Annotated in this window: 53 protein-coding genes and 4 tRNA genes (1 of these 57 running past the window's edge); 16 read left to right on the top strand and 41 right to left on the bottom strand. The window is 35.1% G+C overall.

Features of this window, described 5'->3' with window-relative positions:
- Together DET63_RS05825 and DET63_RS05820 are read right to left on the bottom strand one after the other, a co-directional pair.
- On the bottom strand, nt 1–682 hold the 5' portion of the coding sequence (locus tag DET63_RS05825; RefSeq protein ID WP_181777897.1) for an NAD-dependent epimerase/dehydratase family protein. It extends 263 nt beyond the left edge of the window; 682 of the gene's 945 nt are visible here — the first part of the coding sequence; the start codon lies at nt 680–682; its stop codon lies off the left edge, out of view.
- A gap of 43 nt (nt 683–725) precedes the next feature.
- A complete protein-coding gene (locus DET63_RS05820; protein WP_002068662.1) occupies nt 726–1,316 on the bottom strand; it encodes an AmiS/UreI family transporter in 591 nt (196 codons plus the stop codon).
- Between the two features lie 523 nt (nt 1,317–1,839).
- Between DET63_RS05820 and DET63_RS05815 the strand changes: the two genes are divergently transcribed.
- The gene (locus tag DET63_RS05815) at nt 1,840–2,241 is read left to right on the top strand and encodes a hypothetical protein (protein ID WP_002143948.1); all 402 of its coding nucleotides are present in this window, start codon (nt 1,840–1,842) and stop codon (nt 2,239–2,241) included.
- Between the two features lie 117 nt (nt 2,242–2,358).
- On the opposite strand, the gene DET63_RS05810 is transcribed toward DET63_RS05815, so the two are convergent.
- Nucleotides 2,359–3,177, bottom strand: a complete 819-nt coding sequence (locus DET63_RS05810) for a glycoside hydrolase family 191 protein (RefSeq protein WP_113936123.1) — start codon at nt 3,175–3,177, stop codon at nt 2,359–2,361.
- Nucleotides 3,178–3,474: 297 nt separating this feature from the next.
- On the opposite strand from DET63_RS05810, the gene DET63_RS05805 reads away from it, so the two are divergent.
- The 5 genes from DET63_RS05805 to pelG are packed head-to-tail and all read left to right on the top strand — an operon-like array spanning nt 3,475 to nt 10,304.
- The gene (locus DET63_RS05805; protein WP_113936122.1) at nt 3,475–4,698 is read left to right on the top strand and encodes a GAF domain-containing protein; all 1,224 of its coding nucleotides are present in this window, start codon (nt 3,475–3,477) and stop codon (nt 4,696–4,698) included.
- Nucleotides 4,698–5,618 carry a tetratricopeptide repeat protein gene (locus DET63_RS05800; RefSeq protein WP_113936121.1) on the top strand — a complete coding sequence of 307 codons (921 nt, stop codon included), beginning with the start codon at nt 4,698–4,700 and terminating at the stop codon, nt 5,616–5,618. The genes DET63_RS05805 and DET63_RS05800 overlap by 1 nt, the downstream gene beginning before the upstream one ends.
- Complete coding sequence (locus tag DET63_RS05795; RefSeq protein WP_113936120.1) at nt 5,602–7,434, top strand: DUF2194 domain-containing protein; 1,833 nt, start codon at nt 5,602–5,604, stop codon at nt 7,432–7,434. The genes DET63_RS05800 and DET63_RS05795 overlap by 17 nt, the downstream gene beginning before the upstream one ends.
- A gap of 3 nt (nt 7,435–7,437) precedes the next feature.
- Nucleotides 7,438–8,859 carry a GT4 family glycosyltransferase PelF gene (pelF, locus tag DET63_RS05790; protein ID WP_113936119.1) on the top strand — a complete coding sequence of 474 codons (1,422 nt, stop codon included), beginning with the start codon at nt 7,438–7,440 and terminating at the stop codon, nt 8,857–8,859.
- Nucleotides 8,847–10,304 carry an exopolysaccharide Pel transporter PelG gene (gene pelG / locus DET63_RS05785; RefSeq protein WP_113936118.1) on the top strand — a complete coding sequence of 486 codons (1,458 nt, stop codon included), beginning with the start codon at nt 8,847–8,849 and terminating at the stop codon, nt 10,302–10,304. Before pelF ends, pelG begins: the two co-directional genes overlap by 13 nt.
- 49 nt (nt 10,305–10,353) lie before the next feature.
- Here the strand turns inward: pelG and galE are convergent, their stop codons facing one another.
- Complete coding sequence (gene galE, locus DET63_RS05780; RefSeq protein WP_113936117.1) at nt 10,354–11,370, bottom strand: UDP-glucose 4-epimerase GalE; 1,017 nt, start codon at nt 11,368–11,370, stop codon at nt 10,354–10,356.
- Between the two features lie 184 nt (nt 11,371–11,554).
- Nucleotides 11,555–12,202, bottom strand: coding sequence for a PAQR family membrane homeostasis protein TrhA (trhA, locus tag DET63_RS05775; RefSeq protein WP_105586729.1), 648 nt, complete (start codon nt 12,200–12,202; stop codon nt 11,555–11,557).
- Between the two features lie 164 nt (nt 12,203–12,366).
- Between trhA and DET63_RS05770 the strand changes: the two genes are divergently transcribed.
- Nucleotides 12,367–12,927 carry a DUF1836 domain-containing protein gene (locus DET63_RS05770; RefSeq protein ID WP_002089923.1) on the top strand — a complete coding sequence of 187 codons (561 nt, stop codon included), beginning with the start codon at nt 12,367–12,369 and terminating at the stop codon, nt 12,925–12,927.
- A gap of 43 nt (nt 12,928–12,970) precedes the next feature.
- Here the strand turns inward: DET63_RS05770 and DET63_RS05765 are convergent, their stop codons facing one another.
- Nucleotides 12,971–14,416 (bottom strand): DEAD/DEAH box helicase, encoded by a 1,446-nt coding sequence (locus DET63_RS05765; protein WP_113936116.1) that lies wholly within the window; start codon nt 14,414–14,416, stop codon nt 12,971–12,973.
- A 179-nt stretch (nt 14,417–14,595) separates the two neighbouring features.
- Entirely contained in the window at nt 14,596–15,561 is a 966-nt protein-coding gene (locus DET63_RS05760; protein ID WP_113936115.1) for a lysozyme inhibitor LprI family protein, read from the bottom strand.
- Between the two features lie 271 nt (nt 15,562–15,832).
- Here DET63_RS05760 and guaC point away from each other — a divergent pair, with 271 nt between their 5' ends.
- Both guaC and pepF read left to right on the top strand, forming a co-directional pair.
- Nucleotides 15,833–16,816 (top strand): GMP reductase, encoded by a 984-nt coding sequence (gene guaC, locus DET63_RS05755; protein ID WP_002068771.1) that lies wholly within the window; start codon nt 15,833–15,835, stop codon nt 16,814–16,816.
- Between the two features lie 138 nt (nt 16,817–16,954).
- Nucleotides 16,955–18,772, top strand: coding sequence for an oligoendopeptidase F (pepF, locus tag DET63_RS05750; protein WP_113936114.1), 1,818 nt, complete (start codon nt 16,955–16,957; stop codon nt 18,770–18,772).
- Between the two features lie 36 nt (nt 18,773–18,808).
- Here the strand turns inward: pepF and DET63_RS05745 are convergent, their stop codons facing one another.
- The 24 genes from DET63_RS05745 to DET63_RS05625 all read right to left on the bottom strand — a co-directional run bounded on the left by DET63_RS05745 (nt 18,809) and on the right by DET63_RS05625 (nt 38,204).
- Nucleotides 18,809–19,687: a radical SAM/SPASM domain-containing protein gene (locus tag DET63_RS05745; RefSeq protein WP_002016446.1), complete on the bottom strand. Its 879-nt coding sequence runs from the start codon at nt 19,685–19,687 to the stop codon at nt 18,809–18,811.
- A gap of 180 nt (nt 19,688–19,867) precedes the next feature.
- Complete coding sequence (gene rlmH, locus DET63_RS05740; protein WP_002130178.1) at nt 19,868–20,347, bottom strand: 23S rRNA (pseudouridine(1915)-N(3))-methyltransferase RlmH; 480 nt, start codon at nt 20,345–20,347, stop codon at nt 19,868–19,870.
- A gap of 59 nt (nt 20,348–20,406) precedes the next feature.
- Nucleotides 20,407–20,592: a CxxH/CxxC protein gene (locus tag DET63_RS05735; RefSeq protein ID WP_002035001.1), complete on the bottom strand. Its 186-nt coding sequence runs from the start codon at nt 20,590–20,592 to the stop codon at nt 20,407–20,409.
- Nucleotides 20,593–20,645: 53 nt separating this feature from the next.
- Nucleotides 20,646–21,833: a S1C family serine protease gene (locus tag DET63_RS05730; protein WP_113936113.1), complete on the bottom strand. Its 1,188-nt coding sequence runs from the start codon at nt 21,831–21,833 to the stop codon at nt 20,646–20,648.
- 63 nt (nt 21,834–21,896) lie between these two features.
- Entirely contained in the window at nt 21,897–22,691 is a 795-nt protein-coding gene (locus tag DET63_RS05725) for an MBL fold metallo-hydrolase (RefSeq protein WP_113936112.1), read from the bottom strand.
- Nucleotides 22,675–23,511, bottom strand: coding sequence for a two-component system regulatory protein YycI (locus DET63_RS05720; protein WP_002166372.1), 837 nt, complete (start codon nt 23,509–23,511; stop codon nt 22,675–22,677). The genes DET63_RS05725 and DET63_RS05720 overlap by 17 nt, the downstream gene beginning before the upstream one ends.
- Nucleotides 23,492–24,829 (bottom strand): YycH family regulatory protein, encoded by a 1,338-nt coding sequence (locus DET63_RS05715; RefSeq protein ID WP_113936111.1) that lies wholly within the window; start codon nt 24,827–24,829, stop codon nt 23,492–23,494. Before DET63_RS05715 ends, DET63_RS05720 begins: the two co-directional genes overlap by 20 nt.
- The gene (gene walK / locus DET63_RS05710; RefSeq protein WP_002166370.1) at nt 24,826–26,661 is read right to left on the bottom strand and encodes a cell wall metabolism sensor histidine kinase WalK; all 1,836 of its coding nucleotides are present in this window, start codon (nt 26,659–26,661) and stop codon (nt 24,826–24,828) included. Before walK ends, DET63_RS05715 begins: the two co-directional genes overlap by 4 nt.
- Before the next feature lie 3 nt (nt 26,662–26,664).
- Nucleotides 26,665–27,372, bottom strand: a complete 708-nt coding sequence (gene walR / locus DET63_RS05705; RefSeq protein ID WP_000971867.1) for a cell wall metabolism DNA-binding response regulator WalR — start codon at nt 27,370–27,372, stop codon at nt 26,665–26,667.
- A gap of 282 nt (nt 27,373–27,654) precedes the next feature.
- Nucleotides 27,655–27,727, bottom strand: a tRNA-Phe gene (locus DET63_RS05700).
- A 41-nt stretch (nt 27,728–27,768) separates the two neighbouring features.
- A tRNA-Asp gene (locus DET63_RS05695) sits at nt 27,769–27,844 on the bottom strand.
- Nucleotides 27,845–27,865: 21 nt separating this feature from the next.
- A tRNA-Glu gene (locus DET63_RS05690) sits at nt 27,866–27,937 on the bottom strand.
- 13 nt (nt 27,938–27,950) lie between these two features.
- Nucleotides 27,951–28,026, bottom strand: a tRNA-Lys gene (locus DET63_RS05685).
- A gap of 154 nt (nt 28,027–28,180) precedes the next feature.
- A complete protein-coding gene (locus DET63_RS05675; RefSeq protein ID WP_002138921.1) occupies nt 28,181–29,470 on the bottom strand; it encodes an adenylosuccinate synthase in 1,290 nt (429 codons plus the stop codon).
- A 215-nt stretch (nt 29,471–29,685) separates the two neighbouring features.
- Complete coding sequence (gene dnaB, locus DET63_RS05670) at nt 29,686–31,047, bottom strand: replicative DNA helicase (RefSeq protein ID WP_002016457.1); 1,362 nt, start codon at nt 31,045–31,047, stop codon at nt 29,686–29,688.
- A 27-nt stretch (nt 31,048–31,074) separates the two neighbouring features.
- The gene (rplI, locus tag DET63_RS05665) at nt 31,075–31,521 is read right to left on the bottom strand and encodes a 50S ribosomal protein L9 (RefSeq protein ID WP_044438332.1); all 447 of its coding nucleotides are present in this window, start codon (nt 31,519–31,521) and stop codon (nt 31,075–31,077) included.
- Nucleotides 31,518–33,491, bottom strand: coding sequence for a DHH family phosphoesterase (locus tag DET63_RS05660; protein WP_113936110.1), 1,974 nt, complete (start codon nt 33,489–33,491; stop codon nt 31,518–31,520). The genes rplI and DET63_RS05660 overlap by 4 nt, the downstream gene beginning before the upstream one ends.
- A 101-nt stretch (nt 33,492–33,592) precedes the next feature.
- On the bottom strand, nt 33,593–34,525 hold the full coding sequence (locus tag DET63_RS05655) for a YybS family protein (protein WP_113936109.1): 933 nt from the start codon (nt 34,523–34,525) through the stop codon (nt 33,593–33,595).
- A gap of 79 nt (nt 34,526–34,604) precedes the next feature.
- Complete coding sequence (gene rpsR / locus DET63_RS05650) at nt 34,605–34,838, bottom strand: 30S ribosomal protein S18 (RefSeq protein ID WP_000918874.1); 234 nt, start codon at nt 34,836–34,838, stop codon at nt 34,605–34,607.
- A gap of 44 nt (nt 34,839–34,882) precedes the next feature.
- Entirely contained in the window at nt 34,883–35,404 is a 522-nt protein-coding gene (gene ssb / locus DET63_RS05645; protein ID WP_000981963.1) for a single-stranded DNA-binding protein, read from the bottom strand.
- Between the two features lie 26 nt (nt 35,405–35,430).
- Nucleotides 35,431–35,721 (bottom strand): 30S ribosomal protein S6, encoded by a 291-nt coding sequence (gene rpsF, locus DET63_RS05640; RefSeq protein WP_001233782.1) that lies wholly within the window; start codon nt 35,719–35,721, stop codon nt 35,431–35,433.
- Nucleotides 35,722–35,912: 191 nt separating this feature from the next.
- Nucleotides 35,913–37,013 (bottom strand): redox-regulated ATPase YchF, encoded by a 1,101-nt coding sequence (gene ychF, locus DET63_RS05635; protein WP_002089951.1) that lies wholly within the window; start codon nt 37,011–37,013, stop codon nt 35,913–35,915.
- 115 nt (nt 37,014–37,128) lie between these two features.
- Nucleotides 37,129–37,326 (bottom strand): DUF951 domain-containing protein, encoded by a 198-nt coding sequence (locus tag DET63_RS05630; protein WP_000436054.1) that lies wholly within the window; start codon nt 37,324–37,326, stop codon nt 37,129–37,131.
- 20 nt (nt 37,327–37,346) lie between these two features.
- A complete protein-coding gene (locus DET63_RS05625; protein WP_002089952.1) occupies nt 37,347–38,204 on the bottom strand; it encodes a mechanosensitive ion channel family protein in 858 nt (285 codons plus the stop codon).
- Between the two features lie 260 nt (nt 38,205–38,464).
- Here DET63_RS05625 and yyaC point away from each other — a divergent pair, with 260 nt between their 5' ends.
- On the top strand, nt 38,465–39,061 hold the full coding sequence (yyaC, locus tag DET63_RS05620) for a spore protease YyaC (RefSeq protein WP_002089953.1): 597 nt from the start codon (nt 38,465–38,467) through the stop codon (nt 39,059–39,061).
- Nucleotides 39,062–39,081: 20 nt separating this feature from the next.
- On the opposite strand, the gene spo0J is transcribed toward yyaC, so the two are convergent.
- From spo0J to rpmH, 10 genes are all read right to left on the bottom strand, one after another.
- Nucleotides 39,082–39,933 (bottom strand): stage 0 sporulation protein Spo0J, encoded by an 852-nt coding sequence (gene spo0J, locus DET63_RS05615; protein ID WP_171902578.1) that lies wholly within the window; start codon nt 39,931–39,933, stop codon nt 39,082–39,084.
- A complete protein-coding gene (soj, locus tag DET63_RS05610; protein ID WP_002016469.1) occupies nt 39,926–40,687 on the bottom strand; it encodes a sporulation initiation inhibitor protein Soj in 762 nt (253 codons plus the stop codon). Before soj ends, spo0J begins: the two co-directional genes overlap by 8 nt.
- Nucleotides 40,688–40,873: 186 nt before the next feature.
- A complete protein-coding gene (gene noc, locus DET63_RS05605; protein WP_002016471.1) occupies nt 40,874–41,746 on the bottom strand; it encodes a nucleoid occlusion protein in 873 nt (290 codons plus the stop codon).
- A gap of 105 nt (nt 41,747–41,851) precedes the next feature.
- Nucleotides 41,852–42,571, bottom strand: a complete 720-nt coding sequence (gene rsmG, locus DET63_RS05600; protein WP_002016472.1) for a 16S rRNA (guanine(527)-N(7))-methyltransferase RsmG — start codon at nt 42,569–42,571, stop codon at nt 41,852–41,854.
- Between the two features lie 22 nt (nt 42,572–42,593).
- On the bottom strand, nt 42,594–44,483 hold the full coding sequence (gene mnmG, locus DET63_RS05595) for a tRNA uridine-5-carboxymethylaminomethyl(34) synthesis enzyme MnmG (RefSeq protein WP_113936108.1): 1,890 nt from the start codon (nt 44,481–44,483) through the stop codon (nt 42,594–42,596).
- A 58-nt stretch (nt 44,484–44,541) separates the two neighbouring features.
- Nucleotides 44,542–45,918, bottom strand: a complete 1,377-nt coding sequence (gene mnmE / locus DET63_RS05590) for a tRNA uridine-5-carboxymethylaminomethyl(34) synthesis GTPase MnmE (protein ID WP_113708782.1) — start codon at nt 45,916–45,918, stop codon at nt 44,542–44,544.
- Between the two features lie 227 nt (nt 45,919–46,145).
- A complete protein-coding gene (jag, locus tag DET63_RS05585) occupies nt 46,146–46,763 on the bottom strand; it encodes an RNA-binding cell elongation regulator Jag/EloR (protein WP_113936107.1) in 618 nt (205 codons plus the stop codon).
- A complete protein-coding gene (spoIIIJ, locus tag DET63_RS05580) occupies nt 46,760–47,527 on the bottom strand; it encodes a YidC family membrane integrase SpoIIIJ (protein WP_002089960.1) in 768 nt (255 codons plus the stop codon). The genes jag and spoIIIJ overlap by 4 nt, the downstream gene beginning before the upstream one ends.
- Before the next feature lie 52 nt (nt 47,528–47,579).
- The gene (rnpA, locus tag DET63_RS05575; RefSeq protein ID WP_002089963.1) at nt 47,580–47,927 is read right to left on the bottom strand and encodes a ribonuclease P protein component; all 348 of its coding nucleotides are present in this window, start codon (nt 47,925–47,927) and stop codon (nt 47,580–47,582) included.
- Between the two features lie 76 nt (nt 47,928–48,003).
- Complete coding sequence (gene rpmH, locus DET63_RS05570; RefSeq protein ID WP_002068706.1) at nt 48,004–48,138, bottom strand: 50S ribosomal protein L34; 135 nt, start codon at nt 48,136–48,138, stop codon at nt 48,004–48,006.
- A gap of 563 nt (nt 48,139–48,701) precedes the next feature.
- Between rpmH and dnaA the strand changes: the two genes are divergently transcribed.
- From dnaA to gyrA, 6 genes are all read left to right on the top strand, one after another.
- Nucleotides 48,702–50,042, top strand: a complete 1,341-nt coding sequence (gene dnaA / locus DET63_RS05565) for a chromosomal replication initiator protein DnaA (RefSeq protein WP_002016481.1) — start codon at nt 48,702–48,704, stop codon at nt 50,040–50,042.
- A 182-nt stretch (nt 50,043–50,224) separates the two neighbouring features.
- On the top strand, nt 50,225–51,370 hold the full coding sequence (gene dnaN, locus DET63_RS05560) for a DNA polymerase III subunit beta (RefSeq protein WP_002016482.1): 1,146 nt from the start codon (nt 50,225–50,227) through the stop codon (nt 51,368–51,370).
- 128 nt (nt 51,371–51,498) lie between these two features.
- A complete protein-coding gene (yaaA, locus tag DET63_RS05555) occupies nt 51,499–51,711 on the top strand; it encodes a S4 domain-containing protein YaaA (RefSeq protein ID WP_002016484.1) in 213 nt (70 codons plus the stop codon).
- A 12-nt stretch (nt 51,712–51,723) separates the two neighbouring features.
- Entirely contained in the window at nt 51,724–52,851 is a 1,128-nt protein-coding gene (gene recF, locus DET63_RS05550) for a DNA replication/repair protein RecF (protein WP_002016486.1), read from the top strand.
- A 38-nt stretch (nt 52,852–52,889) separates the two neighbouring features.
- A complete protein-coding gene (gene gyrB, locus DET63_RS05545; RefSeq protein ID WP_002034986.1) occupies nt 52,890–54,812 on the top strand; it encodes a DNA topoisomerase (ATP-hydrolyzing) subunit B in 1,923 nt (640 codons plus the stop codon).
- Nucleotides 54,813–54,900: 88 nt separating this feature from the next.
- A complete protein-coding gene (gene gyrA, locus DET63_RS05540; protein WP_002016488.1) occupies nt 54,901–57,372 on the top strand; it encodes a DNA gyrase subunit A in 2,472 nt (823 codons plus the stop codon).
- Nucleotides 57,373–57,671 lie beyond the last annotated feature (299 nt).

The following is a 57,671-nucleotide window of genomic DNA, read 5'->3' as shown; positions in this document are numbered from 1 at the left end:
AAGCTAAAAACTGTCCTGCTTCCTTTTCATGTATAAATGACAACTCTCCATCTACATGATCCACAACGATAGACTCTTGTTTCACAACATGTTCAACGTAAAATTGTAATCTTTTCGTATAATCGTTTTCTCCAATAACAACTGGAAAACGCACTGCGACAACTGGAAATGTTGCATGTTGAAATAAAACTGCTTCGGCTAATCGCTTACCTTCACTATAATTGAAATCATTCCTACCTCCATACGTAATTGTATACTCGTACGGATTGAAGTTTTCTTCTAACAGGCCTAGCGCAGGCTCATAGACAGCCATTGAAGATGTCATAATGTATTTCTTCGTTTTTCCTTTTAGCACTTCACATATTATCTTCGCTGCATTCGAGCTATAGCATAAATTATCGTATACGATATCATAACTTTTACCTTCAAAACGCTCTTCTAGTAGCCTCTCATCTTCTCTATCTACAATCAGTCTTTTTACTGCACCTCCAAAGGAATCTTCAGTAACTCCCCTCGTCGCAATCGTTACATCATGTCCAGCTTGCAACAGTACTTCTACTAAATGTTTACCAAAAAATCTTGTTCCCCCTAGCACCAATACTTTTTTCACCTTCATCATCCCCGTTTTCAAAAATTGTAAAATACTACCTCTATTATTATAAACGCTAAAATAAAAAAACATGGAATCAGTTTAACGATTCCATGTTTTTTCTACACACGATACATTAACGTACTCGATATTTAAAAATACAATAGCAGCAATATAAAATAGAAATTACTGATACATAAACCCATAGTTCATATATGAATCCCTCGCCCCATACTCCCATAAAATAAAAGAGTGAAGGCAACGTCAATGTTACCCATGATTGTACAAAGGCAATTCTGCCAAGATATTGATTGATATTCTTTTTTTGTGCATTTAATACAAAGAATAAATACCAAAGTAATGCCCACATAAACCATGTTAACGCATTAACAACATCGTGGAATTGAACAAATGAAACAATCATATAGAATAAAGCAATAATTGCTACCCAAATACAGAACCAGCCTAGTCCACTACTATCCATTCCTTTAATAAAAGTAACGCCTACATATAAATAAGTTAAACCAAATAAAAAAGTAGCCGCATATGAATATACCGTCCAATTACTTTGATCAGAAATCATAATCAAATAGAACGGAATGATAATTTGTAGTGCCCCCACAAATAAATTAAAGACACCTGCACTTTTCATCTCTACTTTGCCTAATATGACAAGACTATTTAAAAATAAAGCTGCACCTGAAAGTAATAATCCTACGTAACCCATATATATTCGTGTGAAAATCTTTCCCTTTCACACTTTTAACCTCCCCACAATATAAAGTGATACTTTATCCCGCATTAACGAGCAGTAAAACTCCCACCTCAAAATTCAGCTAGAGCAAAGAAGTTAGGCGGGAGATCAACTGCCCGTAAAGCCCGATTGGTGAAGGCTAATAATCAGTGGGGATGAACAACCCCCACCCACTGATTAAAGTTTCACTTTATTATTTTTCTTCCTATTTAAAACTACATACATAATTTTTAATCTGAATAAGTCAGACTTCCTACCTTAAAGAATAACAAATTTAAAACGCTTTCAATAATAAATAACCCTATCAAAACATGAAATAGGATTCCTTGATTATAAACGTACTCTAACAATGATACAAGTGTTGGAATACTTTTCAATACTACGTTTTGAATTTCTATAAAAAATTAGTAGAATGATACATTTTCCCTATCTCATTCTATTAATTATTTGCATAGAATATCGTACACTCATATTAATTTAGAAAGGTTTGATATTTATGCCTCTTCATTATCCAAATCATTTTGTTTTTCACTCCACAGGTGTATTAACAAGAGAGCCTGCAACTGTTTCAGCAGTAGTAAACATTGTAAATTTAGATGCATATTACACACACCATGTAACTATAGAGGTTTGGGATTGGTCTAACTATTCTAATCCTGTAAAATTACCTGTACTACTTGGTGAAAATACGGAAGTAGCATTCCCATATATTTTACAAGGCAACCACTTAGCAGTTTTTTATGCTGATTTAGATGACTCTATTGATTTGTATGAAATCCGTATTTCTTATCCTGGCCACTCCAATATTGTTGCAAATTGTTTTGGGCGAAGTATCCCGCCATATACAAGCCAAGAAGGTAATACAGTATACCATAAACAACTCGTTCGAATTCATTAAATCTCCCCTATTATGTGAAATGGGCTGGTCAGTAATACATTTATCTTTATAAGATAATCGTATTACTGACCTAAAGCGTGATAGTCAATCTTGATAGTTTCTCATTTTGAACACTTGCTATTTATCATAAATATCATTCGGATTTATTGTAGGAACAAACCCATTTGTAGAACTATATTTTTTAGATACATTATCTGGGGTCACGGTAAACGTTACAATTTTATTGCTTTGTTGTTTAAAATAACGCATCCAATTTTGACTCCATTCATTTTTCGCAATAACTTGTTTATTGAAGTCTTCCCACAATACACCATGTATAAAATTCAAGGATGTATTTTTGATTGTGTCAAATCCCCAATTCTGTATAAGAAGCAGGTTGGAATCAACACTTTTAATTTCTTTTAATAAATTTACATATGCTTCTCGAAATTTCCCTTGTGTAGACGGCTGATCATAAAAATAGTCATCAATATCACCAGCTGTATCTAAAAACACCCCATCTATTCCTTTTCCAATGACTTGCTGTTTCACCTTATTCACAACAATCCCACGGTAGTGTTCATCAGCTAAATTCATAATATATGTATCCCACTGCTCAATCTTCATTTTCTTACCATCTCTATAATAATAGTCTGATTCAACTACTTGCGATTTATGCCACGATTCTAATTCTAAAACACTAACATAGCCAAGAACTACCGTTCCTGATTTTTTTAATTGCTGAACCTGTTCTTTCGTAAATGCATATGGCTCTATAATAACCATGTCATACTTTGAAAGTCTCTCAATTACTTGCTCATTTGCTTCACCATAATAAATTTTATAACTTCGTACATTTTTTAAAACTGGTTCCACAACATTTGCTTGTGCGGATGTACTTGAGGAAAAAATAAAAGAAAATATAGCTAAAAAACATACGGAACGTTTCCACTCCATAATAATATTACCCCCTATACAACTGTAATTTTCTATTGTTTTAAATGTTAATACAAATATAGTAATACCATAACATTCTACATTTTTTCAAACTCGATTTTTTATAAAAATTCCAATAAATGCAATACATTAACAAAAATTAGAATTTATTTCACTTGAATTTACTACATCTCTGTTGATAAAATGATTTGGGCTTTATATATTATATATCTTAAAATAATTCTTTTAAATTATGTATTTTATTTCAGTGTACTATTCCTCAAAATTAAATTTGCAAACGAAAGAAGGGATTTTTTTATGCACTATAGACAATCTAATATATTCCAAAAGATGATTGAACCTACGATTCTCTTTATTGCACTATTTTTTCTATCAATACTAACTGATTTTCTTACACCAACGTATGAATACTTCTTACTCTTATTTATTACATTAATTATCTCTAGCCGATATGGCATATCTATTGCCATTTTCGCCTTTTTGGAAGCAATGATTTATATTTTTGTAAGCGGTATATATAAAGAAAATGATGTATTGTTGTACTTTTATTCATTAGATTACTGGATAAGTTGGATTTTCTTACTTGTTATTAGTTTATGCTGTGGACTGATGAGCACTGCACAAAAAGAACGTTATGAAGATGTACATATGATAAATAATGAGCTGAAGGCTGAAAATAAAGAATTAAAATATGTCGTGAAACAATTGGATGAAACACGTATTACACTACGTTCTCGTGTACTTGAATCAAATAACCACTTATCTAAAATGTATCATATGTTTAAAGCTTTAAATCATACACATCCTGAAATTGTACTCGATGAAGGAATGAATGTATTAAAAATGTATTTTGGAGCAAAAAAAATTGGTATCTATCACGTTGATAACAATAAACAATCGCTTCGTATTAAATTAAGAGCTGAAACTGGTAAAAATACATTATCCCAATCTATTTTCGTTAAAAACGCTTCCTTAGTCATCAAAAATGCGCTAGCGCATAATCGACCTTTTTTCCGTACAGATGAGGATTTTCAAGACGCTCCACTTTTAGTTGGTCCCGTCCTATTCCAAGATGATGTACAATACGTCATTATATTAGACGAAATCGAGTTTTCAAAAGTAACTTCTGAGCAATTCGAACTTTTCACATGGTATTTACGCTGGATGGGTGATCGTTTACAAAACGCTTCTAATCTTTGGCTATCCAGTCAAGAGGATCGCACATTCCCTAAAACAAGCATTTATTATGAAGATGAATTTGAACATTTACTAAAAATAGAAAAGAAACGGTACGAAACATTATCTTATCCATATTCCTATTTTGAGTTCAATGCTCCACAAGATTCTTTAGGAATGATAAATTCTATTTTAAAAGACCACTTGCGAGATATCGATATATTCGGTTATAGTACAACCGAGCAGAAAATCATGATTTTATTACCTGGCACTGAAGAACAGTTTTATATACAAGTTCAAACTCGTATACAAAACGCTCTTTCTTCTAAAGGAGTGATAGTCTAATGATTTTACTCCTTCTTTATTTTATTTATGTTATTTCGGTTTTTCTTTTATTTCGATTTACGAAAAGTTTGATTACTAAAGATAAAAAAGGAATTATTGAATTTTGCTTGATTCTATCTCTTCTTTTCCCACTTATCGGACTTATTGTATCAGCAATCATGTTATTACTTAATATAAGACGCTCCAAAACCGAGTGGTTACAGCAATACTCTGATTATGTTGCCTTTCACGTTGATAATTACGAAGATATTTTGGAATCAGCAAAACAAGATATGGACTTAATTTCATTTTCTTCTGGATTAGAACTAGATAAGCCTGAATTACATAAACAACTCATTGTACAGTTAAGCTCCTCCTCTATTGCTAATGAAGGAGGCTTATTGAAAGAAGCCATTCACCATAAAGATCCTGAAACTGTGCATTACGCAGCAACTACTATTAATTTACTAAATGAACGGTACGAAAAACAAATCGAATACTTAAATAAGCAATTTCTACAAAATCCACAAAATGAAATTGCAAAAGAATTGGTTTCTAACTATTTAAGATATATAAACAGTGGTCTTCTTTCTAATCAGCAAAAAGAAAAAATAATCGCTAAATTTATGAATTTTATTACACAAGGTGTAGAACTATTCCCTAACGAACCTCTTTACCCTTTCCATCTTGGAAATCTGTTTCTACACACAAAACAATATGCAAAGTCTGAAGAACAATTTTTAAAGCTTATTCATTTCTATCCTGAATCATATTACGGTTACGTTGGTTTACTTGAAATATATTATGAGCAACAGTTATGGGACGAGCTCTATAACTTAATCAATAATCTAACGGATGCAAAAAGAGTTCATATACTACCGCGTAAATATCAATTATTTGTAAGGCAGTTTGGAGGCGCACACATTGAAAAAGGGGATTAATATATATATCGGGATTATTAGTATCATTTTATTTCTCTTAATTTTATCCATCCTTATATATCGAACAGAAAATTTTTATCAAAAGTTTTCTGTTCCTAAAACTAAAGAAACAGCTACTGTTAAAACACTCAAAGCAAAAGATGTAGCTCAAAATGGACAAAAAATGCAATTATACGTTTTAAAAACGGATAATACATTAGGGCAACAAGTCGAATTTAATACGAAGAAGGCAATGGATTACGCACACCTACACTATAAAGATATTACAGCTAATGAAATTAAGGGACTTACACCCTCTCCCTATACAGGGATTATTATTACAGGTGAAATAATGGAGCAACTTCCACAAGCTGATATTCAAAATTTTGTACAAATGGGCGGAAGAATTATTATCGCAAACCGACTTGATTCAGATCCTTCCTGGAACACATTATTTGGTATTACCCAAAAAGAAGGTTTCAAAGATGCGAAAGGATTAACCTTTGAAGAAGTTTTATTCCCTGGTTATCCAGATCTCTCAAGTTCTTCTCCATTGTTTACTCATAGCTCAATGAATATTACGCTAGATGAGAATACAACTAATACTTGGATTACAGCGGAAGATACTCCCATCCTTTGGACCAATGACTACGGTGAAGGAAAAGTCTTATATTGGAATACAACAGCATTGAACGATAAATTAGGTAGAGGTATGTTCGTTCAATCACTGGGTACTATTTTCCCGACTTTCGCTTCAGCACAACTTGGAGCGGAGATTATGTATATCGATGACTTCCCATCTCCGATTCCAAGTGGAGAACTAAAAAACTTAACGAAAGAAAAAATTTCTGTTGAAGAATTTTATAAAAAACATTGGTGGAAAAATATGAAGGATATCTCTGAAGATCTTGATATTAAATATACGGGTGTTGCCATTGGGACGTACCAAAATAAAGTAACGCCACCCTTTGAAGATTTCACAGGTAAAAATAGAAATACCTATTTATTATTTGGGAGAGAATTACTAAGTCACGGCGGGGAAATAGGCATTCATGGCTATAACCATCAACCTTTATTATTACCACCAGATCCAGTAGATAAAGCACTTGAATATGTTCCATGGAATTCAAAAGAGGATATGGAGAGCTCCTTAGATGCTCTGCAAAAACTCGTGTATAACTTCTTTCCAAACGAAAAATTAAAAACCTATGTACCACCATCCAATATTATAAATACAGCTGGATTAAGTGCATTAAACGACGCAGTTCCAACTATGGAAACAGTTGCTTCTCTATATGTGGGAAGTAAAAGTAACGGTAGTTTAATTCAAGAATTTGGACCAGATGAACATAATAAAAACATTTATCACTTCCCGCGCATTACAAGCGGCTATGCTATCACAGATGAAGAGCAATTTATCTTAACTGATGTTACCGCAAATTTAGGGGTTATCTCACATTTCGTCCATCCAGATGATATCCTTGATGAAAAACGCTCAGGTAATTTAACATGGGAAGAATTATTTAAAGCTTATAAAAAGACAATTAAAGAAATACGAGAAAGATATCCTTATATAAAAAGTATGACCCAAAGTGAAGCAACTGCTTCTATGAAAATTTATCAAACTGGTGACCTAGATGTTTCTTATGAAGATGATGCTGTTCACATTGCATATAAAGGGTTACCAAACCATACTTCAACAATTATACGTGTAGAAGAAGGTAAGAAGATACAACCTGGCTCATTCTCTTACGGTACAGTTAAAAAGCTTGATTCCCAAATTTATAGCGTTACGTTAACGAAAGCCAGCGCTACGATTCCAATTAAAGGAGCATAACAGATGAGAATAGGTTTGGTCGTTGAAGGCAGCTATCCCTTTGTAAGCGGAGGGGTAGCAAGCTGGGTTCAAATGATTATCCAGCAGTTTAAAGAACATGAATTTACGATTTTCGCGATAGTCCCTCAAGTAAAAACAGAAGATGAATATCAATATGAAATTCCAAGCAATGTAAAAAACATCATTCTGATTCCTTTGCAATCAGAAAATGAAGCAAAACATATAAAAACTAATTTAACTAAACAAGAAGTACAGACACTTCAAAAATGGTTTACATTTCAAGCCAACGATACAACAGCATTACAAATATTAGGGAATAAACAAAAGCTAGGAACACTCCATTCCTTCTTCGAAAGCCGTGAGTTTTATGCAATTGTTAAAGAAAGCTATTTATATGAAGAAAGTAGTGGATCCTTCTTAAATTACTTTTGGATGTGGAGATCTATGTTCACACCAATCATTCAAATTTTACAAATTGATTTTCCTGAATTAGATCTTATTCATTCTGTATCGACAGGGTATGGTGGATTGCTTGGTGCTGCAATTAGTGCCAAGTCCGATATACCATTTATTCTAACTGAACACGGTATTTATTCTCGGGAGCGTGAAGAAGAAATACTACAATCTACTTGGATACCAATTGAATATAAAAAAAGATGGGTTTCTTTCTTTCATCACTTGTCTCATCAAGCATATGAACAAGCCGCTGATGTAATTACGTTGTTCGGCCGAAATAGTGCATATCAAAAAGAATTAGGTGCTCCGGCCCATAAACTAAAAATCGTTCCAAATGGCGTTACTTTATCTGACTATAAAGGGTTACGTAAGCCAAAATACAATTCGGATAAACTCATCATTTCCGCTATTATACGAGTTGTGCCAATTAAAGATGTAAAAACAATGATTTATGCAGCTAAATTATTATTAGAAAAAGATATTCCATTTATATTTTACTTACTAGGTCCTGATACAGAAGAAGCAGAATATGCTCAGGAATGTCGTGATTTAATTCAACAATTAGGATTAGAAGAGCATGTAATAATGACCGGCAAAGTAAATATTAAAGATTACTTAAAACAAACAGATATTCTCGTATTAACAAGTATATCTGAAGGACAACCATTAGCTATGTTAGAAGGAATGGCAGCAGGATTACCATGGGTTGTTACAGATGTCGGCTCTTGTAAGGAATTAATTTACGGACAAGATGAAGATCCTTACGGACAATGTGGATTTGTTGTACCACCTGTATCTCCTGAACAAGTTGCCATTCATTTAGAGTGGTATTATCGTCACCCTGAATCCATTCAAAAATTTGGGGATAACGGGCGCAATCGTATTGAAGCGCACTATCAATTATCAGGTGTCGTTGATAGTTATCGTAAGCTTTACTTAGAAAGAGGTAAAAAAACATGGCAGGGATAGGATTTCGTTTACAAAAATTATTCCAAGAAGACTACTATTCTTCCAGAATAAAAGCGTACGGATTTTCATTATTTGTTACAGCTGGTCCTTGGTTAGTCGTTATTTTAGCAGTAACAGCTATTCGATACATTTTAAGTTTGTTCCATTCTATTTCAATTGAGGAACAGCGCCTTTTTACAATTTCAATTTCATACTGCTTCATTTTTTCTCAAATCATATATGGTGCCTTACAGCTCATCGTAACTAGATATGTGGCCGACCTTTTATACGAGCAAAAAGCTGATAAAGTATTTTCTTCCTTTTTAGGAATGACGAAAATCACACTTTTTTTAGCTATTATCTTATGGATTTTGTTTGCAATTTTTACACCATTAGCCTTGTATTATAAAATCGTGATGCTATTTTTATTTTTAGCTTTAAACATCATTTGGATTCAATCCATTTATTTAACAGCAGCTAAAGATTATCAATCCATCGCTCTTGCATTTTTAATTGGTTCCATTTTCTCCTTATCTGGAATTGCGCTTATTGCTTACTGGCATCCAACACTTGGAATAGAACACGGATTGGCCCTATTACTTTTAATTTCTTTTACAATCGGGACTTTCATTACATTAGTGTGGTTAAGTATAGTTATTGTACGAATGTTTCCAAATAGTGATGCTACTGAACAATTTACCTTTCTTTCTTATTTAGATAAATATCCAGAACTATTTTGGTCAAGCTTACTTTACAATATTGGCATTTGGGTATGTAACTTTGTTATTTGGTTCGGAGAAGGGCGAGGAAATATTGAAAACACGTTTATTTATCATCAAATTTATGATACATCTGTTTTCTGGGCCTATTTAAGCATTATCCCAACCTATATTTTCTTCGTAGTATCCATTGAAACAAGGTTTTATGAACGGTATAAGAAGTTCTTCGGTTCAGTTAACAATGGGGCGACATTAAATACAATTTTACAATTAAAAGAATCAATGAACTTTGTCCTAAAGCAAGAAATGGAACGAATACTTCGTAATCAAGGTATTTTTTCTTTACTTATTATTTTTATAATATGGATGTTTAGTTCACAATCTGGGAACGTAACACTTGAATACTCTATTTTGCAGCTGACTATAATTGGTGCTTATGCAAACGGGATGGTCCTTGTTATCACATTACTACTCTTATATTTTGAAGATCGTAAAGGAGCATTTCGAACATCAGCCCTGTTCTTTTTTGCAAACCTGTTATTAAGTCTTCTTCTACTTCCATTTGGATTTAATGGTTACGGTATTAGTTTTGCACTCGGATCTTCTATTACATTCTTATATGCTATTTCTAGACTCTTTACTTACATTAAAGATATTGATTACTATACGTTTTGTCAGTCAAATACTCCTATAAAAAGGCGAACTTTCTTTACTAAATTTGCTAATAAACTTAATGGAAATAAATAAATAAAAATGACCTTTTGCTCCCGCAAAAGGTCATTTTTTTATCTGTTTATTAAACTTCTAGATAGCCATTTTTGTTATTTGATTGCCATCTCCAAGAGTCTGCACACATTTCTTCTAATCCACGTTTTGCTTCCCATCCTAATTCACGCTTCGCTTTCGATGCATCTGCAAAACATACTGCCACATCACCAGGACGACGTTCCGTAATTTTATAAGGAACTTCCTTGCCTGAAACTTTTTCAAATGCTTCAACCATTTCTAATACACTATAACCAGTACCTGTACCGAGATTGTATGCCTCTATCCCAGTAGTGCCAAGTACCTTTTCAAGCGCCTTTACATGGCCATTTGCTAAGTCTACAACATGAATATAATCACGGACACCCGTGCCATCTTTTGTTGGATAGTCATTTCCAAATACACTTAATTCCTTTAACTTCCCTACTGCTACTTGTGTTACATATGGCATTAAGTTATTTGGAATTCCGTTTGGATCTTCTCCAATGCGTCCACTTTCATGTGCACCAAATGGGTTGAAATAACGAAGTAATGCAATACTCCATCCTGCATCCGCAAATGCTACGTCACGCATAATTTGTTCAATCATTAATTTCGTTTGACCATATGGATTCGTTGCACTTAATGGAAACTCCTCCGTAATTGGTGATGTTTCTGGAATACCATACACTGTTGCAGATGAACTGAAGATCATCTTCTTCACATCATGCTTCTGCATCACTTCACACAGCACTAGTGTGCTCGTAATGTTGTTATGATAATACGTTAACGGAATTTCTACTGATTCCCCTACAGCCTTAAAGCCTGCAAAGTGAATAACAGCTTCAATTGTATTTTCTTCAAAAATCGTATCAAGTGCTTCTCGATTTAAAATATCTTCTTTATAAAATTTAAACTGTTTTCCTGTTATCTCTGTCACTCGATTTATAGACTCTACTGAGCTATTCGAAAGATTATCTACTACTATAATTTCGTAACCGTTTTTTAGTAATTCTACGCATGTATGACTACCAATATATCCTGCTCCACCTGTTACAAGTATTGCCATAATTATAGTCCTCCATATTTCATTCATTATAAACTTCTCAAAGTATATCACATATTTCTTACCATATGTTTATTATGCGAACACAGAAACTTACATTTTATCCCATGATTTTTTGTACAATACACGATTCAAATCAGGTAATAAAAAAAACGCCACATAACAGACATCGCGTGGCGTTTTTTGATTAAATTACGTAACAATATACACTTAGAAAATGTGCAAGACTACCTAACAATACAAAAACATGAAAAATTTCATGGTGTCCCATATATTTAAACTCCAACCATTTTGGCTTCGCACCGTAAATAAACCCACCAATTGTATAAAAAATGCCTCCAAGTACTAAGAAAATAATACCTCCTGTACTTAGATTCTCAGCTAGCGGTGCAAAGAATAGAACAATTAGCCAACCCATCAGAAGATAAATTGCTGTCGATAACCATCTTGGACAATTAAACCAAAACATTTTAAAAACAATACCACAAATTGCCGTTGCATAAACTAAACAGAATAATAGTAAACCATTTGCCGAATTTAATGTAATTAAACAAAAGGGTGCATATGTACCTGCAATTAATATGAAAATCATAGAATGATCTAGCTTCCTAAAGAAATAAATAACACGTTCACTAGCTACGACACTATGATACACAGCTGATGCCATATAAAGGACCATCATCCCGATACCGAATAAAATAACAGCTGTAATTGCAGCAACAGATGGCATCTTAACAGAAACTTTCACAAGCATAGCTAATAATGCAATAAATGATAATACAGCTCCTCCTAAGTGAGTAAATGCATTAACTGGTTCTCTTACATAAACATTCATATAAACACCCCTCATATAATTACATGTAGTTTTAATAACTACATGTAATTATATACACATTTTCCGTGCGGGTCAACATTTACAATTCATTTGTTTCGTAATACCATATTTAAAGATATACTAAACATTAAGTTCCACTAAGTTATAAAAGTGAGGGGTTCTACGTGGAAAATATAAATAAATTACTTGAATCATTACATTTAGAAAAAAGTATTAAACTTGAGGATATCCCAAATGTCGACTTATATGTAGACCAAGTTGTCCAACTATTTGAGAATACTTATGCGGATACAACGAGAACTAATGATGAAAAAGTATTAACAAAAACAATGATTAACAATTACGCAAAAGGGAAATTATTCATCCCTATCAAAAATAAAAAGTATTCAAAAGAACATATGATTTTAATCAGCTTAATTTATCAATTAAAAGGAGCTCTTTCCATTAATGATATAAAAAGCTCCTTAGAAAATATAAATGCACCGTTAATAAACGATGATACATTCGAATTAAACACTCTATATAAAGATTACCTTTCTCTTACTGACACCAATGTGGAAAGCTTTAAGCAAGATGTGAATAACCGTGTTAAGGAAGTAAACGAGGTTTCTTCCTTAGAAGATCCAAAGCTAGAAAAGTTTTTATTACTAACATCCTTCGTGACTATGAGTAATATGTATAGACGTTTAGCAGAGAAACTAGTTGATGACCTCAAAGAAACTTAAACAAAAAAACTATCCACCTGTTAGAGGTGGATAGTTTTTTTGTTTACTTAATTGCTTCATGAACCTTTAATTGTTTCCCTTTAATCGTTGTGTTTTTCATAATTTTTAAAACAAGTGGTCCTTTTCCATTTAATATTTCAACGTAAGAAACATTGTCTTGTATTGTAATAATACCTATATCTTCTGCTGTAACACCTTTAATTTTAGCAATTGTACCGACGAAATCTACCGCCCTAATTTTCTTTTTCTTCCCGCCATTAAAGTACAATTTCATAATTCCTTTGTTTAGGCCTGCATTTTTATCTTTCTTTATAATTGGTTTAGCATGTATCTTTTCCTCAAATACTGCTTTACCTTTCATAACTTCTTCTTTTGAAGGTGCAAGTGCCTTTGGAATTTCAAAGCCAATGTACTCCTCAATCTCTTCTAAAAATCTATTTTCATACGGCGTCATGAATGTAATAGCTTTCCCGTTATTACCAGCTCGTCCCGTTCTTCCCGTACGATGTACATAACTTTCTTTTTCTAATGGAATATCATAGTTAATAACATGTGTAATATTATCAATATCAATTCCTCTAGCAGCTACGTCTGTCGCTACTAAATAACGGAACTTTCCTTTTCTAAAATCGTCCATAACTTCAAAACGATCTTCTTGTACCATACCACCATGTATTTTGTCACAAGGATAGTTAACCCGCTTTAACTGTTGAAATACGTGATCTACATTTTCTTGCGTACGGCAAAAAATAATACAACTATCTGGATTCTCAATCGTTGTTACATCTTTAAGAAGTGAAAGCTTCTCCTCTTCTCTCATCTCAAAAAGTATATGTTCAATTTTATCTGTTGTAATCCCGGTAGCCTTAATTTCAATATGCGTTGGCGAATCCATATACGTACGAGATAACTTTTCAACATCTTTTGGAAGTGTTGCTGAAAATAGCATTGTCATTCGTTTTTTAGGTAATTCGTCAATAATTGCCTCTACTTGATCGATAAAACCCATATTCAGCATTTCATCCGCTTCATCAATAACTAAATACTTCAAACACTCTAAAGAAAGGGTACCTTTTTCAATATGATCTAACACACGGCCAGGAGTCCCAACTACAATATGTGTTTTTTGCTTTAACTCTAATTTTTGACGTGCAAATGGAGATTTGCCATAAACTGCAGCGGCCTTAATTCTTTTGAAACGACCTATATTCGTAATATCTTCTTTTACTTGCACCGCAAGCTCTCTCGTCGGTGTTAAAACTAAAGCTTGTGGCTTATTCTCTTCCCACTCCACCATTTCACAAAGTGGTATGCCAAATGAAGCGGTTTTTCCACTTCCAGTCTGTGATTTCACGACAAGGTCTTTCTTTTGCAAGGCAACTGGAATAACCTCTCCTTGCACTTCCGTTGGATGTTCATATCCTAAACCAGTAAGTGCTCTTACAATTTCTTTACTTAATGCATAATCAGCAAAACTTTTTTTACTCATATGTTAACCTCTTTTTATTCTGTATTATTTTCTTTTTTCGCTTTTCCTATCAATGAATCATCATATACCTTATTATGACCTTATTCATTATACTTGAAAGCTCACATAAAAAGGCGAATCATTCGTGATTCGCCTGACTAAACAAAAGGATCTTATATTTTAAAAACTTGTTAAAAATATTATTCCATATATTGCTCAACTAACTGATAACATCTTTCCCTCGTACTATTTGCATTCGATGAAATAGTTGCTATCCCTGATAATGTTCCCCGCCCAGATTCATTCCAAGCTTCTTCCGCCTTGCGATCTCGATACGTAATCCATTCACGCTGTTTCTCTCTCAAAGTGTTCATTTCACTTGTAGAAAGTTGCTTTTTCAAAACAGCATAAATCTCATTTAAAGCTTGATCCCATGCATCGTATCTTTTAACTTCCCCTTCTTTCATTTCAGTTGTAATTCCGTTCTCATATAAGTAATCGAGCTTTTTCAAACTCTCCTCAATACTATTTAGTTTAGTAATATATTCTGCCTTCTGACCGGTAATAACACTTTCTTTCTTCGGCTTCTCTTCTATTACTTTTTCTTCCTTACGGTTCTCATCTTTTGTTTTATCTACATCTACTGCCCTCGGCACACTCTGTATAATTTGTTCATTCGCATTTTGATAATATATTTTAAACTGTTCTTTCCCTTTCGTTTCCCTAATAATTACGTTAAGTTGCTCTTTTACATCCGCAAACTTCTGCTCGTTTTTCAACTCCTCTACTTTAACTAGCATTTGCTTATATTTTTCTTCCTCATCTTTTTGATTAGCTAAAACTTCTCGTTTTTCTTTTGCTTGTCTGGCTAATATAACTGAACTAGCAGCATCATTTTCAATTTCCCTCAATAACGAAATTGCTCGGTCTATATTACTTTCCTGTACTGCTTCAATCATTTTATTTGTTTGATTCACCTTCAGCCTGATTTCCCGATCATCCTTCTTTTCTTTTAATGCTAATTCAAAAGATGCAACTGCTCTATCGTATTCTTTATTTTCCAATGCTAAATCTCCTTGTTTCTCTGCCTTATCAAATGCATCATTATTGCTACATCCGGCAGTAACCAACAAAGTTATTCCTATTATTAGTATTAACTTTTTCATAGTATTTCCCCAGCCCCCTCGCTCAAAATAAGAAGCATACATACAATCTTATGCAATTATCGCAACTTTCCTTACTTTTTTATAAACGAACATTATTCATAAGAAATCTATTTAAATTCGTTTTTAACGTTATTTTTAAAACATATTGGCTTCTTTTTAAAAAAATGTTAAGAAAATCTTTGACTTCTTACTGAAAATGATGTAAATTATCCTATGGACGAACATTTTCAATCAATAAAAATAAAATATTCGTATTTTAGGGGTGTAAATGATGGAAAACGTATTTGACTATGAAGATATTCAATTAATTCCTGCAAAATGCATTGTAAATAGCCGATCTGAATGTGATACAACTGTCACTTTAGGAAAACATAAATTTAAATTACCTGTCGTACCTGCAAATATGCAAACGATTATTGATGAAAGAATCGCAACTTATTTAGCTGAAAATAATTACTTCTATATCATGCATCGTTTCCAACCAGAGAAACGAATTTCATTCATTAGAGATATGCAATCACGTGGATTAATTGCTTCAATCAGCGTTGGTGTTAAAGAAGACGAGTACGAATTCGTACAACAATTAGCTGCTGAGCAACTTTCACCCGAATACATTACAATCGATATCGCACATGGTCACTCTAACGCTGTGATCAACATGATTCAACATATTAAAAAACATTTACCAGAAAGCTTCGTTATCGCTGGAAACGTTGGAACTCCAGAAGCGGTAAGAGAATTAGAAAACGCTGGTGCTGATGCAACAAAAGTTGGCATTGGACCTGGTAAAGTTTGTATTACTAAAATTAAAACAGGCTTTGGAACTGGTGGTTGGCAGCTAGCTGCACTTCGCTGGTGTGCAAAAGCTGCAAGTAAGCCAATTATCGCTGACGGTGGTATTCGTACACATGGCGACGTAGCTAAATCAATTCGATTTGGAGCAACTATGGTTATGGTCGGTTCTCTATTCGCAGGTCATGAAGAGTCTCCAGGGGAAACAATCGAAAAAGATGGCAAACTTTATAAAGAGTACTTCGGTTCAGCTTCTGAATTCCAAAAAGGTGAGAAGAAAAACGTTGAAGGTAAGAAAATGTTCGTTGAGCATAAAGGTTCTTTAGAAGACACTTTAATCGAAATGGAACAAGATCTTCAATCTTCTATCTCTTACGCTGGTGGAACAAAATTAGACGCAATTCGTACTGTAGATTATGTAGTCGTGAAAAACTCTATTTTCAACGGGGACAAAGTATATTAATTTATAAATTCAACTAGAAGGACAAGCATTTTTTATGCTTGTCCTTCTTTTTCATGTATAAAAATGTAAAATATTTTCATTTCACTGAATTTTCTAGTATTATGTTTTTAGATACTTATAATAAGGGGGATGTAACAAATGAAAAATGTAATTGAGGAACGCCTTATTCGCGCGGAAGTCTCTACTGAATTGACATGGGACCTTTCTGATTTATACGAATCTGATAAAGAGTGGGAAACTGCATTACGTGTATTAACAGACGATATAAAAAAACTTGATGCATTTAAAGGACAATTACACACTAGCCCCGCTACCTTATTAAATTGCCTACTTTTAGAAGAAGAGCTTTTAATGAAGTTAACAAAACTCGGCGCATATGCAAATTTAAAAGAATCCGCTGATCGTACAGATTCAGTTATTCAAGCGAACTCTTCCAAAATTTCCGCTCTAGGAACGAATGTACATACCGCACTATCCTTTATTCATAACGAAATTCTCTCATTTGAGGAGGGAATAATTGAAAAATATTTAACTGAGGAAATAAAACTTGAACCTTTCCGTAAATCATTACTAGAGATACTCAAAAAGAGGCAGCACACACTCTCTCCTGAAACAGAAGAAGCTCTTGCTGCACTCGGCGAAGTTCATAGTTCACCCTACAAAATTTACGGCATGACTAAATTAGCCGATATGGATTTCCCTTCTATACAAGATGAACAGGGAAATGATTTGCCTGTATCGTTTGCATTATTCGAAAGCAAATATGAATTTTCTCCAAGCGCATATATACGTAAAAAAGCATATTCATCATTTGTTTCCACATTGAAACGATATAAAAATACAGTTGCAACAACATATGCTACTGAGGTAAAAAAACAAGTGGCGCTTTCTCGTTTGCGCAAGTACGAGTCCGTTACCCATATGCTTTTAGAGCCTCAAAAAGTTCCACTTGAAATGTATAACAACCAACTAGATATTATTTATAACGAATTAGCGCCTCATATGCGCCGTTTTGCAGATTTAAAAAAGAATGTATTAGGGCTTGATCAAATGCTTTTCTGTGACTTACATGCACCGTTAGATCCTGAATTTAATCCAACAATCACTTACGAAGAAGCTGGCAAACTCATTCAAGATTCTTTAAAAGTATTAGGAAATGAATATAGTTCCATTATCGAAAAGGGCTTCAAAGAAAGATGGGTAGACCTTGCAGATAACGTAGGAAAATCAACAGGTGCCTTCTGCTCTAGCCCATACGGTTCTCACCCTTATATTTTAATTACATGGCAGGGTACGATGCGCGGGTGTTTCACATTAGCTCATGAATTTGGACATGCTGGTCATTTTTATTTAGCAAATAAAAATCAGCGTATTATGAATGTGCGTCCATCTATGTACTTCGTTGAAGCTCCATCAACGATGAATGAATTACTATTAGCCCAGCATTTACTTGCGACTACTGAAGATAAGAGAATGCGCAGATGGGTTATTCTGCAACTACTCGGCACATATTACCACAACTTCGTTACCCATCTACTTGAGGGAGAATATCAAAGAAGAGTATACGCTCTAGCAGAAGAAGGGCAAGCACTCACAGCTACAACTTTAACTGAAATAAAAACGAAGGTCCTTTCGACATTCTGGGGAGATTCCGTAGAAATTGATGAAGGCGCCGGTTTAACATGGATGCGTCAACCTCACTATTATATGGGCTTATATTCTTACACATATTCTGCAGGACTAACTGCTTCTACCGCTGTAGCTCAAATGATTAAAGAAGAAGGACAACCTGCTGTTGATCGATGGCTTGATGTACTCCGTGCAGGCGGTACAATGAAACCACTCGAATTAATGAAACACGCTGGAGTAGACATGTCAAAACCAGATGCAATCCGTAAAGCTGTATCTTACGTCGGTTCCTTAATTGATGAATTAGAGCGTTCTTATCAAGAATAAAAATAAGCCCTCGTTTTATGAGGGCTTATTCTATATTTACTTTCCAAATCTTTTGCGGTATCCGCACTTTCTACACAGTTCTTCTACTGCAACCCTTTTTGAAAATCCATCTACAATATTGTTCGCTCTTTCGCCTTCAATAATATTAGAGAATGAATCATTATTAATATTTCCAAGATTAATAATTCCCTCACCATCTAGACAACAAGGAATAACCGTTCCGTTCGCTAAGATTCCAGCCTGATTTCGAAGACCATGACAGAATCCTTTTCCATCATCCTCTTCTTCATGCAATGCCGGCCACTGGAATTCATAGTCTTGATTAATAAAGACACGTTCCGCAATTTTTATACCTTTTCCCGGTGTAAGCTTCTCTTCAATTTGATAAGATAGATCAAACTCATTTTCAATTATAGATAATAAATCCCTATTTTTTTGGATTTCAGCATTTGTTTTATTATCCTGAGTTAAATTCCATAATCTTAGTGAAACGATTAAGTCCGATTGACTTGTTGCCTCTCTAATGAAAGAAAGTATACTCCTTACATAGCCCTCTTTATCTTGCGAACCTGGGTGTCCATCAAAACTGTGCAGTGAAAAATTCATTTGTCTTAACGCAGGCTTATTTAACAGTCTATGCCTTCTCTTATTAATTAACGTTCCGTTCGTTGTAATATTAACTTTAAACCCTTTTTCATGGCTTAAATCTAATAGTTGATCTATTTTCGGATGGAGCAACGGCTCACCCTTCACGTGCAAATAAATGTAGTCTGTGTGAGGTTTAATTTGGTCTAATCTTTTAGCAAAATCCTCTACAGAAATGAATTGCTTCTGCCTTTCCGTCGGCGGACAAAAGCTGCACGCAAGATTACATACGCTTGTAATCTCCAAGTAAAACTTCTTAAACTTCTTCACCTTTAATTCCTCACTTCTATGACTACTTATACTTTTTCCCTCTTCATATTACAGCATATTTTTTTAGAAATAGAAACATACTTATTTTAGGAAATCTACATACCATCTATTAATGTTTAAAAGACCATCGGTGATTTTTGTCCAATGGTCTTTTTTACTCTTTATATACAAATGAAAAATTTATTTATGATAAGGTTCACCACGATTAATCCGAAACGCTCTATACACTTGCTCAAGCAATACTAATCGCATTAATTGATGTGGTAATGTCATCTTTGAGAAAGAAAGAGATTCGTTTGAACGCTTCATTACTTCAGAACTAAGCCCCAGTGATCCACCAATTACAAATGTGATCTTGCTCTTTCCATATGTAGCAAGGCGATCTATACTTACCGCAAATTCTTCTGATGATTTTTGCTTTCCTTCTATTGCTAACGCAATGACGTGCGTATCATCAGAAATTTTATCCAGTATACGTATGCCTTCTTTTTCTTTTACAATTAACATTTCTGCTGCACTTAAATTTTCTGGTGCCTTTTCATCTGGCAATTCAATTACTTCTACTTTTGCGTACGAAGATAATCGTTTTAAGTATTCTGCTATACCTTGTTTTAAGTACTTTTCTTTTAATTTCCCAATTGAAATAATCGAGATATTCACATTTATTCCCCACCTTACAAACACGTTATCCACAGGACTTATCCACATATCCACAAATGTTACCCACATATTGTGTGAGAATCTGTGTTCGATACAACATATGTCGCCTCATTTTGACAAAATTCACATGTTTTTTTCTCTTCTTTAGAGTTATCCACATTGTTAATAACCGGTGCGACTTCACACTCATCCACAATGATATCTAATGCTAATTCAACATGTTCTAAACAACAAGGTAAATTCATATTCTTCACCTCACTTTTCTACAATAGAAAACAGGAGGTAGGCCCTCCTGTTTTTAATACTTTTGAATGCCTAATTTCACCGTTGTTGTCGCTCGTTTTGTACCACGATAAAACGTAAGAGTCATTTTATCATTAATTTTTTTATTATATAAGGCCGTGCGGAACCCAATAATATCGTGCACCGCTTTTCCATCTACCGCCACAATAACATCATGTTCTCTAAGACCCGCATCCGTACCTGGCGAAGGACTTTTCACATCTAAAATGCAGACTCCTTCTTTTACGTTATCTGGTAATCGTAACGTTTTTGACCAATAGTAACTCGGAATCTCGTTTAATGACCTTAGTTCAATCCCAACATAAGGTCTTTTTACTTTACCGTACTTTTCTAGTTCATTCATAATAGGAACAGCTCTCGTAACTGGAATAGCTAGTCCAATTCCTTCTACTTCTTTTGCTGCAATTTTCATTGAGTTAATACCTATTAATTGTCCCGCTACATTTACAAGCGCTCCACCACTATTACCTGGATTAATTGCCGCATCTGTTTGCAATACTTCTACTTGCCAATCGTAATGTCCATCTTGATTTAAATCTACAGGAACAATACGCTCATTAGCCGAAATAATACCTTGTGTGACAGTTCCGGAAAATTGTAGCCCAAGTGGATTTCCAATCGCAATAACTGGTTCTCCTCTACGAACGGTATTAGAGTCGCCAATTTCAATCACTTTCTTCACATACTTCGCATCTATTTCAAGTACCGCTAAATCAGTGACTACATCGGTTCCTAATACTTTACCTGGAATTTTCTTACCGTCACTTAAGCTCACTTCAATACGATTCGCCCCAGCAACAACGTGGTTATTCGTTACAATATACGCATTTCCATCTGTTTTCTTATAAATCACACCAGATCCTGTACCAGCTTCCGAATCAGCCTCTGAAAAATCGTCTCGTTGAATATTAATAACACCAACAACAGCCTCTGAAGCACGATCAACAGCGTCTACAAAGCTAATCTGTTTAACAGGAACATTTCCACTTTGAGCTTCAGCCATATTTTTTTCACTTGCTTCAGCTTGCGGAAGCTTACCTGCATGATTTGAAAATAAAGGAGCTCCAAATGCAAATAATGAAGCCCCTACAATTGTCCCTGCTATGCTAGAAATGACAATACCTTTATGTTTCTTTTTCCCTGCACGTTTAATACGATATTTTTCTTCATCAATAAAGGACATATTTGTTCACCTATCTTCCTGAAAACAACTATATTCACCTTTATTGTTTACTAAAATGAAGAATTATACGTATTGAATTTTCGTAGGCATTTTTTGATCCGTATCATGTATTTCAAAGGATTCTCCAACCCCAAAACCTTTTTCTTCTAATACTTGTGATACAGACATACGCGCTAATTCTTTCATGTTATTATCTAGGCTTAAATGCGCTAAATAAATGTGTTTTGTCTCATCTGTAATAACATCAGCCATCGCTAATGCAGCGTCCTCATTACAAACGTGGCCAACGTCGCTTAAAATACGTCGCTTAATGCTCCATGGATAGCGTCCCATACGAAGCATTTCCACATCATGATTGCTTTCAAACACGAAAGCATTTGCTCCCTTAATAACACCTTTCATACGATCACTTACGTAGCCCGTATCTGTAATAAGAGCTAACTTTCTATTATTGTTATGAAAAGCGTAAAACATCGGTTCCGCCGCATCATGAGAAACACCAAATGATTCAACTTCAATATCCCCAAATGTTTTCACGTCTCCTACTGAGAAAATGAATTTTTGATCAGTTGGGATATTGCCTACTAAATGTTCCATTGCATTCCATGTTTTCTCGTTCGCATAAACAGGTAAATCATATTTACGCGCCAATACACCTAATCCTTTAATGTGATCACTATGCTCATGTGTTACAAGAATACCTGATATGTCATTTATATTCAGTTCAGCCTGTTTAAATAACGCCTCTGTAGCTTTACCACTTAAACCTGCATCGACAAGCAGTTTTTTTTCATCTGTTCCTACATATAGCATATTCCCTGTACTTCCACTTGCAAGTACACTAAAATGCATGCTCATTCTTTCTCACTCCATTATGTTCTTCCGGCACTTGAGTTTCCCCTAATTCCATAACTTGTCCTTCAATTGCATTCACAAAAAAATCCTTTTTTTGTTCTGTCTTTAAGTTCCATGTTGGAGCAAGCACTTGTATATTAGAAGAAGACTCAGCAAGAGTCGCATATCCAATCTGCGCCTCTTTCACGTGCGTATTTTCTGCAATTTTATTTTTCAAATATATATTTTCTAAAGCTGTTTGAGCAGTAATAATTTCTTGCTCTTTCGTCTTTTCGCTTTCGCCCATTTCCTTCAAATCCGTTAACATTGTTTGTGTATACGAAATAAGCTCATTTTTTTCATTTAAATCTACAACAATCATCGCACGATTATTGTAGAAGATTGGTTTATCTTTATACTTTTGAAAGAAGTAAATTTTTGAGTCCTTTATTGCGCCAAACTCATATTTTTGTCCATCCAGCACATAATTTTTCAAAAACTCATTATACTTATCTTTTGACAATGATTTTGTATTTAAAAAAGGCTCTTTTAATTTACCCTCTATTTGATATTCGTCTTGCACATGCGCTGTCTGATTTTTTAAAGATTGCACATCTTCTTCTTTGAAACCCTTATTTTTCGCCATTATAAATGACTCTTTTTTCGGCTCTTTAGGAAAATTTCCCATAGTAATTTTTTCAGCTTTTAATTGTTGATCGATTTTCGTTTCCGTCACAAGTTCTAATTGATTACTATCTTGCTTTTGAATGAACTGAAAGATAAGAAAGAGGTCTAAAACAAAAAAGGTCACAATAAATATTGTTTTAATTCGATCCCAATCCATTTAGTCCCCCCTCACTCCATTCATATATTTGTTGCTTACCATCTTCTTCACATTTTACATACCATATCGGCTGTAAGACAGCGATTCTCACATCACTGATGGACGGTTCCAATGACATTTTATAACCAATACCAACATCCTGAATTGATTTTTTATCAATTTCTGGATTATTCTCTAATGATGTCATCACTGTACGACCTGATGCGAGAGAAGTTGTTTGTTGTTTACTAGGCAAAGTAATACTGAACTCAAAAAAGGGTCTTTCATACTGCATAATTTCACCTGAACCCCATACTTGTTTTAATTCCGCTATTCCATTTGCATTAAATACAGGCAAACCATCCTCATATAAACGGAATGAAGTTTTCCTCCCATTAATATAATCAAAACGATAGGACTTCAAGGATCCACTATGCCCACTTACAAAGTCAAAACTTTTTTGTAAAATTACCGCATTATCCGTAGATTTATCACCATGTACAGCGGAATTTTTATATTTCAACATTGCATCCGATTTATCAATTTCCATAGAACGGATGCCATCTGTAAATGTTTCCTTTGTTTTCTCAGAAATAGGACTTAAATAACGTGGATCACTAAATAAAGCATTTTTAAATGGATCCACTTCTAGTTTAGCTGTAATATACTCTGCCTTACTTAATTCCGTAATCCCCTCTGGTAAAAAAAGTTTTTTTGTATCATTTATTTGATACTCAAAATATGGTCTTGCTACTGTTATAAGTTGATTTTGAGCATTTATAATATCCTTTATATAAGCACCACTCAATGTTGCTTGATATATTTTATGAGGAGTATCATAGGAAACAAAGCTAACTTTAATTTCTTGGTCCTTACTTCTAGAAGGATCAATTATAATACGATTAAAACTTCTGTTACTTTCTATGTTTTTATTTTTAATATTAAACATATTTTTAATCGTATCTAACGGGATATTTGTAGGAAAAACAAATTCAATTTTTTCTTCTCCGTGTACATAAGACAGAAAATCACCTTTAGGGACTGTCCCCGTTATTTCCTCGAAATTATGTAATTCTCCGTTTTCAAGAATTTTATAGATCGAATCCACATTTTCCTTCTTTTCGCTTACATAATGATTTTTCTCTTTATGAATAACGACAGAGGATGGGCGAACAACCTCCGAAATCTTTATCGTATTTATCTCTTCGTTACCTTGAACGAACTTTGTATTTTGCATAGAAGTAGAATCAGGAACATATGTCCACAAGTTAAAAGTAAGAAATAGACTAATGACAACCAAATTAATTAGAACTATCGTTTTAAAGTTTTCCATACTCATTCCCAATCGTCCTCTTCATCTGTCGCCATTGGCAATGTGAAATAAATAGTTGTCCCTTTTCCTTCCTCACTTTTCGCCCAAACCGAGCCGCCATGTGCCTCAATCATTTCTTTCGCAATAGCTAACCCAAGACCTGTACCACCCATTTGTCTCGAACGCGCTTTATCTACACGATAAAAACGTTCAAATATTTTATCTACATTTTCTTTCGGAATTCCCATTCCTTGATCACTCACACTAATCTCTAATAACTCCCCGCGGTCACGTAGGCGATATGTTACTGTACCACCTTCTGGCGAATATTTTAGTGCATTGGAAATAATGTTATATAAAACTTGTGTAATTTTGTCTGTATCCATATCAATAAATCGAGATTTTTTAGAGAAAGATCGTTTGAAGCTTACATTTTGCTCTTTAGACATTTCAAAACGATCGATAACGTTATTAAAGAAATCAGTAAAGTCGACCCATTCCTTCATTAAGCGATGTTCTGTACTATCTAGTTTAGATAGTTGTAACAATGCATTTACAAGTCTGATCATTCTTTCCGTTTCCTCTTGTGTAACCGTTAAAAATTGCGGTGCAATATTGGGATCTTGCCATGCTCCATCAGTAAGTGCTTCTAAGTAACTGCGCATCGTTGTTAACGGCGTTCTTAACTCATGAGATACGTTCGCAACAAACTCACGGCGCTCTTGTTCTATCCGCTCCTGCTCTGTTACATCATATAATACAGCAATTAAACCATTTGCCTTCCCTGTTTCTTTTTGAATAACAGAGAAACTAGCACGTAAAATATATGGTTCATTTCTCGTACTAAAATCTAATAAAACTGAATCAGGCTCTTCATATAAATGATCCAGTGTAAATTCTTCTTGTATTCCTAGCACTTCTAACACTGATTGATCTAGCGCCGTTTCGCGCGAAACATTTAACATCTTTTCCGCAGGATCATTTAATAAAATGATATCCCCTTTTCGATCAGTAGCAATTACTCCATCTGTCATATGTGATAAAACGGATGATAATTTTCGTCTTTCACTTTCTGTGGAGGAACGAGCTTGTTGTAATTTTTTAGATAAATTGTTAAAAGATAATGCTAATTGTCCAATCTCATCGTGACTATGCACCTTTACTTTTCGCGAATAATTTCCTTTCGCCATTTCAATTGCTTGTCTTCGCATATCTGAAATTGGTCTCGTAATTGTTTGAGCCAATAAAATTCCAAGTACAGCTGTTACTAATAAAGCAATTACTGTCCCCGTTGCGAAAATTTGGTTGATGTCCTTCATTTGTTTGTACACATCTTCCATAGATGCAACGATATGAATGACACCAAGTACCTCTCCGCCTGGCTCTTTTAGAATAGGGGTAATCATAACTTGAACTCGATGACCTGTATTTCCATCTTTCTCAATCTTTGACTCTGGTTTCTTTTGTACCATTACACGTTGTACAGCTGTATCTGCTGACGTTCTTCCTACCTTATTTTGCTTAGACCCGTCTGAAATTGCCATTAATTTTTTAGTAGAATCAATTACACTTACTTCTTGAATATCTTTCTTACGATCTGATGCGAATTTTTGAATCGAATCATTAATAGCTTTATCTACTGATTCTGTTTTAGGACGTTCTTTTACAAACTCTTGCTTCAGGTTATAAGAAAGTAGATTTGTTTGCTGCGTTAAGGAATCTTGAAAGCCTTTTACAAGGCTTTTTTCTAATTCCCTGACGAAATATACACCAATTACTTGCATTGCTATTAATATTAACAGCATATATATGAGCACAAATTTTAAATGAATAGATTGAAAAAAACCAACTTTCTTCATATACTATTCCTGTTCTGGGTCACGCAAGTAATACCCTACCCCACGTCTAGTTACAATTAAAGTAGGATGACTTGGATTATCTTCAATTTTTTCGCGTAAACGACGTACTGTTACGTCTACTGTACGTACATCTCCAAAATAATCATAACCCCAAACTGTTTGTAATAAATGTTCACGAGTCATTACTTGACCTAAATGCTTCGCTAAATAATGTAGTAATTCAAATTCACGATGTGTAAGCTCAATGCTTTCTTCACGCTTTGTTACACTATAAGCGTTCGAATTGATAACGATTGGTCCAATAACCATTTCGGTATTTTCTTCTTTCTCTGCAGCACCACCCTGCTGATGGCGACGTAAATTCGCTTTCACACGAGCAAGTAACTCCCTCGTACTAAATGGCTTCGTTACATAATCATCTGCCCCAAGCTCAAGCCCTAATACTTTATCAATTTCAGAGTCTTTTGCTGTAAGCATAATAATTGGCATTTCTGAGCTTTTACGTATTTCACGACATACCTCTAAACCGTCTTTTCCCGGTAACATAATATCTAATAAAACCATATCTGGCTGTTCTTCATTTGCTTTTTCAATCGCTTCATCACCATCATGCGCCATTACAATTTCAAAACCTTCTTTTTCTAGGTTGAACTTCAAAATATCCGCAATTGGCTTTTCATCATCAACTACTAAAATTTTCTTTCCCATCATCGTCTATTTCCTCCTTATAAAAATATGATCAATAATCCTCAAACATATTGGTGTTTCTATAGTATGTTCCTATATGACAACAATCTTAGTCTAAGTATTTCTCCTCTATTCTCATAGACTCATGTATCATCCACTTTTACACGGAATCCTATACGATCTATAGAAAAACCTCTAGCTTCAACTGCTAGAGGCTCCTCATTCTATTGTAAAATAACTACCCACATTTGTAAAACTGGACAAAATAAAAAGGATATTAAGTGGGCCCACTTAATATCCTGAGAGTGGCTCGGGACGGAATCGAACCGCCGACACGAGGATTTTCAGTCCTCTGCTCTACCGACTGAGCTACCGAGCCAAAACTATATATAAAACCACTAATGGTGGTATAAACAAAAGTGGCGGTCCCGACCGGGGTCGAACCGGCGATCTCCTGCGTGACAGGCAGGCATGTTAACCACTACACCACGGGACCAAAAATGAACATAAAAAAACATGACCCGTACGGGATTCGAACCCGTGTTACCGCCGTGAAAGGGCGGTGTCTTAACCACTTGACCAACGGGCCACGAAAAATAAAATGGTGAGCCATGAAGGATTCGAACCTTCGACCCTCTGATTAAAAGTCAGATGCTCTACCAACTGAGCTAATGGCTCATACTCACCAACGTCATATTTTCGTGACGACAAGACATATCATAACATGTTATCTTTCATTTTTGCAATACCTTTTCTTATTTTTTATAAAAAAATAAGAAAAAACTCATAAAAATATGAGTTTTTTCTTAAAAAAATCAATTTTTTATATCAATTAAGCTTCGTATACATTACGAACGATATTCGTTTGATTACGATCTGGTCCAACCGAGAACATAGATAATTGGATTCCTGTTAATTCAGAAACACGCTCTACGTATTTTCTTGCATTTTCAGGAAGTTCATCCAATGATTTCATAGCAGTAACATCTTCTGTCCAACCTGGAAGCTCTTCATATACAGGCTCACATTTCGCTAAAATGTTTAAGTTAGCTGGAACTTCATCGATAACTTCACCATTGTATTTGTAAGCAACACAAATTTTAAGAGTTGGGATACCTGTTAATACATCGATAGAGTTTAATGATAAGTCTGTTAAACCACTAACACGACGTGCATGTCTTACAACAACGCTATCGAACCAACCTACACGGCGTGGACGACCAGTTGTTGTTCCGTATTCACGACCAACTTCACGAATTTGATGACCGATTTCATCATTAAGTTCCGTAGGGAATGGACCATCACCTACACGGCTTGTATATGCTTTACATACACCTACAACGCGAGTAACTTTCGCAGGACCAACTCCAGTTCCAACTGTTACACCACCAGCAATTGGGTTAGAAGATGTAACGAATGGATACGTACCGTGGTCGATATCAAGCATAACACCTTGTGCACCTTCAAATAATACACGATGATTGTTATCTAGTGCATCATTTAATACGACAGATGTATCGCATACATACTGTGCGATTTGTTGTCCGTATTCGAAGTACTCTTCAAAGATTTCTTCTACGCTGAAACCTTCTGTATCGTACATTTTTTCAAATAAACGATTTTTTTCCACTAAATTGCGCTCAAGCTTCTCTTTAAATGCTTCACGGTCTAAAAGATCAGCCATACGGATACCAATACGAGCAGCTTTATCCATATATGCAGGACCGATACCTTTTTTCGTTGTACCGATCTTGTTATCACCTTTACTCGCTTCTTCTAACTCATCTTGTTTTAAGTGATAAGGTAAAATAACGTGCGCACGGTTACTTACACGTAAATTATCAGTACTTACACCACGATCGTGTAAGTATTTTAACTCTTCAAGTAATGCTTTCGGATCTACTACTAAGCCGTTTCCGATTACACAAATTTTCTCTTTATAGAAAATACCAGATGGAATTAAGTGTAATTTATATTTAACTCCGCCGAAAACAATTGTATGTCCCGCGTTATTTCCACCTTGATATCTTGCAACTACTTCCGCATGCTCAGAAAGAAAATCAGTGATTTTACCTTTTCCTTCGTCGCCCCATTGTGTTCCTACAACTACTACTGAAGACATTATTAAAGCACCTCCGCAATTTTCAAACGATCTATTCAAACAATATAATTGTACCAAAACAGAAAGAGAAGTCAACCAAAAAGCGAACATTTTTTTATGGAAAAACGTTTTCGTTCGTAAGAATTACATATTCACCTTATGAAAGCCCTATCTTTCATATAAAAAAAAAGAAACACATCTTATTATAAGAAATGCGTTTCTTTTTTATACTGCCTTTATGCGTGCGGTGCATGTCCATCCTCAAAGCGGCGTTCTAAGTTGACGAATTTATTAAATTCCTTAACAAACGCAAGCTCTACTGAACCTACCGGACCATTACGTTGTTTTGCAATGATAATTTCAATTGTATTTTTATTTTCTGTTTCACGATCATAGTAATCTTCACGATATAGGAAGGCTACAATATCAGCATCCTGCTCGATACTTCCTGATTCACGAATGTCAGACATCATCGGACGTTTATCTTGACGAGATTCTACACCACGAGATAACTGCGACAAGGCGATAACAGGTACTTGCAATTCACGTGCAATCCCTTTTAATGTACGAGAAATCTCAGATACTTCCTGCTGACGGTTTTCTCCTGATTTCCCACTTCCTTGAATAAGCTGTAAATAGTCAATCAAAACCATCCCAAGACCTTGTTCTTGCTTTAATCTACGACATTTTGCTCGAATCTCATTTACTTTAATCCCTGGTGTATCATCAATATATATACCAGCATTAGAAAGGCTACCCATCGCCATTGTTAATTTCGCCCAATCATCAGAAGTTAATGAACCGGTACGAAGTCTTTGCGCATCAATATTTCCTTCCGCACAAAGCATACGCATAACAAGCTGATCAGAGCCCATCTCCAAACTAAAAATCGCTACATTTTCATCAGTTTTCGTCGCTACGTTTTGTGCGATATTTAATGAAAATGCAGTTTTCCCCACCGACGGACGCGCTGCTACGATGATTAAATCATTTCGCTGAAAACCCGCGGTCATCTTATCTAATTCAGTAAATCCAGTTGGTATCCCGGTAACTTCACCCTTTTGATTATGCAAAAGTTCAATTTTATCATAAGCATCTACAAGAACATCTTTAATGTTTTGGAATGCTTTGGCATTTGTTTGGTGAGATACTTCTAATATTTTTTTCTCAGCCTCATTTAAAAGGCCATCCACATCATCTTCTCGCTCGTATCCATCCGATACAATATGAGTCGCCGTTCGAATTAAACGACGTAAAAGTGCCTTTTCAGCGATGATGCGTGCATAATATTCTACGTTAGCAGCTGTTGGAACAACTTCTGCTAACTCTGCTAGATAAGAAACCCCACCAACTTCTTCTAGCAATCCTTGATCAGCCATCGCTGATGTCATTATTACTAAGTCGATTGGTTCTCCCTTATCAGACAACCCAAGCATGACTTCAAAAATCTTTTGATGTTTCGTTCGATAAAATGAGTCAGGTACCAATAGTTCCGATGCTGACGTTAACGCATCCTGATCAATTAATATGGCACCTAAGACTGCCTGCTCAGCTTCTATATTATGCGGAGGGGTACGATCAGCCATTACATCACTCATGCGCAATCCTCCTTGCTTAATTTATTTTTATTGTTCACTAACATGAACTTTTACTGTTGCTGTTACTTGCGGATGCAATTTCACAGTCACGTTTGTATAACCTAATGCACGGATTGCATCATCCATTTCAAATTTACGTTTATCAAGTTTAATCTTGTGTGACTTTTGCATTACATCTACAATTTGTTTACTCGTAATAGAACCAAATAAGCGGCCACCTTCTCCAGATTTCACCTTTACTTCTACAGTTAATTTCTCTAATGTTTCTTTCAGCTCTTTTGCATTCTCAACTTCTGCTGCTGCATCTTTTTCCTCTTTGCGCTTTTGAGCATCTAAAGTTTTCATACTGCTGTTTGTCGCTTCGGCAGCTAACCCCTGTTTTAGTAAGAAATTATTTGCATAACCGTCTGGTACGTTTTTTATTTCTCCTTTTTTACCTTTACCTTTTACGTCTTTTAGAAAAATTACTTTCATGATTGTGTGCCTCCCTGTAAATAGTCATCAATAACAAATCGAAGCTTCTCCTCCGCTTCATCTACTGTAACATTTTTCATTTGTGTGGCTGCATTTGTTAAGTGCCCGCCACCTCCTAAATTCTCCATAATTAGCTGTACATTCAACTCACCTAAAGATCTACCACTAATTCCAATGAAATTTTCTCCACGTTTTGCAATAACAAACGATGCAATGATACCTGTCATTGTCAATAATGTGTCTGCTGATTGTGCAATAAGTACTTGGTCATAATATTCATCACTATCAACTTTAGCAATCGCAATTCCATTTTTATAAATGTACGCATTTTTAATGGCTTTTGCAACTCGTAAATACTGACCCATATCTTCTTTTAAAAGTTCTTGTACAAGTACAGTGTCTGCGCCATGCGAGCGTAAATAAGAAGCGGCATCAAATGTACGAGCGCCTGTACGGAATGTAAAACTTTTCGTATCAACAATAATACCAGCTAACAATGCCGTTGCTTCTAACATTGTCATCTTTAAATTTTTCGGTTGATACTCAAGTAATTCTGTAACAAGCTCTGCCGTTGAAGAAGCGTATGGCTCCATATAAACAAGTAATGGATCTTCAATGAAATCTTCCCCGCGGCGATGATGGTCAATAACTACTACATTTTCAATCTTGTGTAACAGTTTTTCCTCCATCACCATTGAAGGTTTATGCGTGTCAACAACAACAAGTAATGAATCATCATTTGCAAATTCCATCGCTTGCCCTGGTGTAATAAAATGTGACCATAACTCTTCATTTTGTTTCACTTTATCCATCAAACGTTTGATTCCTTTATCAGAATCATTTTCATCTAATACAATATATCCTTTGCGCTCGTTTAATTGAGCTACCTTTAAAATACCAATCGCTGCACCAATCGCATCCATATCAGGAGCTCTATGCCCCATTATAATGACATTACTGCTTTCTAATACTAAATCCTTTAATGCATGCGAAATAACCCTAGCACGTACACGAGTACGCTTTTCAACCGGATTCGTCTTACCTCCGTAAAACTTAACTTTACCCGTTGCTTGTTTAATAGCTACTTGGTCTCCTCCTCGTCCTAATGCAAGGTCTAAACCAGATTGAGCCATCGCTCCAAGCTCTGATAAAGGTAAATCACCTGAGCCAACACCAACACTTAATGTAAGTGGTATATTCCTTTTTGATGTTTCTTCACGCACTTGATCCAAAATACTAAATTTCCCTTTCTCCATTTGCGCTAAAATACTTTCATTTAGTACAACGAAGAATCGTTCTGAAGATGCACGTTTCAAATATGCACCATACTTAACGGCCCATTCATTTAGACGTGACGTCACAAGACTTGTTATATTCGTACGTAATTGGTCATCTAATCCTTGTGTAACTTCATCATAGTTATCTAAATAAATAACAGCTAAAACAGTGCGTTGATCTTCATACATCTTTTCAATTTCTGTTTGTTCCGTTACATCAAAGAAATAGATTAGCTTTTCTTCTTTCCTTACAAAAACACGAAACTTTCGATTGTTTAAAGAAACTATATCGTCAGAAGTTTCCCCCTTAATAAAAAGGAGTAATGTTTCTGATACATCGTAAAGGTGCCAACCAGCTAATGCATGCTGTCCCAAACATGATGATAAATAAGGATTCGCCCAATCAATCCCATAATCCTTATTGTATAACAAAATACCAATTGGCATTTGGTTAAATGCTTCATTACTCACTTTCTTTACCCTTGTAATCATATCTGTCGTATGTTTTTCAAAATTCCTTTGAAAGTTAAGTTCAAATCGTATAACTAAAAAGAAAACGATGCTAAAAATAAAAAAGGCAGCTATCCCCATAATTAAGTGAAAATAACAGAGAATCGAGATTAGCACCAACACAAAAAATGCCAATACGTAAACAGGATATAAAAACCACTGTTTCTTATAAAATTCAGGCATGTATACAACTCCTATAACGTAAAACCAACTCAATTTCTAGTTAGTTAAACAGATTAAACACCTTAAAACAGCATAAAAATGCTGTTTTATCCCTTTGTTTTTCATTGCATTTTAGAACGCAATGAAATCCCTAAATCAATTATACCTAAGATTGTCACAAGAGGAAACAGCATTGGAATAAACATACATACGATAAAACTAATAATAGGAACACCTTTCGTAAAACCTTTTTTGTGTGCTAAAAAGGTGATAAACGTTAATCCTTGCAATACGAGCAGCAACGCAAAGATCACATATAGATTAGAAAATACCATATGTAAATATGATGTTGGTTCAACTTTTATGAAAGTTGATAGCAAAATAAATATGACGTAATACCAGACAATACTCTTTGGCAATTGTATATCTTTAAATTTAGGCCAAGGTGTCACGCCATACTTTAATTTTCTCAAAACACTACCTGATATTAGCACTGTGATCCAAGAAAAACATACAGAAATTAGCACAAGTATACTTGGAAATAACGTTTGTAATATATCGTTCATTTGTGCAAACAACTCTTTTTGTTCCTTACTAACTGGCATACCAGCAGCATTTGCTATCTTTTCACTTTGCACCATACTTTCATTAAACATATTTTGCATTTGCTTCATTAAATCTATGTTAAAAAACTTTATACTCCCCACATAAATGAGCATCATACCAATTAAATATGCAAGTGTTCCAGCTATTAATATCTCCACTGATTTTTTCCCTTTTTTATACATATATCCTAATACAACACCTATTAATCCAAACATCACTGTCTTTATGAGACTAATTGGTTGACTCACGATAACTGTAACAAAAAGCGCCGCTACAAAAATCATGAATACATTAGATAGTTTATGTCTTACTGTTAATAATATAAATGGTAACGGCAACGCAAATGTTGCAACTGTACCTAAAATCGGAACATACATAGATATCAGCAATAAAATTGCATATATCGCCAATAACGCTGCACCCTCAGTAATAAATTTCGTACTTTTCATCATCTAACCTCTCTTTCAAAAAGAAAAGCATAGCAAAATGCACAGTAGAGTCCGACTCTACTGTGCATTTCATACGCTATTATTCACCAACATATGGTAAAAGTGCCATTTGACGAGCACGTTTAATTGCAACTGTAAGTTTGCGTTGGTATTTCGCGCTTGTTCCTGTTACACGACGAGGTAAAATTTTACCGCGCTCAGAAACGAAACGTTTTAATAAATCAACATCTTTATAGTCAATGCGAGTGATGCCGTTAGATGTGAAGAAACACACCTTACGACGCTTCGCACGTCCACCTTTGCGTCCTGCCATGTCTATTCCCTCCATTCTTTGTTAAAAATAGCCGATTCACACCATTAAAATGGTAAATCGTCGTCCGAAATGTCAATCGGTTGACCAACATTCGAAAATGGATCGTCATTCTTCGTAAATCCAGAGTTACCTTGATTACCTTGGTTACCTGAATTACTAGATTGACCAAATGGGTTAGAGCTTTGGTTACCGAAACCAGCTCCTGATGGTTGCTGATTGAATGAACCACGTTGCTCCCCACCGCCATTACGCGGCTCTAAAAATTGTACGCTCTCCGCAAGAACTTCTGTTACATATACACGTTTACCATCTTGTCCATCGTAATTACGAGTTTGAAGACGTCCGTCTACGCCTGCTAAGCTACCTTTTTTCAAATAATTTGCCACGTTTTCTGCTTGTTTACGCCATATTACACAATTAATAAAGTCAGCTTCACGCTCACCTTGTTGATTCGCAAATGCGCGATTCACAGCTAACGTAAAAGTAGCTACTGCAACACCATTGGGCGTGTAACGTAAGTCAGGGTCCTTAGTTAAACGACCAACGAGGATAACACGATTCATCAATCGAACCACTCTCCCTTATATATCAATTATTTTTCTTCTTCTTTAACAACGATATGACGAAGGATATCTTCGTTGATCTTAGCTAAACGGTCGAATTCGTTAATCGCCTCTGAGTTAGAGTTCACGTTTAAGATCATGTAGAAACCTTCACGTAAGTCGTTGATTTCGTAAGCTAAACGACGCTTACCCCACTCTTTCGTGTTAATGATTTCTGCACCATTGTTTGTTAAAACACCTGCAAAACGTTCAACTAAAGCTTTTTGAGCTTCTTCTTCAACGCCAGGACGAATGATGTACATAATTTCGTACTTTCTCATTACACTTTCACCTCCTTTTGGTCTAAACGGCCCATAATGGGCAAGGAGCAATTAATTTATAGTAATTACTCACGAGTTTAGATTATATCATAGTAAGTTATATGAATCAACTCACCAATACGTAAAAAACTTGGCAAACATATAATATATTTGCCAAGTTCATATCTTTATTTTTCCTAGGAAATATTAAATTAAACGTTAAAGCGGAAGTGCATAACATCTCCGTCTTTTACGATATACTCTTTTCCTTCTAAACGTACTTTTCCAGCTTCTTTTGCAGCTGTCATAGAACCGTTTGTCATTAAATCATCATAAGAAACTGTTTCCGCACGAATAAATCCACGCTCAAAGTCTGTATGAATTACACCAGCACATTGTGGTGCTTTCATACCTTGTTTAAACGTCCATGCACGTACTTCTTGCACACCAGCTGTGAAGTAAGTAGCAAGTCCTAATAAATCATATGCAGCACGAATTAATTGATCTAAACCAGATTCTTCAATGCCTAGTTCTTCAAGGAATACTTTTTTCTCTTCCTCGTCTAGCTCAGCGATTTCTTCTTCGATTTTTGCACATACAACGATTACTTGAGAATTTTCATTTGCTGCAAATTCTTTTACCATTTGTACATATTTATTGTCAGAAGGATCCATAATATCATCTTCACTTACGTTTGCTACATATAGCATTTCTTTCGTTGTAAGTAAATGAAGGCCTTTAACAATCTTCATTTGCTCTTCTGTAAATTCAACAGTACGAGCTGGTTTTCCCTCTTCAAAAGCTTCTTTTAAACGAACTAAAATTTCATGCTCATATACAGCTTCTTTATCTTTTTGTCTTGCTAACTTCGCAACTCGTTCGATACGCTTATCAACAGATTCCAAATCCGCTAAGATTAGTTCTAAGTTAATTGTTTCAATGTCATCAATTGGATCTACTTTTCCTGAAACGTGCGTAATATTTTCATCTTCAAAACAACGAACAACTTGGCAAATTGCATCTACTTGACGAATGTGAGATAAGAATTTATTTCCTAACCCTTCACCTTTACTCGCACCTTTTACGATACCTGCAATATCAGTAAATTCAAATACAGTCGGAACAGTTTTTTTCGGTTCTACTAATTCCGTTAATTTATTTAGACGCTCATCTGGTACTTCTACAATCCCTACGTTTGGATCGATTGTACAGAATGGATAGTTCGCAGATTCTGCTCCTGCTTGTGTAATTGCATTAAATAAAGTGGACTTACCTACGTTAGGTAATCCAACAATCCCAGCCGTTAATCCCATATTTTTCACTCCTATGTCTCAATCTTTCATCATTATAGATAGTAACGAAAAAAATGACAAGTTTCCACCAAATGAAAAAAAGCAACGGCTGTCTACTGCAGCTGTTGCTTTTTCACTATTCTTCGTGCTTCACAAGTATTTTTTTCACCTTGCGATCAAACTCTCTTCGAGGAATCATTACCGAATGGTCACACCCCTCGCACTTAACGCGGATATCCATTCCCATACGAATAATCTTCCAGCGGTTTTCACCACATGGATGGGCTTTCTTCATTTCCACAACATCGTACAAGTTATATTGCTTTTGCTCCATTCTCTAAATCCCTCCCACTATTAAATTGCTTTTTCACTAACTAATTCTTCGCGACTATATAAAACCATACGTGGGTATGGAATTTCAATACCATGTAAATCAAGACGATTTTTAATCTCTTTGCGAAGAGCCCTCGCAATAACTGCATGCTGCATCGGCTCAACTTCAGCAATAACACGTAATACAACTTCAGACGCTGCCAATGTTTGAACACCTAGCAATTGAGGTGTTGTTACCATTTTCTCATATTTTTCTGGTAGTTCCACTAATAAATCTTCAATAACTTGCTCCGCTCGTACTATATCACTTTCATAAGAAATAGATACATCAACAAATGCTACACTATTACTAACGGAAAAGTTCGTTACTTGTACAATACTACCATTTGGTATTATATGAATTTCACCTGTCCAGCTTTTCATCTTCGTTGTACGTAGTCCAATTTCCAAAACAGTTCCTTCAAATTGACCTATTCTTACATAATCACCTACTGAAAATTGATCCTCTAACAAAATAAATAATCCTGTAATAACATCTTTAACTAAACTTTGTGCACCAAAACCGACTGCTAAACCAATTACCCCAGCACCGGCTAATAGACCTGACGCATTAATATCAAACACACCTAAAATTGCAATTAACATAATGAACATAACAACGTATGCCACAATATTTTCAAGCAACTTCGCTACCGTAACTGTACGCCGTTCTGAAATTTGAATCGGCGAACGGCTTCCCATACGAAACGCATTTCGTACAATTGCCCTTGCAACTCGCACAACGATTGCACCAAGTATTAAAATAACGATTATTTTTAGTGACTTCACACCTATATTCGTCCAATCAATGGACTCAAACCATTTCAACGCTAAATCCATGTCCCTCTACCTCTCTAGCTAAACTTTCTTTTTAGTCATCCTTATTATTGTATCAGAACTCTCTCTGATTTCTGAAAAAAATTTATGACTTTAATTCTATTTGTTAACTTCCATTCAGGTATAAAATGAAACGAATATATATATACTAGTACTATTATTTCCGTTTTCATTCACAGTTTGTAAAAAGTTTGCACTTATAATTATCCATTTCACACACCATATAACATATTGTGAAAATTTATTAAAAGGATGGGTGCTTCATGAATATTAGAAGTTTTCGCTTACCTTTTTTTGAAAAAGAAACTCAAAATGTTATGCATCATGACTTAGAAGCCTCTGAGACAATCAGTAATTTCTTACTTTCCCATATTCCCATTAAGACTAATATGCCACTCATTCTCGTTTGTATCGGAACAGACCGTTCCACCGGTGATGCACTTGGTCCATTAGTTGGTACTAAACTAGAACAAATTGAAATCAAAAACCTTCAAGTATTCGGCACACTAGACGAACCAATACATGCACTAAATCTAGAAGAGAAAATTCAGAATATACAGAAAGAAAATCCTACTTCATTTATTATTGCTGTTGATGCATGTTTAGGAAAATCTCAAAGTATCGGTTCTATAACTACCGGAAAGGGCCCCAGTAAACCTGGAGCTGCGATGAATAAGAAATTACCTGAAATTGGTGATTTGCATATTCATGGCATCGTAAATTTAAATGGTTTCATGGAGTTTTTCGTACTTCAAAATACAAGACTAAGTTTAGTCATGAAGATGGCCGATGTAATTGCACAAAGTATAAAAGAAACCGATCAAAAATTATCTGCATTAAAAAAAGCAAACCATCTATAAACAATAAGATGGTTTGCTTTTTAATTTCCCTTTGATAATAATTCTAAAATTCGATTTAAATCTTCTTTATTAAAAAATTCAATTTCGATTTTACCTTTTTCTTTTTTCGTTTCTTTAATTTTTACATCCGTACCAAACTTTTCTCTTAAAAACGTTTCACGCTCTACAAAAAATATATTTCTTTCTTTTTTCACTTGTTGTGTTTCACGTGAAACACGTTGATTAATTTCCTGGACAATTTGTTCCAATTGGCGAACATTCAGTCCTTCTTTTTCAATTCGCTTCAATAAAGATTTCAACTGTTCTTCATCTTTTATTGTAAGTAAGGTTCTTCCATGAGCCATTGAAAGTTGACCGTTTGCAATCATATCTTGAACGAATGAAGGGAGGCTTAACAAACGAGTATAATTTGCGATATAAGGCCTGCTTTTACCAAGACGTTTTGCTAATTGTTCTTGTGTTACATTTAGCTCGTTCATTAACATCTGATATGCCATTGCCTCTTCCATAGGATTTAAATCTTCTCGTTGTAAGTTTTCAAGCAAAGCAAATTCCATCATTTGCTGCTCATTTAATTGCCTTACGACAGCAGGCACTTTCTCAAGTCCGGCCTCTTTAGCAGCACGATATCTTCTTTCACCTGCAACTATTTCATATCCTTTAATACTCTTTCGAGCAATTAACGGTTGCAATATACCGTGCTCTTTAATAGAAGCCGCTAATTCCTGAATCGCTTCTTTATTGAAATGTTTACGTGGTTGATATGGATTCGGCCTTAATTCAGTTACTATAATCTCCTGAATCGTTTCTTCTTCTTTCACATCTAAATCTGGAAAAAACACGTTGATTCCTCTTCCTAATCCCTTAGCCACCTGCAATCACTTCCTCTGCTAAATCTAAATATACTTCTGCTCCTCTTGATTTAGCGTCATACTGCATAATTGGTTTTCCATGACTTGGTGCCTCACTTAAGCGAACATTACGAGGAATAATCGAACGATATACTTTATCCCTAAAGTATTTTTTCACTTCATCTATAACTTGAATTCCTAAATTTGTACGAGCATCCAACATCGTTAACAATACACCTTGAATTGCTAAATTTTTATTTAAATGCTTTTGCACAAGTCTAACTGTATTTAATAGCTGACTTAACCCTTCCAGCGCGTAATATTCACACTGTACAGGAATAATAACAGAATCTGCTGCTGTTAATGCATTAATCGTTAATAACCCTAAGGATGGAGGACAGTCAATAATAATATACTCATATTCATCACGAATTGGCTGTAACGCTCTTTGCAAGCGTACTTCCCGGGAAATGGTTGGTACCAATTCAATTTCAGCACCAGCCAATTGAATTGTAGCGGGTAGAACATCTAAGTTTTCAGTTGCGGTTTTCCGTATGGCACCTTGAACATCTGCATCTTCTACAAGAACATTATAAATACATTGATCTAATTCAGACTTTTCAATCCCTACACCAGTCGTTGCATTTCCTTGAGCATCAATATCTACGAGAAGGACTTTTTTTCCTACTTGTGCCAATCCAGCCCCTAAATTAACGGATGTTGTTGTTTTTCCAACACCGCCTTTTTGATTAGCAATAGCAATGATTTTTCCCATGATGTCACCTACTTTCAACCTTTCTTTCTTATTCTAGAAACAATTACGTTTATTGTAACATGAAATAAAAGTTTTTCTTTTACGTCCTTATTAAACTTCAAAATTTATTTCTAAACTCCTTCTTGCTTTAACAAGAAAATATAGTAAAAGAGACCTCTCCAATAGGATAAGGTCTCTAGCACGTAATTATTTTTTCTTCGGAATTTTAATCGTAATTTGATAGTATTCATCAAACTCTTCTTCCGCAGAATTAACATTCAAACCACTATTAGCAACCATTTGTAATGATTGTCTAATTGTGTTCATAGCAATTCTCGCATCTCGACTTACTGCTTTTTGCTTCGCTTTGCGCTTTGGTTTTACTTCTTCTAGTAGCTTTGCAATTCGTTCTTCTGTTTGCTTTACATTCAATTGCTTCTCCACAATCTCTTGTAAAACCTTCAGTTGTAATTCCTCATTTTTCAAAGGAATAAGGGCGCGAGCATGCCGTTCTGTAATACTTTTTTCTAATAATGCACTTTTGATTTCTTCAGGCAATTTTAATAATCGCAATTTGTTTGCGACTGTCGATTGTCCTTTTCCAAGTCGTTGTGCCAATGCTTCTTGTGTTAAATTATGTAACTCAATCAGCTTTTGATATGCCACAGCTTCCTCAATTGCTGTTAATTCCTCACGCTGCAAATTTTCAATTAACGCTACAGAAGCTGTCTCAGTATCATTTAAATTCTTTATTATTGCAGGAACTTTTTCCCACCCTAACTTTGTTGCTGCGCGGAAACGCCTTTCCCCGGCAATAATCTCGTACTTATCATCCTCATACTGTCTCACAACAATCGGCTGGATAAGCCCATGTGTACGAATCGTTAATGCTAGCTCCTCAATACGTGCATCGTCAAAAACTGTTCGTGGTTGATAACGGTTAGGGGTAATGTTTACTATCGGAATTTCCTGTATTTCTTCATATACCTTTTTAGCTATTTCTTCATGGCTTTCGTCTTGTAATTCGAATTCGCTCTCTTTATCTCCAAAGCCAAATAAACGAGAAAACGTATTTTTCATACATATTCCACCACCTTTTAGGCCTATTGACTGTTCTACATAAAATGTTTCCTATGAAACATTTACGTTTTCATTTATATAATTTAATCTTACGTCTAATAAGATTTATTTTTCAATAGGTAATTTATTGGGCGTTCCCGGTTTGCGTGGATATTTCTTTGGTGTCTTGCGCTTTTTCTCGATTAATAAAATATTACGTTCACTTTCTTCAAACGGTAATTGGAACGTAGACATTTCTTTCAATTCTCCGCCAAGTACCTCTAAAGCATATTTGCCATTTTCGATTTCTTCGTTAGCCGCTGCACCTTTCATTGCAATGAATGTTCCCCCTACTTTTACAAGTGGTAAACATAGCTCACTTAATACAGAAAGACGTGCAACTGCACGTGCCATTACAATATCGTATGCTTCACGTACACCTTCTTTTTTTCCAAATGTTTCAGCACGATCATGACAAAATGCAACATCACTTAATTCTAACTTTTGCGCTAAGTGATTTAAAAAATTAATACGTTTTTGTAATGAATCTACAATTGTTACTTTTAAGTGCGGGAAACAGATTTTTAAAGGGATACTTGGGAATCCAGCTCCTGCTCCAACATCACAAATAGAAAATGGTTTCGAAAAATCATAATAAAAAGCCGCTGTAACAGAATCAAAAAAGTGTTTTAAGTATACTTCTTCTTTCTCCGTAATAGCCGTTAAGTTCATTTTTTCATTCCACTCTACTAATGTTTCAAAATAGATTCCGAACTGCTCTAACTGTCTAGAAGAGAGGGAAATACCCTTCTCTTCTAGCATAGATTGAAATTGTTCTATGTTCATCTAGCAATATCTCCTTACTATGTTATTGGTTCGATACTCGTGCAATTTTTCCTTGTTCAATGTAAATAAGCAAAATGGAAACATCAGCTGGATTTACGCCAGAAATACGTGAAGCTTGCCCCATTGAAAGCGGACGAACATCTTTCAATTTCTGTCTCGCTTCTGAGGCAAGGCTAGAAATCGCATCATAATCAATATCCACAGGAATTTTTTTGTTTTCCATTTTCTTCATACGGTCTACTTGCTGTAAAGATTTTTCAATGTATCCTTCGTACTTGGTCTGAATTTCAACTTGTTCCGTAATTTCATCGCTTAATGCTACTTCACTTGGTACTAAAAGATGAATATGCTCATATGTCACCTCTGGACGACGTAATAAGTCACTTGCACGTATTCCATCTTTCAATTCACTTCCGCCAATACTACGAATTAATTCTTGAACTTCAGGGCGCGGTTTAATAAAAATACTCTCTAACCGTTCCTTCTCCTGTTCAATTTGTAACTTTTTATTTGTAAATCGCTCATAGCGATCTTCTTTAATTAAGCCAATTTCACGACCAACTTCAGTTAAACGAAGGTCAGCATTATCATGGCGTAATAATAGGCGATATTCTGCACGAGACGTTAATAAACGATATGGTTCATTTGTACCTTTCGTTACAAGGTCATCAATTAAGACACCAATATAAGCATCAGCACGACCTAAAATAACTTCTTTTTTACCTAAAGAACGACACGCTGCATTAATCCCAGCCATAAGCCCTTGTCCTGCTGCTTCTTCGTAACCAGAAGTCCCGTTAATTTGTCCTGCTGTATATAAATTTTTAATTTTTTTCGTTTCAAGTGTTGGCCATAGTTGAGTTGGTACGATCGCATCATATTCAATTGCATAACCCGTACGCATCATTTCAACATTTTCCAGGCCAGGAATTGTTCTAAGCATTGCACGCTGTACATCTTCTGGTAAGCTCGTCGATAAGCCTTGTACATATACTTCTTGTGTATTACGTCCTTCTGGCTCTAAGAAAATTTGATGACGTGGTTTATCATTAAATCTTACTACCTTGTCTTCAATTGAAGGGCAATATCTAGGCCCTGTTCCTTTAATCATACCAGAATACATAGCTGAGCGATGTAAGTTTTCATCTATTAAACGATGTGTTTCTGTACTTGTATACGTTAACCAACATGGAATTTGATCCATAATAAATTTTGTCGTTTCAAAAGAGAAAGCACGTGGCTTATCATCACCTGGTTGAATTTCTGTTTTACTATAATCAATCGTATTACTGTTTACACGCGGAGGTGTACCTGTTTTAAATCTAACAAGATCAAAACCAAGTTCCTCTAAGTGTTCAGATAATGTAATAGATGGTTGCTGATTATTTGGACCACTTGAATATTTTAAATCTCCCATAATAATCTCACCGCGTAAAAATGTTCCCGTTGTAATTACAACTGTTTTCGCTGTATATTCAGCACCAGCTTGCGTAATTACCCCTTTACATACACCATCTTCAATAATTAAACGCTCTACCAGACCTTGAAACAACGTTAAGTTTGGTGTTTCTTCAATTGTTTTCTTTAATTCATGCTGGTAAGAGAATTTATCAGCTTGTGCACGAAGCGCGCGTACAGCTGGTCCTTTACCCGTATTTAACATACGCATTTGAATATGTGTTTTATCAATATTGCGTCCCATTTCTCCGCCTAATGCATCAATTTCACGAACAACAATCCCTTTTGCTGGTCCACCAACAGAAGGGTTACATGGCATGAACGCTACCATATCCAAGTTAATTGTTAACATTAATGTTTTTGAGCCCATTCGTGCTGCCGCAAGACCAGCTTCACATCCTGCATGACCTGCACCGATTACTATGACATCATATGAACCGGCATTGTATCCCATTGTTTATTCCTCCTAATAACCTCTATCTTACTAAATCATCTCTGATTAAAGTTTTACTTTATTTTCCTAAACAAAATTGAGAGAACAATTGGTCAATTAAGCTTTCATGGACAGTATCACCAGTAATTTCACCAAGTATTTCCCACGCTCTTGTTAAATCAATTTGAACCATATCAATCGGAACACCATTTTCTATCGCTTCAATTGCATCGTTAATTGTTCTTCCTGCTTGTGTTAATAATCCGATATGTCTCGCATTAGACACGTATGTCATATCCGCAGAATCAATTGTTCCTTCAAAGAATAAATCAGCTATTGCCTTTTCAAGCTCATCTATTCCTTGCTCCTCAATTAAAGATGTTGTAATAACACGATTGCCTACCGCTAAATCTGTAACACGTTCCATATCAATTTCTTGCGGTAAATCTGTCTTATTTACAATGACAATGAAATCTTTTCCTTGTACGGCACGGAATAGATCCTCATCTTCATTTGTTAAAGCCTCGCTATAGTTCACTACAATTAACACTAAGTCTGCTTGGCTCATCATTTCCTTCGAACGCTCTACACCAATTCGTTCAACAATATCTTCCGTTTCACGAATTCCGGCTGTATCTATAAGTTTAAGTGGTACACCACGCACATTAACGTACTCTTCAATAACATCACGAGTTGTTCCTGCAATATCAGTTACAATTGCCTTTTTCTCCTGAACAAGACTATTTAATAGCGATGATTTCCCAACGTTAGGTCTACCGATAATCGCGGTAGAAATGCCTTCACGTAAAATCTTTCCTTGCTTCGATGTTTCTAATATTTTTGCAATTTCAGCACGGACGTGTGTAGCTTTCTCAATTAAAATATTATGCGTCATCTCTTCTACATCATCATATTCTGGGTAATCTATATTCACCTCAATATGAGCTAATGTTTCTAATATTTCTTGACGCAGATGGCCGATTAATTTAGATAATCGTCCTTCCATTTGGTTAATCGCTACATTCATAGCACGATCTGTTTTCGCACGGATTAAGTCCATAACAGCTTCTGCTTGTGACAAATCAATACGTCCATTTAAAAAAGCACGTTTTGTAAATTCACCAGGCTCTGCCAGTCGTACTCCTTGCGCTAAAATAAGCTGTAATACTTTATTTACCGAAACAAGTCCACCATGACAGTTAATTTCTACTATATTTTCACGCGTAAAAGTCCTTGGTGCACGCATAATGGACACCATAACTTCTTCAATAACTTGATTTGTATCTAAATCGACAATATGACCATAATGAATTGTATGAGAAGAAACCTGTGTTAAATCCTTCCCTTTAAAAATACGATTGACTTTCTCAATCGCATCATCCCCACTTACTCGAACAATGGCAATTGCACCTTCCCCAAGTGCTGTGGAAATTGCGGCAATTGTATCAAATTCCATGTCCTTTCACCTCACTTGCTTATTTATCTCTATTTCAACATGAATTTTTTCCGTCACTAAATTATTAGGATACCATAACGAACCTATCTACAAAAGAATAATAACTCATTTTATTATGTCCTTATGTAAAAAACACTAAACTTATTCACAGTGGATAAGTTTAGTGTTTTTTAGTTATCCACATTTATTTTCCCCTCAAAAAAACCGGCACTCAATTGAGTAACCGGTCACTTGGAAGATATTACAACATACCGATGTGGTTCTTTCCCTTCAGAAGTTGTAATGATATTTTGATGATTAGATAATGCTTGGTGAATAATTTTTCGTTCGAAAGAAGGCATTGGTTCTAGAACAACTCTTTTTTTCGTACTCACTACTTGTTTTGCTAATCGATAGGAAAGAGATTCTAACGTATTTTTTCTTTTACTACGATAGTTTTCAGCATCCAGTGTAATACCAATATATTGCTTTGTATTACGGTTCGCAACAAGTTTTGTTAAATACTGTAAAGAATTCAACGTATTCCCTCTTTTACCAATTAAAAAACCCATATTTTCACCAAAAATTGTAAATTCAACTTCGCGTCCTTTTACAATTTTTCTAATCTCAACTTCCACACCCATATTTTGAATAACATTTTTTAAATATTCTTCACATTCTTGGATTGGATCTTTTTTCAATACAACTTCTACTATAGCGAGGCGATTCCCAAATAAACCTAGGAATCCCCTCTTACCCTCATCGATAATATTTATATCTACTCGATCTTTCGAAGCATTTAATTGTCTTAAAGCATCTTGTACTGCCAGCTCGACTGTTTGTCCTTTAGCAGTAATCATACTCACTTGCTTGATCCTCCTGCCTTACTAGCCTTAATTTCAGGCCCTTTGATCATATACATTTGAGCGATACCAAAGATATTACCAACTACCCAGTACAATGATAGTGCTGCTGGGAAGTTAATTGCAAAGACTAAAATCATAATTGGCATAAGCCAAATCATCATTGCCATTTGCGGATTTTGTCCAGCCGTTCCTGCCATTGCAAGCTTTTGCTGAATAAAAGTCGTAATAGCTGCAACAATTGGAAGGATATAGAACGGATCCGCCTGTCCTAAATCGAACCATAAAAATGTATGTTCACTAATTGCTGTTGTTCTCATAATCGCATGATAAAACGCGAATAAAATAGGCATCTGAACAAATATTGGTAAACATCCTGCTAATGGGTTTACACCATTCTTTTGATATAACTGCATCATTTCTTGTTGTAGTTTTTGCTGTGTTGCTTGATCTTTAGAACTATATTTCTCTTTTAATTTCACCATTTCTGGTTGTAACGCCTGCATTGCTTTCGTACTCTTCGTTTGTTTAATCATTAATGGTAATAATGCAAAACGAATGATAAGAGTTGTAACAACGATTGCTAAACCGTAATTACTACCAAATAATTCTGCAAAATACGTGATTAACTGAGAAAGCGGGTATACGAAATATTCATTCCAAATCCCAGTGCTTTTCGGTGTAATCGGCTGATTTGTTTCACTACAACCGGTAGCGATTGCCATTAACATAATAACCATGGCTAATAAACCTATTTTCTTTTTCAAAGCCTGCTCCTCCTTGTTTCGGTATGTATATAGTGTAATTCATTTCCTTACGCTACTTTTTTATTCTTTTCATACCAGAGCGTTTAAAGACATGAATTAAGCTTTTCTTTAACTCTTCATATGTCATCTCTGCACAAGGCTTCCTTGCTATTATAACAAAATCTTTTCCAGAATCTATCTCATCTTTTAATTCTATAATCGATTGGCGAATCATACGCTTAATTCGATTACGCACTACTGCATTTCCTATTTTCTTACTAACAGAAAGACCAATGCGAAAATGCGGCTGTTTTTCTTTATCTAATTTGTATACAACAAACTGGCGATTGGCATTTGATTGTCCTTTTTGGAAAACAGCCTGGAATTCATCATTCTTTTTTATACGATTTTTTTTCTTCATATCATTTGACACTCCTGTATTTCATCAGCGGAAACTCATTATTATTAGAAAAAAAGACCACTGAACGTTCAGTGGTCTACGCAGATAATACTTTTCTTCCTTTACGACGACGAGCTGCAAGCACTCTACGTCCGTTTGCTGTGCTCATACGGCTGCGGAAACCATGTACTTTGCTGCGCTTACGTTTATTTGGTTGGTAAGTTCTTTTCATTATATGACACCTCCCTGAGGAATATCTGTTAAAGACAGTCTAATAAATTATAGTAAATCAAATAGGAAAATGTCAATGGTTCTCGAAATTTTCATCAAATATTCATTTTCAACCTATTCACATACTTTTTCACAGTCCCTATATTTCCTTGTGGATAAATATTTTTTCTCTTTTTTATATCCACAAACCCTTTTTTTGCTTTTACACAGTATATCGTGTTGTGGACAAGTTTATTCCACAAGGTATTGATTTTGTGGATAACTTTCTTAAATTCATTGCTATAGCTGCTTTTTTTTGATATTATAGTTGTGTTTTCACTTTGAATAAGTTTTCCACATCTTTATTTTATCCACAATTTGTGTATAACATGTGGATAGTTTAAATCACATGTGGGTAAATAGTTGTCCACATTTGTTATTTTGTCGAAAACTCTATCTCGGATACTAACGACGTTTTTATATTTTAAAATACGTTTCGTATAAATATGCATTAGAAATATTTACAGGTTGTACAATTGTTGCGCAACCTTATTCTTTTACCATCTTTGTAAAGGAGGGACACCTTTGGAAAATATCTCTGATTTATGGAATAGTGCCTTAAAAGAATTAGAAAAAAAGGTAAGCAAGCCAAGTTATGAAACATGGTTAAAATCAACGACTGCTCATAACTTAAAAAAAGATGTATTAACTATTACAGCTCCAAATGAATTCGCTCGTGACTGGCTAGAATCTCACTATTCGGAACTAATCTCCGAAACACTTTATGATTTAACAGGGGCAAAACTAGCTATTCGTTTTATCATTCCCCAAAGTCAGGCAGAAGAGGATATAGATCTCCCTTCTGTTAAGCAAAAACACGCACATGATGAGTCTAATCACTTACCACAGAGTATGTTAAACCCAAAATATACATTTGATACATTTGTTATTGGCTCTGGTAATCGTTTTGCACATGCTGCTTCTTTAGCTGTAGCTGAAGCACCAGCTAAAGCCTATAATCCGCTCTTTATTTACGGGGGCGTTGGACTTGGAAAAACACATTTAATGCACGCAATTGGGCATTATGTAATTGAACACAACCCAAATGCAAAAGTTGTATATTTATCATCTGAAAAATTTACAAATGAATTTATTAATTCAATTCGTGATAATAAAGCTGTCGATTTTCGTAATAAATATCGTAATGTAGATGTCTTATTGATAGATGATATTCAATTTCTTGCGGGAAAAGAACAAACACAGGAAGAGTTTTTCCATACATTTAATGCGTTACATGAAGAAAGTAAACAAATTGTGATTTCAAGTGATAGACCACCAAAAGAAATCCCAACTTTAGAAGATCGCCTTCGTTCTCGCTTTGAATGGGGGTTAATTACGGACATTACGCCACCAGATTTAGAAACTAGAATCGCAATTTTACGTAAAAAAGCAAAAGCAGAAGGTCTTGATATACCAAATGAAGTTATGCTTTATATCGCAAATCAAATCGATTCAAATATTCGTGAACTAGAGGGTGCACTTATTCGAGTTGTAGCTTATTCATCTTTAATTAATAAAGATATGAATGCTGATTTAGCGGCTGAAGCGCTTAAAAATATTATTCCAAACTCTATACCTAGAATTATTTCTATTTCTGATATTCAAAAAGCTGTTGGGGGCGTCTATCAAGTAAAATTAGAAGATTTCAAAGCAAAAAAACGGACAAAATCCGTTGCATTCCCTCGCCAAATTGCGATGTATTTATCACGTGAACTTACGGACTCATCTTTGCCAAAAATAGGTGAAGAATTTGGTGGCCGCGATCATACAACAGTAATCCATGCTCACGAAAAAATTTCGAAGCTATTAAAAACGGATACTCAATTACAAAAACACGTTGAAGAAGTTAAGGATATTTTAAAATAGTAGTAGCTGAATAGTGTGAATAACTTAGCTTATTTTACGCACAGTCTATCCACATGTAGATAGACTGTTTTTACATCTTTAAACAGGGTTATCCACATATCCACAAGCCCTATTACTATTACTATTACTTTTTTATCTTTATTAAATAAATAAAATCTTATACTTACCGGAGGTTTTTCGTTATGCGTTTTACAATACAAAAAGACTATCTTGTAAGAAGTGTACAAGATGTAATGAAGGCAGTTTCTTCTCGTACAACAATTCCAATTCTTACAGGGATTAAAGTTGTAGCAACTGAAGAAGGGGTTACTTTAACAGGTAGTGATGCAGACATCTCTATCGAATCATTTATCCCAGTCGAAGATGCTGGAAAAGAAATTGTGGAAATTAAACAATCAGGAAGTATTATTTTACAAGCAAAATATTTTAGTGAGATCGTAAAAAAATTACCTAAAGAAACTGTCGAAATTTCTGTGGAAAATCATTTTATGACAAAAATAAAATCTGGAAAATCAGAGTTCAACTTAAATGGTTTAGATGCTGCTGAATATCCGTTATTACCACAAATCGAAGAACATCATGTATTTAAGATTCCAACAGATTTATTAAAGCACATGATTCGTCAAACAGTATTTGCAGTTTCAAGTTCTGAAACAAGACCGATCTTGACAGGTGTAAACTGGAAGGTATATAACAGCGAGCTAACTTGTATTGCAACAGATAGTCACAGACTAGCACTTCGTAAAGCAAAAATCGAAGGGTATAATATTGCCGATGAATTTCAAGCGAATGTCGTTATTCCTGGTAAGAGCTTAAGTGAATTAAGTAAAATTCTAGATGAATCTGAAGAAATGGTAGATATCGTTATTACGGAGTATCAAGTATTATTCCGTACAAAACATTTATTATTCTTCTCAAGATTATTAGAAGGAAATTATCCAGATACAACGCGTTTAATTCCAGCTGAAAGTAAAACTGATATATTTGTAAATACAAAAGAATTTTTACAAGCGATTGATCGTGCGTCGTTGTTAGCAAGAGATGGTCGTAACAACGTTGTTAAATTATCGACATTAGAACAACAGATGTTAGAGATTTCTTCGAATGCACCAGAAATCGGAAAAGTAGTAGAAGAGGTTCAATGTGAAAATGTAGATGGAGAAGAATTAAAAATATCTTTTAGTGCAAAATATATGATGGACGCATTAAAGGCTTTAGACAGTACAGAAATTAAAGTTAGTTTTACTGGAGCGATGAGACCGTTTTTAATTCGCACAGTAAATGATGATTCCATTATCCAATTAATTTTACCAGTCCGTACTTACTAAGTAAGGATTAAGGGTTGCTAGTGTAAAGGTACTAGTGACCCTTATTTGATTTGTGGGGTATTACTTTCCTAATGCTAGTTTATTTAGTACAATGAAAGAATGAACACTTTCAGAAAGTGAGCGATTTTATGAAACTTATTAAGATTTCAACAGAATACATTACACTAGGACAATTTTTAAAGTTAGCTGATGTAATTGATACAGGTGGCGCTGTGAAATGGTTCTTACAAGAATATGAAGTATACGTGAATCAAGAACTTGAAAATAGAAGAGGCCGAAAGTTATATGCAAATGATATTGTTGAAATTCCGGGAAGCGGAACTTTCCAAGTTCAGGCATAAAGGGGGATCCCTTTGTTTATTACAGAAATACAATTAAAAAACTATCGCAATTATGAGCATTTAGAGCTTTCCTTTGAGGATAAAGTCAATGTAATTATTGGTGAAAATGCGCAAGGGAAAACGAATCTGATGGAAGCTATTTATGTATTGGCGATGGCGAAATCTCATAGAACTTCGAACGATCGTGAACTCATCCGTTGGGATGAGGATTATGGTAATATAAAAGGTAGATTACAAAGGCGAAATAGTTCAGTATCCTTAGAATTAAATATTTCAAAAAAAGGTAAAAAGGCAAAGTTAAATCAGTTAGAACAACAAAAATTGAGCCAGTATATTGGTGAAATGAATGTTGTTATGTTTGCCCCAGAAGATTTAAATCTTGTAAAAGGAAGCCCTCAAGTACGAAGACGCTTTTTGGATATGGAACTTGGACAAATAGCTCCGGTCTATTTGTATGAATTAAGTCAATATCAAAAGGTACTCACGCAACGAAATCATTTACTTAAGAAGATGCAAGGGAATAGTAAAAACGAGGAAACGATGTTGGATGTATTTACACTTCAACTTATTGAGCATGGTGCAAAAATTTTGCGAAAACGTTTTGAGTTTTTGCATTTACTACAAGAATGGGCTGCTCCAATTCATCGCGGAATTAGCAGGGGATTAGAAGAGTTAGAAATCGTTTATAAACCAAGTGTAGATGTATCAGAATCAATGGATTTGTCGAAAATAAAAGAAGTATACTATGAAAGTTTTCAATCTGTGAAACAACGTGAAATTTTTCGTGGTACAACTTTACTTGGTCCTCATCGTGATGATTTACAATTCTTCGTTAATAGTAAAAATGTTCAAGTCTTTGGTTCACAAGGACAACAACGAACAACCGCACTATCCCTAAAATTGGCTGAAATTGAATTGATATACTCAGAGGTTAAGGAATATCCAATTCTTTTACTAGATGATGTGTTATCAGAATTAGATGATTATCGTCAATCGCATCTGCTAAATACAATTCAAGGAAAAGTACAAACATTTGTGACAACGACGAGTGTCGAGGGAATTGAACACGAAACATTGAAAGAAGCGAAAACAATTCATGTAACGAACGGCACGGTAGATTGTGAAATAGACAGAAAATAATTTCTGTTTAAATGGAAAAGTAGGTGATCTTTGTGTCAATGGAACAAAAGCAAATGCAGGAAAATGCATATGATGAAAGTCAGATTCAGGTGTTAGAAGGACTGGAGGCAGTTCGAAAGCGTCCTGGTATGTATATCGGTTCTACAAGTGGAAAAGGTCTTCATCACCTCGTATGGGAAATTGTTGATAACAGTATTGATGAAGCTTTAGCAGGATATTGTGATGAAATTAATGTCAGTATTGAAGAAGATAATAGTATTGTTGTAACAGATGATGGCCGTGGTATCCCTGTTGGTATACAAGAAAAAATGGGACGTCCCGCTGTAGAAGTTATTATGACGGTACTCCATGCCGGTGGTAAATTTGGCGGTGGTGGTTATAAAGTTTCTGGTGGTTTGCATGGTGTAGGTGCATCTGTTGTAAATGCTTTATCAACAGAATTAGAGGTATTTGTACATCGAGATGGAAAAATACACTATCAAAAATATGAACGTGGGGTCCCGGCTGCAGATTTAAAAGTAATAGGTGAAACTGATCGTACAGGAACGATCACACGCTTTAAGCCAGATTCAGAAATTTTTACAGAGACGACAGAATACGAATTTGATACATTAGCGACTCGTATGCGTGAGTTGGCGTTTTTAAATCGTAATATTAAATTAACAATTGAAGATAAGCGTGAACATAAGCAAAAGAAAGAATTCCATTATGAAGGTGGAATTAAATCATATGTTGAACATTTAAATCGTTCAAAACAACCGATTCATGAAGAACCTGTATATGTTGACGGTTCAAAAGATGGGATTCAGGTTGAGGTTGCTCTTCAATATAACGAAGGCTACACAAATCATATTTATTCATTTACAAATAATATTCATACGTATGAAGGCGGTACACATGAGGTAGGTTTTAAGACTGCTCTAACACGTGTAATTAACGATTATGGTCGTAAAAATAATATTTTAAAAGATGCGGATAGTAATTTAACTGGTGAAGATGTTCGTGAAGGCTTAACAGCAATCGTGTCAATTAAGCATCCAAATCCACAATTTGAAGGACAAACAAAGACGAAACTTGGAAATAGTGAAGCGAGAACGATTACAGAGTCTGTATTCTCAGAGGCGTTTGAAAAGTTCTTACTAGAAAATCCCAATGTTGCACGTAAAATTATAGATAAAGGGACTATGGCAGCACGTGCACGTGTAGCGGCTAAAAAGGCTCGTGAACTAACGCGCCGAAAGAGTGCTCTAGAAGTTTCAAGTTTACCAGGGAAGCTAGCTGATTGTTCTTCTAAAGATCCAGCAATTAGCGAAATTTATATCGTGGAGGGTGACTCTGCGGGCGGATCTGCAAAACAAGGACGCGATCGTCATTTTCAAGCGATTTTACCACTGAAGGGTAAAATTATTAACGTTGAAAAGGCACGCTTAGATAAGATTTTATCAAATGATGAAGTTCGTACAATTATTACAGCAATCGGTACAAATATTGGTGGGGATTTTGCTATTGAAAAAGCTCGCTATCATAAAGTTATTATTATGACAGATGCCGATGTTGATGGTGCACATATTCGTACCCTATTATTAACGTTCTTCTATCGTTATATGCGTCAAATCATTGAGTGTGGATATATATATATCGCACAGCCACCGTTGTTTAAAGTACAACAAGGTAAAAAAATTCAATATGCCTATAACAATAAAGAACTTGAAAAAATACTAGCTGAATTACCAGCTCAACCTAAGCCTGGGATTCAGCGTTATAAAGGTCTAGGGGAAATGAATCCAACTCAGCTGTGGGAGACGACAATGGACCCAGAAGTACGTTCGTTACTTCAAGTTTCCCTTCAAGATGCAATTGAAGCGGATGAAACATTTGAAATTTTGATGGGTGATAAAGTAGAGCCGCGTCGTAACTTTATCCAAGAAAATGCAAAATACGTGAAAAACCTTGATATTTAAGTAAGTAATGACAGGAATCTAAGTATTCCTGTCTTCTACATATAAATCAATGTATGTGTAACGGAAATGTAAGAGGAGGTGCTCGTTGATGTCAGACAATCAACAACAAGCACGAATTCGAGAAATTAATATTAGTCATGAAATGCGTACCTCATTTTTAGATTACGCAATGAGTGTTATCGTGTCTCGTGCATTACCAGATGTTCGTGATGGATTAAAACCAGTTCATCGTAGGGTTTTATATGCGATGAATGATTTAGGAATTACAGCTGATAAAGCATATAAGAAGTCGGCGCGTATTGTCGGCGAAGTAATTGGTAAGTATCACCCGCACGGTGATTCAGCTGTTTATGAAACAATGGTACGTATGGCACAAGATTTTAGTCAACGTTACATGCTTGTTGATGGACATGGTAATTTCGGTTCTGTTGATGGAGATTCAGCGGCAGCAATGCGTTATACAGAAGCAAGAATGTCTAAGATTTCTATGGAATTAATACGCGATATTACAAAGAATACAATTGATTATCAAGATAACTACGATGGTTCTGAAAGAGAGCCAGTTGTATTACCAGCGCGTTTCCCTAACTTATTAGTCAATGGTACGACGGGTATTGCGGTTGGTATGGCAACAAACATTCCACCGCATCAACTTGGAGAAGTAATTGATGGTGTGTTGGCATTAAGTCATAACCCTGATATCACTATCGCGGAATTAATGGAATATATTCCTGGGCCAGACTTCCCAACTTCAGGTTTAATCTTAGGGCGAAGTGGAATTCGAAGAGCTTACGAAACAGGTCGCGGTTCTATTATACTTCGTGCTAAAGTTGAAATTGAAGAGAAAGCAAATGGTAAACAAACTATTATCGTAACAGAACTACCTTATCAAGTTAATAAGGCGCGATTAATTGAAAAGATCGCAGAACTAGTTCGTGATAAGAAAATTGAAGGTATTACAGATTTACGTGATGAATCAGATCGAAATGGTATGCGTATTGTTATGGAAGTACGTCGTGATGCCAATGCCAATGTACTATTAAATAATCTATATAAACATACAGCACTCCAAACAAGCTTCGGTATTAATATGTTGTCTCTTGTAAATGGAGAGCCACAAGTCTTAAATTTAAAACAAAATCTATATTATTATTTAGAGCATCAAAAGGTAGTGATTCGTAGACGTACTGCTTATGAATTAGAGAAAGCAGAAGCGCGTGCTCATATTTTAGAAGGCTTACGAATTGCTTTAGATCATCTTGATGAAGTTATTACTTTAATCCGTAGTTCAAAAACAGCTGATATTGCAAAACAAGGTTTAATGGAACGTTTCGGCTTAAGTGAGAAACAAGCGCAAGCGATTTTAGATATGCGTTTGCAACGTTTAACTGGATTAGAACGCGAAAAAATCGAACAAGAATATCAAGATTTAATGAAGATAATTGCAGAGTTAAAAGCAATTTTAGCAGACGAAGAAAAAGTTCTTGAAATTATTCGCGAGGAATTAGCTGAAGTAAAAGAGCGTTTTAATGATAAGAGAAGAACAGAAATTACAATTGGCGGTATGGAAGCTATAGAGGATGAAGATTTAATCCCAGAACAAAATATCGCAATTACGCTTACTCATAATGGTTATATTAAGAGGTTACCGGCTTCTACGTACAAAACACAGAACCGTGGGGGACGTGGTGTACAAGGAATGGGTACGAATGATGATGACTTTGTTGAACATTTATTAACAACGTCTACTCATGATCATATTTTATTCTTCACAAACAAGGGTAAAGTATACCGTACAAAAGGATATGAAATTCCAGAGTATAGTCGTACAGCAAAAGGTATACCGATTATTAATCTATTAGGGGTAGATAAGGGTGAGTGGATCAACGCTATTATTCCAATTCGTGAATTTGGTGACGACCAGTTCTTATTCTTTACAACGAAACAAGGTATCTCTAAGAGAACACCACTTTCATCATTTGCCAATATACGTACAAATGGTTTAATTGCAATTTCTCTTCGTGAAGAGGATGAATTAATCTCTGTACGCTTAACATCTGGTGATAAGGATATTATCGTTGGGACAAGTAACGGTATGTTAATTCGTTTCAATGAGCAAGATGTGCGTTCAATGGGACGTAATGCGGCTGGCGTAAAAGCAATTACATTAGGTGATGAAGATCAAGTTGTAGGTATGGAAATTGTCGAAGAGGATGTAAATGTTCTAATTGTAACGAAAAATGGTTATGGAAAGCGTACACCGATTGATGAATACCGCCTGCAAAGTCGTGGTGGTAAAGGTCTGAAGACTTGTAATATTACAGATAAAAACGGTAAGTTAGTAGCGGTTAAGTCTGTAACAGGCGAAGAAGACATTATGTTAATTACAGCAGCAGGCGTTATTATTCGTATGCCGGTTGATCAAATTTCTCAAATGGGACGTAATACACAAGGTGTTCGTCTAATTCGATTAGAAGATGAGCAAGAGGTAGCGACAGTAGCAAAAGCGCAAAAAGATGAAGAAGAAGAATCTAATGAAGAGGATTCTTCTGAAGAGTAAGAGTGGGGATTTCTCCCCCTCTTATTTTTTTATAATAATACTTGCATAGCAATAGGAAAGTGTATATAATAGGAAAAGTCAGCAAATGAGAGATACAAGTTATCGAAAAAAACTTGTTGACGAAAATAATATACTATGATATATTATAAAAGTCGCTGAAACGCGATGTTGAACTTTGAAAACTAAACGAAACAAACAACGTGAAACGTCAATTTTTATTTTTAGATGCTAGACAAACTAACTTTATTGGAGAGTTTGATCCTGGCTCAGGATGAACGCTGGCGGCGTGCCTAATACAT

The organism is Bacillus sp. DB-2, assembly GCF_003315125.1.
Classification (GTDB): domain Bacteria; phylum Bacillota; class Bacilli; order Bacillales; family Bacillaceae_G; genus Bacillus_A; species Bacillus_A mycoides.
This window is presented reverse-complemented; position numbering and strand designations above follow the sequence as displayed.

Bases quoted from the DNA above. Each gene is read 5' to 3' on its own strand.
- DET63_RS05820 (WP_002068662.1), bottom strand. From the start codon at position 1,316: ATGGGTTACGTAGGATTATTACTTTCAGGTGCAGCTTTATTTTTAAAT.
- DET63_RS05815 (WP_002143948.1), top strand. From the start codon at position 1,840: ATGCCTCTTCATTATCCAAATCATTTTGTTTTTCACTCCACAGGTGTA.
- DET63_RS05810 (WP_113936123.1), bottom strand. From the start codon at position 3,177: ATGGAGTGGAAACGTTCCGTATGTTTTTTAGCTATATTTTCTTTTATT.
- DET63_RS05805 (WP_113936122.1), top strand. From the start codon at position 3,475: ATGCACTATAGACAATCTAATATATTCCAAAAGATGATTGAACCTACG.
- DET63_RS05800 (WP_113936121.1), top strand. From the start codon at position 4,698: ATGATTTTACTCCTTCTTTATTTTATTTATGTTATTTCGGTTTTTCTT.
- pelF (WP_113936119.1), top strand. From the start codon at position 7,438: ATGAGAATAGGTTTGGTCGTTGAAGGCAGCTATCCCTTTGTAAGCGGA.
- pelG (WP_113936118.1), top strand. From the start codon at position 8,847: ATGGCAGGGATAGGATTTCGTTTACAAAAATTATTCCAAGAAGACTAC.
- galE (WP_113936117.1), bottom strand. From the start codon at position 11,370: ATGGCAATACTTGTAACAGGTGGAGCAGGATATATTGGTAGTCATACA.
- trhA (WP_105586729.1), bottom strand. From the start codon at position 12,202: ATGAATGTTTATGTAAGAGAACCAGTTAATGCATTTACTCACTTAGGA.
- DET63_RS05765 (WP_113936116.1), bottom strand. From the start codon at position 14,416: ATGAGTAAAAAAAGTTTTGCTGATTATGCATTAAGTAAAGAAATTGTA.
- DET63_RS05760 (WP_113936115.1), bottom strand. From the start codon at position 15,561: ATGAAAAAGTTAATACTAATAATAGGAATAACTTTGTTGGTTACTGCC.
- guaC (WP_002068771.1), top strand. From the start codon at position 15,833: ATGGAAAACGTATTTGACTATGAAGATATTCAATTAATTCCTGCAAAA.
- pepF (WP_113936114.1), top strand. From the start codon at position 16,955: ATGAAAAATGTAATTGAGGAACGCCTTATTCGCGCGGAAGTCTCTACT.
- DET63_RS05735 (WP_002035001.1), bottom strand. From the start codon at position 20,592: ATGAATTTACCTTGTTGTTTAGAACATGTTGAATTAGCATTAGATATC.
- DET63_RS05730 (WP_113936113.1), bottom strand. From the start codon at position 21,833: ATGTCCTTTATTGATGAAGAAAAATATCGTATTAAACGTGCAGGGAAA.
- DET63_RS05725 (WP_113936112.1), bottom strand. From the start codon at position 22,691: ATGAGCATGCATTTTAGTGTACTTGCAAGTGGAAGTACAGGGAATATG.
- DET63_RS05720 (WP_002166372.1), bottom strand. From the start codon at position 23,511: ATGGATTGGGATCGAATTAAAACAATATTTATTGTGACCTTTTTTGTT.
- DET63_RS05715 (WP_113936111.1), bottom strand. From the start codon at position 24,829: ATGAGTATGGAAAACTTTAAAACGATAGTTCTAATTAATTTGGTTGTC.
- walK (WP_002166370.1), bottom strand. From the start codon at position 26,661: ATGAAGAAAGTTGGTTTTTTTCAATCTATTCATTTAAAATTTGTGCTC.
- walR (WP_000971867.1), bottom strand. From the start codon at position 27,372: ATGATGGGAAAGAAAATTTTAGTAGTTGATGATGAAAAGCCAATTGCG.
- DET63_RS05675 (WP_002138921.1), bottom strand. From the start codon at position 29,470: ATGTCTTCAGTAGTAGTTGTAGGAACACAATGGGGCGACGAAGGAAAA.
- dnaB (WP_002016457.1), bottom strand. From the start codon at position 31,047: ATGAGTGATGTAATGGCTGATCGTACCCCTCCGCATAATATAGAAGCT.
- rplI (WP_044438332.1), bottom strand. From the start codon at position 31,521: ATGAAAGTAATTTTTCTAAAAGACGTAAAAGGTAAAGGTAAAAAAGGA.
- DET63_RS05660 (WP_113936110.1), bottom strand. From the start codon at position 33,491: ATGCCTGAATTTTATAAGAAACAGTGGTTTTTATATCCTGTTTACGTA.
- DET63_RS05655 (WP_113936109.1), bottom strand. From the start codon at position 34,525: ATGAAAAGTACGAAATTTATTACTGAGGGTGCAGCGTTATTGGCGATA.
- rpsR (WP_000918874.1), bottom strand. From the start codon at position 34,838: ATGGCAGGACGCAAAGGTGGACGTGCGAAGCGTCGTAAGGTGTGTTTC.
- rpsF (WP_001233782.1), bottom strand. From the start codon at position 35,721: ATGAGAAAGTACGAAATTATGTACATCATTCGTCCTGGCGTTGAAGAA.
- ychF (WP_002089951.1), bottom strand. From the start codon at position 37,013: ATGGGATTAACGGCTGGGATTGTTGGATTACCTAACGTAGGTAAGTCC.
- DET63_RS05630 (WP_000436054.1), bottom strand. From the start codon at position 37,326: ATGGAGCAAAAGCAATATAACTTGTACGATGTTGTGGAAATGAAGAAA.
- DET63_RS05625 (WP_002089952.1), bottom strand. From the start codon at position 38,204: ATGGATTTAGCGTTGAAATGGTTTGAGTCCATTGATTGGACGAATATA.
- yyaC (WP_002089953.1), top strand. From the start codon at position 38,465: ATGAATATTAGAAGTTTTCGCTTACCTTTTTTTGAAAAAGAAACTCAA.
- soj (WP_002016469.1), bottom strand. From the start codon at position 40,687: ATGGGAAAAATCATTGCTATTGCTAATCAAAAAGGCGGTGTTGGAAAA.
- noc (WP_002016471.1), bottom strand. From the start codon at position 41,746: ATGAAAAATACGTTTTCTCGTTTATTTGGCTTTGGAGATAAAGAGAGC.
- rsmG (WP_002016472.1), bottom strand. From the start codon at position 42,571: ATGAACATAGAACAATTTCAATCTATGCTAGAAGAGAAGGGTATTTCC.
- mnmG (WP_113936108.1), bottom strand. From the start codon at position 44,483: ATGGGATACAATGCCGGTTCATATGATGTCATAGTAATCGGTGCAGGT.
- mnmE (WP_113708782.1), bottom strand. From the start codon at position 45,918: ATGGAATTTGATACAATTGCCGCAATTTCCACAGCACTTGGGGAAGGT.
- rnpA (WP_002089963.1), bottom strand. From the start codon at position 47,927: ATGAAGAAAAAAAATCGTATAAAAAAGAATGATGAATTCCAGGCTGTT.
- rpmH (WP_002068706.1), bottom strand. From the start codon at position 48,138: ATGAAAAGAACTTACCAACCAAATAAACGTAAGCGCAGCAAAGTACAT.
- dnaN (WP_002016482.1), top strand. From the start codon at position 50,225: ATGCGTTTTACAATACAAAAAGACTATCTTGTAAGAAGTGTACAAGAT.
- yaaA (WP_002016484.1), top strand. From the start codon at position 51,499: ATGAAACTTATTAAGATTTCAACAGAATACATTACACTAGGACAATTT.
- gyrB (WP_002034986.1), top strand. From the start codon at position 52,890: ATGGAACAAAAGCAAATGCAGGAAAATGCATATGATGAAAGTCAGATT.
- gyrA (WP_002016488.1), top strand. From the start codon at position 54,901: ATGTCAGACAATCAACAACAAGCACGAATTCGAGAAATTAATATTAGT.